This is a genomic window from Agrobacterium sp. MS2 (assembly GCF_003261015.1).
GTDB classification, from domain to species: Bacteria; Pseudomonadota; Alphaproteobacteria; order Rhizobiales; family Rhizobiaceae; genus Agrobacterium; species Agrobacterium pusense.
Map to the genome: position 1 here is coordinate 83,051 of NZ_QLNF01000056.1, position 56,310 is coordinate 139,360.

General features: G+C 59.1%; 53 protein-coding genes (1 of these 53 running past the window's edge). 27 read left to right on the top strand and 26 right to left on the bottom strand.

What is annotated here, in order from left to right; translation table 11 throughout:
- Positions 1-38 precede the first annotated feature (38 nt).
- The 3 genes from DOU54_RS15750 to DOU54_RS15760 all read left to right on the top strand — a co-directional run bounded on the left by DOU54_RS15750 (position 39) and on the right by DOU54_RS15760 (position 3,835).
- Positions 39-1,799, top strand: coding sequence for a monovalent cation:proton antiporter-2 (CPA2) family protein (locus tag DOU54_RS15750; protein WP_113731596.1), 1,761 nt, complete (start codon positions 39-41; stop codon positions 1,797-1,799).
- A 15-nt stretch (positions 1,800-1,814) separates the two neighbouring features.
- On the top strand, positions 1,815-2,813 hold the full coding sequence (locus tag DOU54_RS15755; RefSeq protein WP_113731597.1) for a homoserine dehydrogenase: 999 nt from the start codon (positions 1,815-1,817) through the stop codon (positions 2,811-2,813).
- 65 nt (positions 2,814-2,878) lie between these two features.
- Positions 2,879-3,835: a quinone oxidoreductase family protein gene (locus DOU54_RS15760; protein WP_113731598.1), complete on the top strand. Its 957-nt coding sequence runs from the start codon at positions 2,879-2,881 to the stop codon at positions 3,833-3,835.
- A 371-nt stretch (positions 3,836-4,206) separates the two neighbouring features.
- On the opposite strand, the gene DOU54_RS15765 is transcribed toward DOU54_RS15760, so the two are convergent.
- Complete coding sequence (locus DOU54_RS15765; RefSeq protein WP_113731599.1) at positions 4,207-5,091, bottom strand: LysR family transcriptional regulator; 885 nt, start codon at positions 5,089-5,091, stop codon at positions 4,207-4,209.
- Between the two features lie 152 nt (positions 5,092-5,243).
- Here DOU54_RS15765 and DOU54_RS15770 point away from each other — a divergent pair, with 152 nt between their 5' ends.
- From DOU54_RS15770 to DOU54_RS15795, 6 genes are all read left to right on the top strand, one after another.
- Entirely contained in the window at positions 5,244-5,906 is a 663-nt protein-coding gene (locus tag DOU54_RS15770) for a hydrolase (RefSeq protein ID WP_113731600.1), read from the top strand.
- A 188-nt stretch (positions 5,907-6,094) separates the two neighbouring features.
- On the top strand, positions 6,095-7,126 hold the full coding sequence (locus DOU54_RS15775) for an Atu2307/SP_0267 family LLM class monooxygenase (RefSeq protein WP_113731601.1): 1,032 nt from the start codon (positions 6,095-6,097) through the stop codon (positions 7,124-7,126).
- A 37-nt stretch (positions 7,127-7,163) separates the two neighbouring features.
- Complete coding sequence (locus DOU54_RS15780; RefSeq protein ID WP_113731689.1) at positions 7,164-8,054, top strand: LysR family transcriptional regulator; 891 nt, start codon at positions 7,164-7,166, stop codon at positions 8,052-8,054.
- A gap of 154 nt (positions 8,055-8,208) precedes the next feature.
- Positions 8,209-9,144 carry a pirin family protein gene (locus tag DOU54_RS15785; RefSeq protein ID WP_113731602.1) on the top strand — a complete coding sequence of 312 codons (936 nt, stop codon included), beginning with the start codon at positions 8,209-8,211 and terminating at the stop codon, positions 9,142-9,144.
- A 38-nt stretch (positions 9,145-9,182) separates the two neighbouring features.
- On the top strand, positions 9,183-9,518 hold the full coding sequence (locus DOU54_RS15790; RefSeq protein WP_279877232.1) for a GNAT family N-acetyltransferase: 336 nt from the start codon (positions 9,183-9,185) through the stop codon (positions 9,516-9,518).
- Between the two features lie 68 nt (positions 9,519-9,586).
- On the top strand, positions 9,587-9,928 hold the full coding sequence (locus DOU54_RS15795; RefSeq protein WP_113731604.1) for a hypothetical protein: 342 nt from the start codon (positions 9,587-9,589) through the stop codon (positions 9,926-9,928).
- Positions 9,929-10,148: 220 nt separating this feature from the next.
- Here DOU54_RS15795 and DOU54_RS15800 read toward each other — a convergent pair whose 3' ends face one another.
- Complete coding sequence (locus tag DOU54_RS15800) at positions 10,149-11,057, bottom strand: LysR family transcriptional regulator (protein WP_113731605.1); 909 nt, start codon at positions 11,055-11,057, stop codon at positions 10,149-10,151.
- A 239-nt stretch (positions 11,058-11,296) separates the two neighbouring features.
- On the opposite strand from DOU54_RS15800, the gene DOU54_RS15805 reads away from it, so the two are divergent.
- From DOU54_RS15805 to DOU54_RS27490, 5 genes are all read left to right on the top strand, one after another.
- The gene (locus tag DOU54_RS15805; RefSeq protein ID WP_113731606.1) at positions 11,297-13,102 is read left to right on the top strand and encodes an amidohydrolase; all 1,806 of its coding nucleotides are present in this window, start codon (positions 11,297-11,299) and stop codon (positions 13,100-13,102) included.
- A 149-nt stretch (positions 13,103-13,251) separates the two neighbouring features.
- Entirely contained in the window at positions 13,252-13,710 is a 459-nt protein-coding gene (locus DOU54_RS15810) for a VOC family protein (protein WP_113731607.1), read from the top strand.
- A 205-nt stretch (positions 13,711-13,915) separates the two neighbouring features.
- A complete protein-coding gene (locus DOU54_RS15815; protein ID WP_113731608.1) occupies positions 13,916-15,391 on the top strand; it encodes an alginate export family protein in 1,476 nt (491 codons plus the stop codon).
- Positions 15,392-16,086: 695 nt separating this feature from the next.
- A complete protein-coding gene (locus DOU54_RS15820; RefSeq protein ID WP_193603373.1) occupies positions 16,087-17,217 on the top strand; it encodes an alpha/beta hydrolase in 1,131 nt (376 codons plus the stop codon).
- A gap of 454 nt (positions 17,218-17,671) precedes the next feature.
- The gene (locus tag DOU54_RS27490; RefSeq protein WP_193603392.1) at positions 17,672-17,833 is read left to right on the top strand and encodes a hypothetical protein; all 162 of its coding nucleotides are present in this window, start codon (positions 17,672-17,674) and stop codon (positions 17,831-17,833) included.
- On the opposite strand, the gene DOU54_RS15825 is transcribed toward DOU54_RS27490, so the two are convergent.
- Positions 17,830-18,990 (bottom strand): hypothetical protein, encoded by a 1,161-nt coding sequence (locus tag DOU54_RS15825; protein WP_113731610.1) that lies wholly within the window; start codon positions 18,988-18,990, stop codon positions 17,830-17,832. The genes DOU54_RS27490 and DOU54_RS15825 overlap by 4 nt on opposite strands.
- A 74-nt stretch (positions 18,991-19,064) precedes the next feature.
- Here DOU54_RS15825 and DOU54_RS27495 point away from each other — a divergent pair, with 74 nt between their 5' ends.
- On the top strand, positions 19,065-19,202 hold the full coding sequence (locus DOU54_RS27495; RefSeq protein ID WP_193603374.1) for a hypothetical protein: 138 nt from the start codon (positions 19,065-19,067) through the stop codon (positions 19,200-19,202).
- A 327-nt stretch (positions 19,203-19,529) separates the two neighbouring features.
- Here DOU54_RS27495 and DOU54_RS15830 read toward each other — a convergent pair whose 3' ends face one another.
- The 5 genes from DOU54_RS15830 to DOU54_RS15850 form a co-directional block, all read right to left on the bottom strand.
- Positions 19,530-20,579, bottom strand: a complete 1,050-nt coding sequence (locus DOU54_RS15830) for an ABC transporter ATP-binding protein (RefSeq protein WP_113731611.1) — start codon at positions 20,577-20,579, stop codon at positions 19,530-19,532.
- Positions 20,579-21,625 carry an NAD(P)-dependent alcohol dehydrogenase gene (locus DOU54_RS15835; RefSeq protein WP_004438046.1) on the bottom strand — a complete coding sequence of 349 codons (1,047 nt, stop codon included), beginning with the start codon at positions 21,623-21,625 and terminating at the stop codon, positions 20,579-20,581. Before DOU54_RS15835 ends, DOU54_RS15830 begins: the two co-directional genes overlap by 1 nt.
- A 7-nt stretch (positions 21,626-21,632) precedes the next feature.
- A complete protein-coding gene (locus DOU54_RS15840) occupies positions 21,633-22,451 on the bottom strand; it encodes a carbohydrate ABC transporter permease (RefSeq protein ID WP_006698723.1) in 819 nt (272 codons plus the stop codon).
- Positions 22,448-23,311, bottom strand: coding sequence for a carbohydrate ABC transporter permease (locus tag DOU54_RS15845; RefSeq protein ID WP_113381948.1), 864 nt, complete (start codon positions 23,309-23,311; stop codon positions 22,448-22,450). Before DOU54_RS15845 ends, DOU54_RS15840 begins: the two co-directional genes overlap by 4 nt.
- Before the next feature lie 67 nt (positions 23,312-23,378).
- Positions 23,379-24,629 carry an ABC transporter substrate-binding protein gene (locus DOU54_RS15850; RefSeq protein WP_113731612.1) on the bottom strand — a complete coding sequence of 417 codons (1,251 nt, stop codon included), beginning with the start codon at positions 24,627-24,629 and terminating at the stop codon, positions 23,379-23,381.
- 135 nt (positions 24,630-24,764) lie between these two features.
- On the opposite strand from DOU54_RS15850, the gene DOU54_RS15855 reads away from it, so the two are divergent.
- The 3 genes from DOU54_RS15855 (at position 24,765) to DOU54_RS15865 (ending at position 27,087) form a co-directional block, all read left to right on the top strand.
- A complete protein-coding gene (locus tag DOU54_RS15855; protein ID WP_004438057.1) occupies positions 24,765-25,697 on the top strand; it encodes an AraC family transcriptional regulator in 933 nt (310 codons plus the stop codon).
- Positions 25,698-25,849: 152 nt separating this feature from the next.
- Positions 25,850-26,374 (top strand): lipocalin family protein, encoded by a 525-nt coding sequence (locus DOU54_RS15860; protein WP_113731613.1) that lies wholly within the window; start codon positions 25,850-25,852, stop codon positions 26,372-26,374.
- An 11-nt stretch (positions 26,375-26,385) separates the two neighbouring features.
- A complete protein-coding gene (locus DOU54_RS15865; RefSeq protein ID WP_193603375.1) occupies positions 26,386-27,087 on the top strand; it encodes an SDR family NAD(P)-dependent oxidoreductase in 702 nt (233 codons plus the stop codon).
- 104 nt (positions 27,088-27,191) lie between these two features.
- On the opposite strand, the gene DOU54_RS15870 is transcribed toward DOU54_RS15865, so the two are convergent.
- Positions 27,192-28,343, bottom strand: a complete 1,152-nt coding sequence (locus DOU54_RS15870; RefSeq protein ID WP_113731691.1) for a glucoamylase family protein — start codon at positions 28,341-28,343, stop codon at positions 27,192-27,194.
- Positions 28,344-28,668: 325 nt separating this feature from the next.
- Here DOU54_RS15870 and DOU54_RS15875 point away from each other — a divergent pair, with 325 nt between their 5' ends.
- Genes DOU54_RS15875 through DOU54_RS15885 form a run of 3 tightly spaced genes read left to right on the top strand, consistent with a single transcriptional unit; the run spans position 28,669 to position 32,790 of the window.
- Positions 28,669-29,328 (top strand): ABC transporter ATP-binding protein, encoded by a 660-nt coding sequence (locus DOU54_RS15875; RefSeq protein WP_037090959.1) that lies wholly within the window; start codon positions 28,669-28,671, stop codon positions 29,326-29,328.
- Positions 29,325-31,733 carry an ABC transporter permease gene (locus DOU54_RS15880; protein ID WP_113731614.1) on the top strand — a complete coding sequence of 803 codons (2,409 nt, stop codon included), beginning with the start codon at positions 29,325-29,327 and terminating at the stop codon, positions 31,731-31,733. Before DOU54_RS15875 ends, DOU54_RS15880 begins: the two co-directional genes overlap by 4 nt.
- Entirely contained in the window at positions 31,723-32,790 is a 1,068-nt protein-coding gene (locus DOU54_RS15885; protein WP_044459736.1) for a lipocalin-like domain-containing protein, read from the top strand. The genes DOU54_RS15880 and DOU54_RS15885 overlap by 11 nt, the downstream gene beginning before the upstream one ends.
- Before the next feature lie 68 nt (positions 32,791-32,858).
- Here the strand turns inward: DOU54_RS15885 and DOU54_RS15890 are convergent, their stop codons facing one another.
- The gene (locus tag DOU54_RS15890; protein WP_197483830.1) at positions 32,859-33,800 is read right to left on the bottom strand and encodes a GlxA family transcriptional regulator; all 942 of its coding nucleotides are present in this window, start codon (positions 33,798-33,800) and stop codon (positions 32,859-32,861) included.
- 121 nt (positions 33,801-33,921) lie between these two features.
- On the opposite strand from DOU54_RS15890, the gene DOU54_RS15895 reads away from it, so the two are divergent.
- Positions 33,922-34,716, top strand: coding sequence for an SDR family NAD(P)-dependent oxidoreductase (locus DOU54_RS15895; protein WP_034498443.1), 795 nt, complete (start codon positions 33,922-33,924; stop codon positions 34,714-34,716).
- Positions 34,717-34,766: 50 nt separating this feature from the next.
- Here DOU54_RS15895 and DOU54_RS15900 read toward each other — a convergent pair whose 3' ends face one another.
- The 6 genes from DOU54_RS15900 to DOU54_RS15930 form a co-directional block, all read right to left on the bottom strand.
- Positions 34,767-35,279, bottom strand: a complete 513-nt coding sequence (locus DOU54_RS15900) for a 2'-5' RNA ligase family protein (RefSeq protein WP_234826073.1) — start codon at positions 35,277-35,279, stop codon at positions 34,767-34,769.
- A 71-nt stretch (positions 35,280-35,350) separates the two neighbouring features.
- Positions 35,351-36,475, bottom strand: coding sequence for a zinc-dependent alcohol dehydrogenase family protein (locus tag DOU54_RS15905; RefSeq protein WP_044459739.1), 1,125 nt, complete (start codon positions 36,473-36,475; stop codon positions 35,351-35,353).
- Positions 36,476-36,942: 467 nt separating this feature from the next.
- Positions 36,943-38,502 (bottom strand): gamma-glutamyltransferase family protein, encoded by a 1,560-nt coding sequence (locus DOU54_RS15915; protein WP_210206211.1) that lies wholly within the window; start codon positions 38,500-38,502, stop codon positions 36,943-36,945.
- A 99-nt stretch (positions 38,503-38,601) separates the two neighbouring features.
- Positions 38,602-39,624: an ABC transporter substrate-binding protein gene (locus DOU54_RS15920; RefSeq protein WP_034498598.1), complete on the bottom strand. Its 1,023-nt coding sequence runs from the start codon at positions 39,622-39,624 to the stop codon at positions 38,602-38,604.
- Positions 39,625-39,653: 29 nt separating this feature from the next.
- The gene (locus DOU54_RS15925) at positions 39,654-40,427 is read right to left on the bottom strand and encodes an ABC transporter permease (protein WP_113731616.1); all 774 of its coding nucleotides are present in this window, start codon (positions 40,425-40,427) and stop codon (positions 39,654-39,656) included.
- A 3-nt stretch (positions 40,428-40,430) separates the two neighbouring features.
- Entirely contained in the window at positions 40,431-41,270 is an 840-nt protein-coding gene (locus tag DOU54_RS15930; protein WP_006698709.1) for an ABC transporter ATP-binding protein, read from the bottom strand.
- A gap of 232 nt (positions 41,271-41,502) precedes the next feature.
- Between DOU54_RS15930 and DOU54_RS15935 the strand changes: the two genes are divergently transcribed.
- Positions 41,503-42,207 carry a GntR family transcriptional regulator gene (locus tag DOU54_RS15935; RefSeq protein ID WP_006698708.1) on the top strand — a complete coding sequence of 235 codons (705 nt, stop codon included), beginning with the start codon at positions 41,503-41,505 and terminating at the stop codon, positions 42,205-42,207.
- On the opposite strand, the gene DOU54_RS15940 is transcribed toward DOU54_RS15935, so the two are convergent.
- Positions 42,195-42,629: a nuclear transport factor 2-like protein gene (locus DOU54_RS15940; RefSeq protein WP_044459741.1), complete on the bottom strand. Its 435-nt coding sequence runs from the start codon at positions 42,627-42,629 to the stop codon at positions 42,195-42,197. The genes DOU54_RS15935 and DOU54_RS15940 overlap by 13 nt on opposite strands.
- Positions 42,630-42,710: 81 nt before the next feature.
- On the opposite strand from DOU54_RS15940, the gene DOU54_RS15945 reads away from it, so the two are divergent.
- The gene (locus tag DOU54_RS15945) at positions 42,711-43,949 is read left to right on the top strand and encodes an amidohydrolase family protein (protein WP_113731617.1); all 1,239 of its coding nucleotides are present in this window, start codon (positions 42,711-42,713) and stop codon (positions 43,947-43,949) included.
- Between the two features lie 110 nt (positions 43,950-44,059).
- On the opposite strand, the gene glgX is transcribed toward DOU54_RS15945, so the two are convergent.
- The 3 genes from glgX to DOU54_RS15960 form a co-directional block, all read right to left on the bottom strand.
- Positions 44,060-46,135: a glycogen debranching protein GlgX gene (gene glgX, locus DOU54_RS15950; RefSeq protein ID WP_035208438.1), complete on the bottom strand. Its 2,076-nt coding sequence runs from the start codon at positions 46,133-46,135 to the stop codon at positions 44,060-44,062.
- Positions 46,136-46,417: 282 nt separating this feature from the next.
- A complete protein-coding gene (locus tag DOU54_RS15955; RefSeq protein WP_004438121.1) occupies positions 46,418-46,606 on the bottom strand; it encodes a DUF2934 domain-containing protein in 189 nt (62 codons plus the stop codon).
- Positions 46,607-46,922: 316 nt separating this feature from the next.
- Entirely contained in the window at positions 46,923-47,759 is an 837-nt protein-coding gene (locus DOU54_RS15960; RefSeq protein WP_006698704.1) for a helix-turn-helix domain-containing protein, read from the bottom strand.
- A gap of 134 nt (positions 47,760-47,893) precedes the next feature.
- Here DOU54_RS15960 and DOU54_RS15965 point away from each other — a divergent pair, with 134 nt between their 5' ends.
- A complete protein-coding gene (locus DOU54_RS15965) occupies positions 47,894-48,928 on the top strand; it encodes a fatty acid desaturase (RefSeq protein ID WP_022563528.1) in 1,035 nt (344 codons plus the stop codon).
- A 20-nt stretch (positions 48,929-48,948) separates the two neighbouring features.
- On the top strand, positions 48,949-49,695 hold the full coding sequence (locus DOU54_RS15970; RefSeq protein WP_113731692.1) for a phosphate/phosphite/phosphonate ABC transporter substrate-binding protein: 747 nt from the start codon (positions 48,949-48,951) through the stop codon (positions 49,693-49,695).
- Between the two features lie 64 nt (positions 49,696-49,759).
- Here the strand turns inward: DOU54_RS15970 and DOU54_RS15975 are convergent, their stop codons facing one another.
- From DOU54_RS15975 to DOU54_RS16000, 6 genes are all read right to left on the bottom strand, one after another.
- A complete protein-coding gene (locus DOU54_RS15975) occupies positions 49,760-51,247 on the bottom strand; it encodes an HAL/PAL/TAL family ammonia-lyase (protein WP_113731618.1) in 1,488 nt (495 codons plus the stop codon).
- Positions 51,248-51,335: 88 nt separating this feature from the next.
- The gene (gene hutC, locus DOU54_RS15980) at positions 51,336-52,076 is read right to left on the bottom strand and encodes a histidine utilization transcriptional repressor HutC (RefSeq protein ID WP_004438134.1); all 741 of its coding nucleotides are present in this window, start codon (positions 52,074-52,076) and stop codon (positions 51,336-51,338) included.
- 100 nt (positions 52,077-52,176) lie between these two features.
- Positions 52,177-53,091 (bottom strand): ABC transporter substrate-binding protein, encoded by a 915-nt coding sequence (locus tag DOU54_RS15985; RefSeq protein ID WP_022563532.1) that lies wholly within the window; start codon positions 53,089-53,091, stop codon positions 52,177-52,179.
- Between the two features lie 61 nt (positions 53,092-53,152).
- Positions 53,153-53,824, bottom strand: coding sequence for an ABC transporter permease (locus DOU54_RS15990; protein WP_004438136.1), 672 nt, complete (start codon positions 53,822-53,824; stop codon positions 53,153-53,155).
- A complete protein-coding gene (locus tag DOU54_RS15995; protein ID WP_006698697.1) occupies positions 53,821-54,471 on the bottom strand; it encodes an ABC transporter permease in 651 nt (216 codons plus the stop codon). Before DOU54_RS15995 ends, DOU54_RS15990 begins: the two co-directional genes overlap by 4 nt.
- Positions 54,468-55,049, bottom strand: a complete 582-nt coding sequence (locus DOU54_RS16000) for a hypothetical protein (protein WP_193603376.1) — start codon at positions 55,047-55,049, stop codon at positions 54,468-54,470. Before DOU54_RS16000 ends, DOU54_RS15995 begins: the two co-directional genes overlap by 4 nt.
- A gap of 168 nt (positions 55,050-55,217) precedes the next feature.
- Here DOU54_RS16000 and DOU54_RS16005 point away from each other — a divergent pair, with 168 nt between their 5' ends.
- Positions 55,218-56,310, top strand: the 5' portion of a protein-coding gene (locus tag DOU54_RS16005; protein ID WP_113731619.1) for an FAD-dependent oxidoreductase. The gene runs 527 nt beyond the window's last position; only the first 1,093 of its 1,620 coding nucleotides appear in the window; its start codon is at positions 55,218-55,220; its stop codon lies beyond the right edge, outside the window.

The window sequence follows — 56,310 nt, forward strand, 5'->3', positions numbered from 1 at the left end:
CCGGCCGCTGCAAAACAAGAGACCGGGGACGTGAGTGTATGGCTGAAGCGAGCTTGGGGCAGACGATTGGACCGGCGATTGTCCTGATGGGAGCGGCCGTGGTCGCGGTGCCCCTGTTTCGGCGGTTTGGCCTGGGCTCGGTTCTCGGATATTTCGCAGCCGGTGTGCTGGTTGGGCCGTCGGTGATCGGGCTGTTCACCGATGCCGCGTCGATATTGCATTTCTCCGAACTCGGCGTGGTGATGTTCCTTTTCATCATCGGATTGGAACTCAGACCCCACAAGCTTTGGGCCATGCGCGGCCAGATTTTCGGGCTCGGCCTCGTGCAGGTGGCGGCGGCGACAACCGCCCTGTCCTTGGCGGGTGTGCTGGTCTTCGGCCTGCCTGCCACGGTGGCCTTCGTCGCCGGCGCGGGTTTCGTGCTGTCGTCGACAGCCGTCATCATGTCGGTACTGCAGGATCGTGGTGAGATTTCCTACCCGGAGGGCCAGAAATCCGTATCCATCCTTCTCTTCGAAGACCTGATGATCGTGCCGCTTCTGGCAGTTGTCGCCTTTCTGTCACCACTCTCGCAGGGACAGTCGGGATGGGTGGATGTTCTCCTGGCGCTCGGCGCACTGCTCGTTCTTCTCGGCGTATCGAAATGGGGGCTGAACCCGTTCTTCGCCCTTCTGGCGCGGGCAAGGACCCGAGAGGTGATGACGGCCGGCGCGCTGCTGGTGGTGCTGGGGGCCGCTTTGCTGATGGGGGGTGCCGGGCTTTCCATGGCGATGGGCGCCTTCCTTGCCGGCGTGATGCTTTCGAGTTCGAGCTATCGGCACCAGATCGAAAGCGATATCGAGCCGTTTCGCGGCCTGCTGATGGGCCTGTTCTTCATGGCAGTCGGCATGTCGCTGGAGCTTGCCGTGGTGGCAGCCGAATGGCGGCTTCTGCTGGCCATGCTGGCCGCCTTCACCATCGCCAAGGGCGTGGCGGTCTATGCGGTTGCCCGCCTGTTCGGCGGCTCCAGCCACCAGGCTCTGCACCGTACCTCGATGTTCCTGCAGGGCGGCGAGTTCGCCTTCGTGCTCTATGCTGCCGCAACCGCTGGCGGGGTGATCGATCCGCGCGAGAATGCGTTGTTCACGACCGTCATCATATTCTCCATGGCGCTGACGCCACTGCTGATGATCGCTGCGGATCGGCTGCTGAGCGGCGAAGCGTCGATGGAGGGTGTCGAGGCGGCGCGTGATCTCAGCGGAAGGGTGCTCGTCATCGGCTTCGGCCGTTTCGGCCAGATTGCCTCGCAACTGCTTCTGTCTAAGGGCGTCAACCTTTCCGTCATCGACATGAACCCCGACCGTATTCGGGACGCGGGGCGTTTCGGTTTCAAGGTGTTTTTCGGCGACGGCACGCGTCTCGACACGCTGCACCATTCCGGCGCCGGTTCGGCCGAGGCCTTGCTGATCTGCATCGACGATCCGAAGGCCGCCCTGCAGATCGCGGAACTGGCCCAACATGAATTCCCGCAGGCCAAGATTTTGGTGCGCAGCTATGATCGCGGCCATGCCGTGGACCTGATCCGCGCTGGCGTCGACTACCAGATCCGCGAAACGGTCGAATCCGCCTACAGGATGGGGGCGGAAGGCTTGCGCGCCCTGGGTTATGCCGAGCTTGACGTGGAGGAAGCGGCAGAGGACGTTCGTCGGCGGGACAATGAGCGGCTGTCCGAACAGGTGCAGGGAGACGCCATGTCCGGCATGGATCACCTGCATCTCGGACCCGTTCCCGAGCCGCTGAGCGGTGTGGCAGCGAAATAACGGAAGAGCGGGACGATGAACACGGTGAGGATTGCGATAGCAGGCTTCGGCGGCGTGGGACGGGCAACGGCAAGCCTGCTTCTGTCCCGGCGGGAGCGTTATCGCGACGTTTACGGCGCGGATATGCGGCTCGTGGCCGTCTGCGGATCCCGGTCCGGTGTAAAAAGCGCGGATGGACTGGAAGAGGTGCATCTCTCCACCTTGGCGGATGGGCTCTCCGGGCCAACTTTCATTGAGGAAAGCGGCGCTGATATCCTGATCGAGGCAGGCCCGAGTGACTTCCGCACCGGTGGCCCGGGGCTTGTCTATCTTCGTTCGTCGCTTTCGGCCGGGCGTGATACGATTGTGATATCGAAGGGCGCGCTGGTTCATAGTGGGCGGGAACTGCGGGCGCTTGCCAGAGGCTCCGGCGCGATGCTCAAGCTCAGCGGCGCCGCCGCGGCCGCGCTGTCGACGATCGATCTGGTCGAGTATAGTCTCAAAGGCTGCGAGGTGCTCGAAGTCGAGGGCATTCTGAATGCCACGACCAATTATCTGCTCGATGCAATGACGACACGTAGGATCGGCTTCGAGGAGGCATTGCGGGAGGCACAGCTTGGCGGCTTCGCCGAAGCTGATCCACGCAATGACACCGAGGGTTGGGACACTGCTTGCAAGCTGCTGATCCTCGCCAATTTCGGACTGGGTGCTGACCTTACGATGGGCGATCTGCCTGTAGCGGGTATCCAGTCGGTCACCGCGGAACGGTTCGACGCCTGGCGCCGGCAGGGGCTTGTCCCCAAACTCGTTGGTCGCCTTTGGCGCGAAAACGGTGCGATCCGCGCAGAGGTCGGTATCCGGACCTATCCGCTTGCTGATCCTCTAGCGAATATCCGCGGCAAGGACAAGGCGATCCGCATCGTCACCGATGCGATGGGTGAGACGCTCGCGATTGGCTCTGGAAAAGAGCCGCTTGCGACGGCCGCCGCAGCGTTGAAGGATCTGGAACATATCCTGGCGGTACGGATGGTGTGAAACCGGACGATACCGCCACCGCGACCACTCAAGGCAAGAGGTCCCTAACGGGAAAGGAACAGCGCATGAAGGCTGCAGTTTGTGACAACCCCGGTCCCCCGACAGTCTTAAGGTATTCCGATGTGCCGGATCCCGTCTGTGGGCCACAGGACGTGCTAATTGCCGTCGAGGCGATTTCGATTGAGGGCGGCGACTTGATCAACCGGCGCTCGACACCGCAGCGATCCCTGTGGATCGTCGGTTACTCGGCGGCCGGGACCATTGTTGCGGTTGGCGAAAATGTGGGGGACCGAAGCGTTGGTCAAAGGGTGACGGCCTTCGACATGCAGGGATCGCATGCCGAACTATGGTCCGTGCCCGCTTCCCGCACATGGTTGATCCCTGACGACGTCGACATGGCGCAAGCCGCGGCGCTGCCGATCTCCTTCGGGACGGCCCGCCACTGTGTCATCACCAAGGGCAGGCTAAATGAAGGCGAGACAGTTCTGATCCAGGCCGCCGCTGGCGGCGTCGGTCTGGCAGCCATTCAACTCGCGCGTCAAACGGGGGCGACGGTTATAGCGGTTGCCAGTGGTCGCGAACGCCAAGCGCGTCTGACTGCGCTTGGCGCTTCACATGTCATCGATCGACTTGAGCAGGATATTGTTGGGGAAGTCCGTCGGTTGACCGATGGCAGGGGAGTTGATCTCGTGATTGACCCCGTTGGATCGACCTTGCAAGCCTCCCTTTCCGCGCTTGCCGTCGAGGGACGTCTCGTCTTCGTCGGAAACGCTGGCGGTGGCGGTCTCGACGTCGATCTCTGGTCGCCCATGCAGAACAATCAGACGCTTCACGGCGTTTTCATGGGGTCGCTGTTCGAACGGCCTGCTGTGCATCGGACGGTTGACGAACTTCTGGAAGCCGTGGCGGAAGGACGATTGGATGTCGTGATCGATCGGGTCTTCCCTCTGCGAGAGGCATCAAAGGCACATGAATATGCCGAAACGGCAAGGCCGTTGGGCCGCGTCGTGATGACACCCTGACGCGGAGGCGCCGAAAAACTGATCTGGCGGCAGGAAAGCCGCCGGAATGGAGCGGACCTCGTTGAGGAACAGTTGCCGCGAATGTCCATCGGCCGACGGGTTTTGATGAGACCCGTTCATATCCGGCACTTATTCTGTCGATCCCAAGCAGCAGCGCGAACGAGCAAAACTTCTTGGTTTCGCCGCGTTCAACCTTGTTCCTGAGCTTCTGATACAGTCTCTTCAGGTCATCATCGGAGGTCGCCACGGTGCCACCGGTCGATACGAGGCCGCCCACCGTGTGTTCGATCTCTCTCCGTTCAGCGGAAGGACTTTTGTCACCGAAGGCGCCGGCCATTACTGCATGTATTGCAAGCCGGTAAGCGATACCGTTAGTCGGTTCGTTGCCCCCCGCTGTCGAAATACTCGATCAGCATTTCGGTCAGAACGCGGACCTTTCTTGAGGGGTGCTGTCCCGGCGGGCGAACGACATAGATTCCGGCCGGTGGCGGCGGATGATTTTTCATGACTGTCACCAGCGCCCCGGAATCCCGATAATTCTGGGTGAGGCCATCGGGGAGCGCGGCGATACCCAAACCGGCCGCGGCAGCGACGACAAGAGCCGCCCCGTTGTCGGCCTTGAAACGGCCCTGCGGGCGAATGGTCAGGATCTTGTCGCCGTCCATCACCTGCCAGGTTTCCATGCCCTGCATCAGCGCCTGATGCGCCACAAGTTCCTCCGGCGTTTCCGGGGAGCCGTGAGCTTTGATATAGGCGGGGCTTGCGACGTAGTTTCCGTACAGGGGGCCAACGCGTCTCGCGATGAGATTAGAATCCTGAAGTGTACCGACCCTGATCGCGCAATCAAACCCTTCCGCAATTAGATCAACGAAACGGTCACTATAGCTTGTCTGGATCTGCAGTTGCGGATGGCGCAATGCCATGTCCGCAAGGACAGATGCGAAATGCGTGGGGCCGAACGACAGCGGCGCGGCAATTCTCAGGCGACCGCTCAGTTCGCCGGCGGGTAGGATAGTATCTCTGGCGATATCGATCTCGGCGCTGACCCTGGCCGCATAGTCCCGGAAAGTGGTGCCCGCTTCCGTCAAGGACGCCCCGCGAGTGGATCTTGCGAGCAATTGCACGCCGAGTTCTGCCTCAAGCCGCGCAAGCCGCCGGCTCACCATCGACTTGGAAACGCCCAGCCTCAGCGCAGCGGGCGTTACGCCGCCCGCATCCGCTACCTCCACAAACGTCCGCAAATCTTCGATGTCCATGCTGCGTTCCCCGTTTAGCGACACTGTTCGGCACAATCGATGACTACCGCATCGAAATTGGGAATGACAAGGTGCTTGCGTAGACGTCGCCGGGGAGGGCCTTGCCTTTCCAGCAACGTATCTCAATCAACCGCCAACATAGGAATTTATGTATGACCTTTCGTAACGGCCTTGACTCCCTTCTTCGCCCTGAAGACTCTGTTCTCGTGTTGATCGATCACCAGCCCTATCAGCTGGCGAACCTGAACAGTCACGATCCGCAAGCCGTGGTCAACAGCACGACCGCGTTGGCGAAGCTGGCAAAAGCCTTCGACGTTCCGACCATTCTGACCAGCGTGATCGCGGATCGCGGAGGTCTTCTCTTCAAGCAGATCACCGACGTATTTCCCGGCCAAGAGGTTATCGATCGCACCTGGGTGAACACCTGGCAGGATGAGAATGTTGTCAACGTCGTCAAGGCAACCGGCCGCAAGCAATTGATTATCGCCGGTCTTTGGACCGAGGTGTGCGTAGCCATGCCTGTCATTCAGGCCGCCGGCGAAGGCTGGGACGTGACTGTGATCACCGACGCGTCAGGCGGGATTTCGAAGGAGTCCCACGAAGTTGCCGTCCAGCGGATGATCGCTGCCGGCGCAAATCCGATGACCGTGATGGCGCTCGCTGGCGAATGGCAACGCGATTGGGCGCGCACTGGGCATGTCGAGCAACTGACCGAAATTCTCATCCAGCATTTCGCCGGCAGTGGCATCGCCTATCTCTGGGAACAGCAACTCCTCAACACACCCGTAAAGGCGGCTAGCAAAGCCGGTTTGTAAAAGCGGGACCGGGATGGCGGAATCTCGATTTGATGTTACCGCTTCGGCCTCGCCATCCCCACTCCAGAACGCTCATGCCTGGCAGAGCGGAGTGCCGGCGCCGTTTGCCGTCATGACGGCGCCATCGAAATGAAATCAGCCCGGTAGCCGTGGCGGCAAACAATACACTCAATTCACAGGGACTAGGCATGGAAATAGGTATCGATAGTTTTGCAGCGATCCTGCCGGATCCTAGAACGGGCAAGCTCCCATCATCGACGGATCGCATGGCCGAGCTCCTCGAGGAGGTCGTTGTCGCGGATCGCGTCGGGCTCAACGTCTTCGGTATCGGAGAACATCATCGTAGCGAGTTTCTCGATTCGGCCCCGCCTATTATCCTGGCTGCGGCCGCGGCTCGCACCACTCGGATCCGGCTAGCAAGCGCAGTCACAGTCCTGAGTGCCGCCGATCCGGTGCGCGTCTTCCAGGAATTCGCAACCCTTGACCTGATTTCCAAAGGTCGCGCCGAACTTGTCGTTGGTCGGGGATCCTTCATCGAGGCCTATCCCCTGTTTGGCCTTGACACCCGGCATTATGACGAACTCTTTGCCGAAAAGCTCGACCTGTTTCTCAAGCTCGGAGAAACGACCGATATCACCTGGGAAGGCCGCTTCCGTCCGCCACTCAAAGGGCAGGGGGTCTTTCCACGTCCGCATCAATCGCGGCTCCCCGTCTGGATCGGGGCAGGCGGTTCGCCGGAATCCTTCGCGCGGGCCGGCGCACTCGGGCTTCCCTTGATCGTGGCGATCATCGGCGGCAGCTTCGACCGCTTCCGCCCGCTTGTCGATCTCTATCGCGAAAGCGGTCAACGCGCCGGACATGATCCCGAGAAGCTCAAGGTGGGTGTTCATGCGATGGGTTTTGTCGCTGAAACCGATCTGGCGGCGAAGGACGCCTTTTTTCCCGGATGGGCGCACTTGACCACCAAGATTGGCCGTGAACGCGGTTGGTCGCCGCCGACGCGCCAGCAGTTTGAAGTCATGGCGGGGGCCGGCGGCGCATTTCTGGTGGGTGATCCGAAGACCGTTGCGGCCAAGATGCTGCAAGCCAGCGAAACGCTTGGCGGCCTTTCCCGCATCACATTCCAGATGAGTACCGCGTCGCTCGAAACGGAAGCGATGAAACGGTCGATCGAACTTCTGGGGACCGAGGTCGCTCCGATCATCAGAGCGGCACGATAGGAGCCCTGAAAATCGTGTCATGACGGAGGAACGCGAGATGGACATCGAAGATCTGCGGATATTCGTGGAGGTCGCCGACTCGGGAGGGATCACGTCGGCTGCGCGACGACTGGGCGTTTCGAAGTCGATGGTCAGTCGTGGCCTGACCAGGATTGAAGCTGAGCTTGGGATCCAGCTACTTGCACGAACGACACGGGGAGCCGGCCTGACGGAGGCCGGCGCCCTATTTCGCGACCACGCAGCAAAAGTCTGTGCTGAAATCGACGTCGCGCGCGAGGCGGTCCTGCCGGAAGGTGATCTTCGTGGACGGTTCCGCGTAGCAGTTCCGCTCACATCGGGTCCGGTCCATTTCGCTCCGGTTCTTGCCAAAATGGCGCGCCAGCATCCCCAGCTTCAAATCCATGCCGACTATAGCGACCGGTTTGTTGACCTCATCGTTGACGGGTTTGATTGTGCGATCCGTGTCGGCTCACTTCGCGATTCAAACCTGATCGCAAAACGGGTCGGCCAGATCTATGGCAAGCTTGTGGCGAGCCCGGACTATATCAGATTGCATGGCGCACCCGAGAGGCCGGAAGACATCCCGTCCCACCAGGCTCTGGTTGGTGCGGAGACCTGGCGATTCATGGACGGCGACAAGATCGTCACGGTGCAGCCGCAGGGCCGCTTCAGGACCGACAACGGCATGGCGCTTGCGACTGCTGCCGCTGAAGGACTGGGCATCGCCTGGCTTCCGGATTGCGTCACCCGTGGATATCTCGCGTCAGGGGCTCTCGTTCCAGTCATGACCCGTTTTTCGCTACCTGTCGGTGGAGTCTACGTCGTGCGGCCTCCAAGCCCGCATCCATCACGCAAGGTGCGGGTTCTCTCCGACATCCTGATCGAATCCTTTGAGAATGACACGCATTGTTGGGACGTCGAGATGTGATGACGCGACAGCGTGTTGCGCCTTCAGCGACACAGCGTAGCGCTATCCGCAGCTAGTCGCCGTTGCTTTCTATTTTTAGTGTCGGGTTTGGCCAGTTGGTTCTTAAACGAATAGGCAAGCGGGCCCATTCTTCACAGCGAAGAGGAGTATAAGCATGAGTTGGAATCCCTCCCTGGCACCAGCCTGTCCTGAAGAAATCGGTCTGGATGCGATTGATACCCTCATCATTCCCCGTTCGCGCGACCTTGGCGGTTTTGAGGTTCGACGCGCACTGCCTGCGCCGAATCGTCAAATGGTGGGGCCATTCATCTTCTTCGATCAGGTCGGGCCTGCGGAACTTCTGACTGGGCAGGGCATCGATGTGCGGCCGCATCCGCATATTGGCCTCGGCACCGTCACCTATCTCTATCGCGGCGAATTCCATCACCGCGACAGCACCGGAGCCGATCAGATCATTCGACCGGGAGCCCTGAACTGGATGGTTGCGGGCCGGGGTGTCACGCATTCCGAGCGCACGACGCCAGAGGGTCGCAGCGGGCCGCAAAGCCTGCTGGGGATCCAGACCTGGGTGGCGCTTCCCGACAGCCATGAAGACATGGCGCCGATGTTTGAACATCATGGAACACAGGCGTTGCCGATTATCGAAGATCGCGGCGTCACAGTTCGGCTTATTCTTGGAAACGCCTATGGCAAGATCGCTCCTGCGACGATGTTTTACGAGACCTTTTATGCCGATGTCACGCTGGGAGCAGGTGCACGACTGCCGCTGCCGGACGATCACGAGGACCGAGGGATCTATATAGTGGAAGGTTCGATTTCGATCGCCGGCCAGGACTTCGAAGCGCCACAGATGATGGTGTTCCGTCCTGGTGACAGGATCACTGTCACCGCAGGCGGTCAGGGCGCAAGGCTGATGGCCCTCGGCGGCGCAACGTTTTCAGGACCACGCTACATCTGGTGGAACTTCGTCGCCTCCTCGAAGGAGCGCATCGAAGAGGCCAAAGCCGAATGGCGTGCAGGAAACTGGGGAGAGGGGCGTTTCGATCTTCCAGCCGACGACAGGGATGAGCACATTCCCTTGCCCGATTGATTTCTGCCAACCGGCTTTAACGAGAAAACCACCGCTGGATGGGCGATCAGCGCAATGAACACAGACTTGCAGATGGAGAACATGTGATGAGCGAAGAAGTTGAGCGGGAAGATGGCGCATCCAAGGGACGTTACCGGATCGTCGTCGGTGGGCACGAAGCCGAGATGACATACAGTCGTGCGGGGCAAAAGCTGATCATCATCGACCACACGGATGTTCCTTCCGCGTTGCGTGGCCGGAAAATTGGCGAGCAATTGGTCTGCCGGGCTGTTGAGGATGCCAGGCGGGACGGCATCACGATCATCCCGCTTTGCCCATTCGCCAAAGCGCAGATCGAAGGCCACACGGAATGGCAGGACGTTTTAAGAAAGTGAGAAATGCAACCGAACAAAGAGGCAGAACCGGTGGCGAGCCTTTCAAGCTGCTTGCAGGGAGATGAACAATGGCCGAAGACACTCCTGATCTAACTCTGGCAGACCGTCAGATCGCCGAAGTCATCAGTCGCACTGACAAGACGCTTGCTGCCGCGGTCTCCTCTGCTCTGGACGAGGCGACCAAACGGGCACTCGAGGAAATGCGAGCGATCGGCCAGGAAGATGCTGCGCCAGCATTACAATATTTTGCGGCAGTCGTTCATCAGAGAATGTATTGCCTCATGTGTGGTGCAGACCCGGATACCTTCGAAGGTGGAAACCCTAAGACCGCCTATCACGTTATCCGTAACGCCCAGAACATCGCCAGGCACTATTGGTCCGCAGACATTGAGCCTTACCCGGAAAAATAGCGATGGGTTGTGCATCGATAGTGAGGGCGGCGTTATCATGCGTCGGTCGCACCTTTCGTCGCCAACGCCTCTTCGATGAAATCGGTACTCCATGGCGTAGGGAAGCAATGGCCCGCGCTTGCCATCTCGAACCGCGGCGACCGGTTTTTCCCGCTGCTGGATTCGACCGGGGCAACTGTTCGCAATACATCGCACTTTAGACTTTGCTACGGCAAGCTCATCAACCGTACTTGCCGAGGCTCGGTACACCGTCATTGATGGTCGCGGCCCCAAAACGTTCTGCGAGCAACTCAGTGAGGGTCCTCACCTTGCGCGAAGGATGCTGGCCGGGCGGCCTTACGACGAAGATGCCGGCTGCCGGAATAGGATAACGCGTCATGATGGGGACAAGCGCACCTGAGGAAATATGGTCCTCAACAAGGGGTTCTGGAAGATAGGCGATCCCGACACCATCCAGGGCGGCAGAGACCAACGAAACCCCGTTGTCAGCTATGAAACGTCCCTGCGGAAGCAATGTGACAATCTTGTCGCCATCCTTGAACTGCCACCGCTCGTCGCCTCGCATTGCGACTTGATGATTGACGATTTCATCTGGCGATACGGGAGCGCCGTGGGCCTCGATGTATTCAGGACTTGCGACCAGGATGCCGCAGACCGATCCGACACGCCTTGCGACGAGCGCAGAATCCTGAAGGTAGCCAACCCGGATGGCGCAGTCAAAACCCTCTCCGACAAGATCGACGAAACGATCAGTGTAGGAAGAAAAGATTTTCAGCTGCGGATGTCTTAGCGCCATTTGGGAGAGGACGGGAGCAAAATGCGTCGGCCCAAAAGACAGCGGTGCAGCGACGCGCAACCGGCCGCGGAGATCTTCAGAGTGGAGAATAGCCTCTCTCGCAATATCAAACTCGCTGCAGATTTTGGCAGCGTGCTCGCGAAACGTCGCGCCGGCTTCGGTCAGGGATGCGCCGCGAGTCGTGCGCGCCAGCAACTGGACGCCGAGATGGTTTTCAAGCCTGGCAAGCCGCCGGCTGACGAGCGATTTGGAAACGCCAAGTCGGCGCGCTGCCTGTGTGACGCCAGAGGCATCAGCAACCTCCACGAAAGTGCGCAGTTCCTCGATGTCCATTAGTGTTTCCTATTCCGCGACATGGTGTGTCACTTTGATGGCCTACCGTAGCCGAAATTGCAATGGCATTCTCTACCTCGACATGGTTGCCACGGCGCCGTCTGACGAGGCGCCTGCAACGACGGATGGGAAGCCATGACGTTTCGCGACAGCTTTAACGCACGTCAACCAGTCGCGACGTCCGTAGGGAGCGGGCTTCCGCATCTGCGCAATTAGAGAAGCAGTCGATCGAGGGGAAAATGATCAGGAAAATATGCATCGCGTTTGTGACAAGTCTATCTTTCTCGGTGGTTCAGGCACAAACGACGCAGGAGCAGCCCGGCGCCGATCTGATCGTTTTCAATGCAAAGATATTCACCGGCAACCGTGCTCAGCCCGAAGCTTCGGCTTTGGCAGTCAAGCAAGGGCGCATTTACTCCGTCGGTTCTGATGCGGATATTCTCGACCTCAAGGTTTCACGTACCGAGATTGTCGATGCGCGCAGCCGCAGGCTGATACCCGGCATCATCGACGCCCACATCCACGTTCTCAATGATCTGGCCTACACCTACAATGTTCGATGGGACGGCGTGCCGACGCTGCGCAAGGCGTTGACGATGCTGAGCGAGCAGGCCCAACGCACCCCACAGGGGCAATGGGTCAAGGTGATCGGGGGCTGGTCGCTCTACCAGTTTGAGGAGAACCGCTTTCCCACACTGGACGAATTGCACGCCGCCGTGCCTGACCGGCCCATGATCGTGCAATATGCCTACAACCAAGCCTTCCTGAACAGGCAGGCGATGGAAGCGCTTGGCGTCGGAACCGATCGGTTCCCGAAGATACCGGACGTCGAATTCGAAAAGGACGGCGGCGGCAATCTCACCGGTGTGGTCCACGGCTATACCTGGTTGTTTCTCGCCCTTGAGGCCATGGTGCCGCAGGCCACGTTCGACGAACAAGTGAGTTCGTTGATCTACAGCATTCACGGTCTCAACCGTTTTGGCGTGACCTCGATCATCGATAACGGTGGCAGGTTTCCTTACCCGGAGGCACAGGCAAGGGTCGACGTGCTTGCGCGGGATAACCGCCTCAACGTGCGTATGCCCTTTGTGGACCTGCAACTCGGCGACGGTGGGCCGATAAACATGGTGGACCTGGAAATCGAGGCAATCACCAAAACGGCGCCGATAAGTCCGGGACAAAACCTGCATCCAAACCTGGCACATGGCCACGAATATCGGGGCGCCGGGGAGGTCTTAAGCGGGGAAGTGCATGATCATGAGAATTTCGACCGCCCGGCGGTCATTATCGAGCCTGAGAAGATGCGGCGTTTCGTCGAGCAGGATGTGATGAAGCTCGTCCAGCGGCGTGTCCCGTTCCGCATGCACATCAGCTATAACGAGAACATCTCCCCGTTTCTCGACGGTCTGGAGAAGGTGAACCAGACGATCCCGCTCGATGGCCTGAAATGGAGCCTCGAACACGCCGAGACAATTAGTCCCGAGAACATCGCCCGGGTGAAGAAGCTGGGCGGCGGAATTGCCCTGGACGCCAAGATGGCGCTGCACGGCGATGGTTTCATAAAAACATATGGTCGCGAAAAGGCGTTGCAGACGCCGCGACTGGGCATGCTTGTGGATAGCGGTATTCCTCTGGCCATGACCACCGATGCCTTCAGGGCAGCGACGTACAATCCATGGGTCGCTTTAAGCTGGATGGTGTCCGGGAAGTCGGTGTCCGGATCCGAGATTCTTGCCAGCGACAATCGCCTTTCCCGCGCGGAGGCATTGAAACTGTTCACCAGTGGCGCAGCGTGGTTCATGAACACGGAATCCGAAATGGGCCTGATCGCCCCCGGCAATCTCGCGGATTTCGCTGTTCTCGACAGGGATTACTTTTCGGTGCCGGAGGATCAGATCAAATCCGTTTCTTCCGTTCTGACCGTCATGGACGGCAGGGTCGTGTTTGGCGCGCAGGACTATAGCGGTCTGTCGCCGCAACTGCCCTCGATTCTTCCGGATTGGTCGCCCGTGAAATACTTCGGCACCTACTATGGGGAAAAATGAACCCGGCGGAAGGTCCTCAGCGCTCTCCCTGAACAGTCATTGGACCAAGGTTTCGACGCCATGCCGAACCATTCCAAATCGACAGGGAATGCCCCCCATCGAAATAAAGCGCGGCAAGGCGTCTGCCGTTGCATCAAGGAGAATATAAATTGCCTGACTTCAACCGACAGGTTCAGAGCACATCATCGCCCTTCGCCGATGTGCGCGGACATCACATTGCGATCCGAATTCCTGATCGGGACGTCGCCATAAAATGGTATCAGGACAAGCTCGACTGGCGTGTCGTCCACATGTGGGCTCACGGTGATCAACAGCTCGCCTTTCTCGCGCCGCCAAATGACGATCGGTTCATGGTTGAACTGCTTGCCGGTGGCGACCCGAGCCCGCACCCACTACCGCCTTACAAGGACCTGGTCGATAGCTTGCGATACGCTGGCTACCACCATTTCTGCCTAACTGTCGCAGACATCCAAGCCGCTTTGGACGAGCTGCGACGCCGCGACGTAAGGATTCTCACTGAACCGTTTCAGGTCGACGAGATCAACCGCAAGATCGCTTTCTTCGCCGATCCTTTCGGGAACATTATTGAATTGACCGAGGCCATTTAACCGCGCGGCGGAGCATAGCCCTCGCGGACGAGTCCGACAGATTTCACGCAAAAACACCGGGCTACGGGTCCGACCTTCAGCCAGTCGATAGGCAACTGGGATGACCGCGCGCGCCATTCTTCACCTGGCCCTTCGCGGTTGGCCGCAATCCCCGTAAAAACTCAAATAGGACGTTCCCATGTGGCGAAAGCCGAAGAGTGTGCCGATGATCGGCAAAAAGAAAATTGCTTTGCCTCGCATATCATTGGCGTTTCGCCTTCAATCTGCTCGATGTACGCAGGCACTCCTGCTTTCGCTCGCTGCCCTCGCCTTTGCTCAATGGGACCACCGGTCAGCCCTGGCGGATGATACTCGCTTGAAGCAGGAGAGGCCCTCGATAAGAGCCGACCGGTCGCGGGAGGACTGGTCGCTCCTTGCGGATCCGAAGCTGCGGACTGAGCCGCTGGATCGTCTCAAATACATTCCGTTGTTTCCCTCGAATCCCGACAGCTATATCTCGTTCGGGCTCAATCTACGCGAGATCTTCGAAGTCAGTGATGCGCCGGCTTTCGGGACCGTGCCTGCGAACCCCGGAGATTCCTACTGGTTACAGCGCGCGCAGTTCCACATCGACGTTCACCTGAATGAAAACTGGCAATTGTTCACGCAGTTCGAGGATGTGCGTGCCTTCGACAAGACGGTGATCGGCCCTAACGACGCAAACCGATTTGACCTTCGGCAAGCATTCATCGGCTATACGCAAGAGACTGACAGCGGAACGTTTAGGGTAAGGGTCGGCCGTCAAGACTTTGCCTTTGACCTGGAACGGTTCGTTTCGACGCGCGACGGGCCGAATGTCCGCCAGTCATTCGATGCTGTCTGGGCCGGGTGGGAGACGGATGCATGGCGCTTCTATGGTCTCGTCAGCCGGCCTGTTCAGTATCGCGATGACCGCCCTTTTGATGATCGATCGAGCGGCGATGCAATATTCAGCGGGGCCCGCGTCGAGCGACAGCTTTCGCCGGATATTGAGGCCTCCGCATATTACGCGCTTTATCAGCGCAAGGACGCCATCTTTCTCACCGCGTCGGGTGAGGAGGACAGACATATCCTCAATATCCGGACGGCCGGCAAATACGCCGGTTTCGACTGGGATGCGGAAGCGATGGGACAGGTTGGCAAGGTCGGCTCAGCCGACATTCTGGCCTGGGCCGTGGGTGCGAGGACCGGCTACACCTTCGAGGATCTCACCTGGTCGCCGCGGATCGGTCTGCAGTTCGACGTGGCGTCAGGCGACCGAGCCGCAAGTGATGGCACGCTCGGCACCTTCAATCCGCTGTTTCCGAACGGCTTCTATTTCTCGCTCGGTGGTCATACCGGGTACGGCAACCTTGTCCACATCAAACCATCGGTCACCGTTCAGCCGACAGAAGACCTGACCCTGATGGCTGGGGTCGGACTGCTCTGGCGACAGACAACACAGGACGCCGTCTACACTCTGCCAAGCGTTCCCGTGGCTGGCACGGCGGGTCAGGGGCCGGCATGGACTGGGGCTTATCTGCAGGTCAAGGCCGACTACCGCTTCAATCCCAATCTCACGGGGTCGCTGGAGGCTGTTCATTACCAGGTCGGATCGGCGCTCAAAGCTGTGGGCGGCCGCGATAGCAATTATTTCAGGGCAGAGCTGAAGCTAGTCTGGTAACAATGTCACGTTTATGCCCCCGCAACCATTTCCTACTCCATAGTATCCTACAATAGCCGAAAACTACGATCCAATACGCAAAAATACTACGATCGTCGGCGTTAAATCCCCTTCACAAAACACAAATTCCGAAATCGACAGGTGCAAAGCGGAAGTCACTTGTCTTCAGCACAGATCATGTCGCTTTCCTTTGGTAGAAAGAAGCAATTTCTATTTCGTGGCCGGCTTCGTTGCACCTCAATGCTGCAATACACTCGTGTCAGTACCCCGGCGCATCTCGTAGCATTTGATCCCAGCCGTTGTATGGTTTCCGGCGATCGACCCCGCTTCATTGGGCGCAGGGCCTGGCTATTTGTCATCGTTCGCGGTCACTATTTGAGAACGAGTGAAATTAGGATGACGGAGCGCATCGACTCTTCCGAGCTGGACGGCCTGATATCATCGAATGACCCGGTCAATATTGGGCACCGGCATCGCGATCTCAACGAGGCTTTGCAAGTCGTCGATCCTCTCGCTTGCGTTCCTCGTTGCGGGACACAGTTTCGCGCGGGGCGAGACTACAATGACGTCTGATTGAACGGTAGAAGAGGGTATATGCACGGGGTTGCTGCACGTCGCACGAACTATCGATGACCTCAGTAGAAAGAGGAGCAGGGAGGATGACGATCAGGCGGCGACAGCAATTCGGGCGATACATGGCGGTCGCACTGATCACGGCGCTGGCGCTCGCATTGTGCGCCTGCGCCTCGCGTCCCGGCTCATCCGTCCTCACCCCGGTTGCCGCTGTCGAGGGCGCGAAGCATGTTACCATCTTCGTGGCGAGTACGCGGGCGCCCGATCCGAGCGCACCAACCTTCCTGACCAATGGGATGACGGCCACGACTACCTACGTTCGCTATGTCGTCTCCATTCCGCCGGCCCACCGACCGACCGAGATCGAATGGCCGACGGAAGTGCCGGACCCGACCCGGCACTTCGCGATTGTCTCGTCCGAGCGCCTCGATGAAAGACGGTTCTTTGCGGAAGTCGGGGCCACTGCCGCCCGCGGGGAAGCCCTCGACCGCGACGTCGCCATCTTCGTCCACGGCTTCAACAACAACTTCCCGGAATCACTGTTCCGCACAGCGCAACTCACCGCCGACGTCCATGTCGCGCAATCGGCAGTGCTGTTCTCATGGCCTTCGAAGGCAGCAGTCACCGGGTATCTCGCCGACAAGGATGCGGTGACCTTCTCGCGCGATGCGCTTGCCCAGTTGGTCGAGCGGGTCGCTTCCGACCGTCATGTCAGGGGGATGAAGCTTTATGCCCACAGCATGGGGGCTTGGCTAACGATGGAGTCTGTCCGGCAAATCCGGATCGCCAAAGGCGAACGCACCCTCGGCAAACTCATCGATCTCACGCTGGCTGCGCCAGATATCGACGCGGAAGTCTTTCTTCAACAACTTCGGATCGTCGGCCGCCTGCGCTCCCCCATCACCGTTCTGGTCTCCAAGAAAGATCAGGCGCTGTCGATATCCAGGTTTATCGCCGGAGGGCAATTCCGCGCTGGCGCAGCCAACATCGATGACCCCCAAGTTGTCGTCGAAGCCCGAAATTCAAACCTCCGCGTGATCGACGTGACCAACCTGACCACGCAGGCGGGGGGCGGCCACGATGGTTTCGCGGCCTTCGCTTCTATCTACGGCCGCCTCCCGCAGAGCTTGGATGGGAGGGTTGCTTCCGATGTCGGTCCGGGTGTTTACGAGCTTGATGTCGCTAACAAGTTCGAAACGCTCAACGCCCGTCTGGTCCAACGGGTTGCGAATCCAACGACCGTCGAGCGTTAGGAGGCTGTAGTAACGATTTGACATCGTCATCATTTGCTTAAGCCGAGGAAATAACAGCGGCGAATTTGCCTAGCTTTTTTAGTTGCAAAGTTAGGGCCTAGATTGACAGTAAGCGCATCGGCAGCTTCGTCACGACACGCAGCGTTGTCGGAACACTAGAATTTTTCCTGTCTGCTTCCGGTTCCAACGTGAGTACGCTCTCAAGTTTATCTCCGCAATTTCCACACGCTAGGTGAAGCGACTTATGAACTTGGTCGCATGTCAGGCATCGGAGGTTGTTTCGGATGATCACAGCGATTTTCTCATTTGGGCGCGGTACACTCGGATGCGGAGGACAAGACCCTGATCTGAAATTGGCCCGGCCGGAAGATGATCTCCGGCCAGACAAGCAGAGCCCGGCTCCGACCAAGAGAAGCTTGCTGTCTTAGCGCCCTGCGGATTGACGCAATCGCGATTGGCCGGCTCTATTTGCGGAGACGTTCTCAATCTGGAAGGGATAATCAGTGACTATTACGCGGTACATGCCGGCGCGGTGCAGATCGAGGATGTCTCGCCGTGGCTTTCGGAGCTGGCGGAAGAGTTGATCGCGGTACCGGATGCCGGCGCCGACAACTAGGGAGCGGGTCGTGTGACGCGGGCGCGGCGTGCGGCGCGGCCCGCTGGCGGGCGCGTCGCAGTTAGAAGTGCTTCCTCGGCGGATTTCTGTGGTCCCATGAAATCCATGCGATCGGCGATATAGGCGCCGAACGCCCGCGCGTCTTTGGATGACGGCATAGGGACCTCGTGTGTAAGCGGAAGAAACACGGTCAGCGCGACACGATAGAGCGGTGCAGCATATTCGAAGATCGTCCGCTGGGGCGTGGGGAGAAAGAGATTGCTGCGCTCGACGGGATTGCCGTGGAGGAAATCGTTTCGGCAATCGTAGAGCACTTGATAGAGCCAGGACGCCAATGTGCGCTTCACCTTGGTCTTGCCGCCCGTGTCGTGGACGAGCTGGCTGCTTTCCACCTCCGCCCAGGGCGTCCGCTCGATCATCTCGAGCACCTTGTCGCGGTTGGCCTGTCCGCTTCCGCCAGGATGCACGAGAATCTCGAAAGCGCTGACCCAGAGGGAGACGACCCGCCCGACGTCGTAGAACGTCGTATCGATGCCGGCCGGCAAGAGGGAGGCTTGGTAGGCCATGTTGAGCGACCGCATCAGCGCGACGTCCTCCCAGACTGGCTCTGCGGCCTGATAGCGTCGACGCCAGCGGGCCATGAGCGCGGCCAGGAGCGGCTGGTCGATGTCTGTTTCGCCGAGTGACGTGCGGAACAGGGCCGGCGACGATTGGCCCTTGAAGCGAGAGAGCTCATGCGTGCCGAGGATGGCCGGCGTGCTGCCGATCACATCCTCAAAGTGTCGGTCGAGCATCCAGGGGTAGATGGCGAAGGCCTCGCCGAACAGCACGCGATGCCCGCGCGGATGTCGGAGTTCCAGCGCCCGGCCATGGGTGACGGCCGAGAGCGCGATTAGGTCGCGGAAACTCGCCAGCGCCGTCACGTCGCGAAAGATCGGCGGAGCGGCGGCGTCGAGGATCAGGACCGAGGGCTCGAACTTCTCTCCGAAATTATCCGAGAAGCGGTTGAGGAAACGCCTGAACGAGGGATGCGCCCTTTTTAGAGCCGCAATGCGAGGGTCACTCGCTGGCGCGAGCGCAGCTATCTCACAGCCGATCGCAGTTTCCATCGGAATATTCGGTAGGACGAATACCGGCGTCCAATCGGCAGCAGTCATGTGCTATTCCTGTCTCGACGGGCAGACGCCAACAGTCGTTGAAGTATTTCTTTCTATATTATGCCGGAACAACAATGAACGATATCAAGCGAGAAGACGGGGGAGAGAAGGCCGCGAAAGGCGATCAGGCGTCGTTGGCGGTTCTCGTCCGCGGAGCCGAGAAGACATTCGATAATGCGGAGCGCCTTTTTTTGAAGCAGAGCTGCTCGTGAAAGCAGGCGCGGTGGCACGTGCCCTTTGCCTCCATCAGATCTTAGGTCTTCTCGTCGATATCTGACCGAGAAGGCAACGAAAGCCACGAGCGCACCAAGCTCCAGCAACTGAACGGCGCAGGCGACCAGCGCGCCGTTTCACGTCGGAGATTCCGACGACGCTTTCGCTTTGCGCTCTTTCCGCGTCACTTCGTTGAAATCCGGGTGCTTTCCGGGTGATCGACCGACGGATGGATGGGAGAAAGTGGAACCCGATGGACCGCCTGCGCTGCATCACAGGCGTTCCATTGCGCGGCACGCCGCCATCCTGGGCCAGTCTCACCACGGTTAATTCAGTCTCAGGCCCGATCCGGGATCAAAGACGTGAATATCAGAAGAGGCGACTTCGACTCCGATTATTTCGCCAATTGCTGGTCGTATCTCGGCGGGCACGGAAATGTTGATCTCGTGGCGATCATTCTTGAGGCAGATAAGGCGTGTCTCGCCGTGGAACTCATTGCGCTCAACGGTTCCGCGAAACGCCTTGGCATCTTGGTTCAAGCGGAATGATCCCGGCCTGATCCCGACGGTGACTTCACCGGAGCGCAGACCAGCAGGGGCAGCAAACTTCACGAGATCGTCGCCGACGCCCTCCGGCGTCATCTGCAATTGCAGGAAATTCATGTTCGGAGTGCCGATGAAGCCTGCGGCAAAGATGGTTCGGGGTGTCTGGTAAATCTCTTCAGGCGTGCCCATCTGCTCGATCCGTCCGTCTTTCATGAGGACGATACGATCGGCAAGCGTCATGGCTTCGAGCTGGTCATGAGTGACGTAGATGCTCGTCGTTTTCAGGTCCCTGTGGAGCCGTGCGATCTCAACACGCAGACTGCCCCGGAGCTTGGCGTCGAGGTTCGAAAGCGGCTCGTCGAAGAGAAAAACTTCCGGCGTCTTGATCATGGCGCGGGCAATCGCCACACGCTGTTGCTGTCCGCCCGACAGTTCCGTGGGCTTGCGCGCAAGGTAGACGCCAAGTCCCAGCGCATCGACCACGGGTGCAAGACGCTGATCGATTGCAGACTTTCCAATACCGGCCCTCTCGAGCCCGAAGGTGATGTTGTCCCGTACGCTCATATGAGGGTACAGCGCATAATTCTGAAACACCATGGCGATGCCCCGGTCGCCGGGGTCGCGGTCGTTCATCCGCTCGCCGCCGATGAGAAGATCTCCGCCGGAAATTTCCTCAAGCCCGGCAATCATTCGCAGCATGGTGGATTTCCCGCAGCCTGACGGTCCGAGAAAGACGACGAATTCGTGGTTATCGATCTTGAGGTCAAAATCCCGCATGACCTCCAGCGAACCATAGACTTTCCGGATTCCCCGGCACTCGAAGGTGGCCATCAATGCGTCTCCCCATTCATCACGATCTGCAGCTTCACATCTTCAGGCCGGCCTTCGGCCGCCCTCTCGAAAGCGGCAATCGATTGATCGAAGGCATAGGTGCCGGAGACCAATGGTTTCAGGTCAACCTTGCCGGCGGCAATCAGCGCCAATGCGCGATCGAATACGTTGGCGTAGCGGAAAACCGTCTCGATACGGCATTCGCGGAAGCAGGCTGCTGCAAGGTCCACGGCGACGGGCTCCGGCGGCAGGCCGACGATAACAACCGTTCCGCCAGGGCGGACGACCTTGAAGAGATCGCGGACCGCAGCCGGCGCGCCCGAGCATTCGAAGACGATATCCGCCCCCCAACCTTCGGTTTCCTCATTGACCGTCTGAACGAGATCAACTTCCTTCAGGTTGACGCCGGTTATGCCGCCATAGCTTTCGGCAAGTTTGAGCTTGGTCGCGGAAATGTCCGAAATGAACACCCGAGAGCAGCCACCGGCCAGAGCGGCGAGCGCCACCATGATGCCGATCGTCCCGCAGCCGGTAACGACCGCGGTATCGCCAGGCGTGATGTTGGCCCGGGCGGCCGCCTGCATGCCCACGGCAAATGGTTCGACCATCGCCCCTTCGGCAAAGGAGACATTGTCCGGCAGCTTGTAGGTGAAACTCGCCGGATGAACCGTTTCGGGGCAAAGCACACCGTGCACCGGTGGCGTCGCCCAGAAGGTGACAGCGGGATCAACATTGTAGAGGCCGAGTCGCGACGCGCGAGATTTCGGATCGGGAATGCCGGGCTCCATGCAGACGCGGTCGCCGGGCTTCAAATGCGTTACATTGGCTCCGGTCTCGATGACAGTCCCCGCGGCCTCGTGGCCGAGCACCATTGGCTCATTGACGACGAAGTCACCGATGCGCCCGTGCGTATAATAATGCACGTCGCTGCCGCAGACACCGACGGTATGCAGACGAATGCGAACGTCATCCGGCCCCAATTGCTGCGGAATTTCGATGTCGCGCAGGGAGAGTTCGCCGACACGTTCGAGGACAAGTGCTTTCATGGGTCAGTCAACCTTGATCAGTTTTCTTGGAAAATGCGGCATTGAGGCCACCTGCAAGCACGCCGAGCAGGATCAGTGGCGGCAGCGACAAGAGGACGACGGCAGCGTTGAGGATGCCCCACGGCACGTTCATGCCGAGCTGCGACATTTCGGACGCGATGATCGGCAGGGTTTTCGCCTTCGAGGTCGTGAGCATCATGGCAAGCAGGAACTCGTTCCATACAAGAACGAATGAGAAGGCGACCGCGCCAAAGACCTGGAAACGGGCAATTGGCAGGGCGATGCGGAAGAACGTCGCATAGGGACCAAGTCCATCCACCCGGGCAGCCTCTTCAACGTGTAGGCTGACGCGCTCAAAAGCCGGCACGGAAAGCCATATGGTTATTGAAGCGGTGACGATGAGATAGGTCACGATCAGCGACAGTCTCGTGTCGTAGAGATCAAGACCAAGCCAGATGACCAGCATTGGAATGGCGATTGCGACGGGCGGCAGGAAACGGAGCGACAGGACAAAAAACTGCGCTTCCGCCGTAATCCTGTTCTTGAATCGGGCAATCACATAGGCGGCGGGCACACCGAGTACTGCGCCGAGGACGACCGCACTCGAGCAGATGATCAACGAGTTGGTGAGCGCGCGCGCGACCGAACGGCGATTGAGCACATAACTCATATTGTCGAGGACAGGCTGGAAGACGAGTTTAGGCGTCGATACCAGCAGGTCGGCATTGGTCTTGAAAGCGTTGAGCAGGGTCCAAAGCAGCGGCAGCACGACAAGTGCGGCGGCCAGAACCAGCAACACCCTGAGGAAGAAAGTGGAGACTTTCATCGGTTCAGCCTCTTCCACGTAAAGGTAAAGGTGACAATGGTCAGGACCATCATGATGACAGCCATGGAGGAGGCGTACGAAATCTTGCCGGCTTCGATGAAGCCCTGCGAATAGGCGTACATGTCCAGCGTCTCGGTAGAGATGCCGGGACCACCGCGCGTCATGACGTAGACGAGATCGAAGGAACGCAGGCTCTCGATAGCCTTGACGAGGAGCAGGCTGATCAAGGGTGCTTTCAGCATCGGAAGCGTTACAAAACGATGGATTTCGAAGCGGCTCGCGCGATCGATACGTGCGGCTTCCAGCGGCTGCTGCGGCAGGGATTCCAGAAGCTTCAGGATGATGACTGCAAAGAACAAACCCCACTGCCAGACATCAACGAAGGCAACGGCAAGAAGGGCGCCGAGGGGTGTCGACAGAATATCGGGCGTAATGCCGGTGAGTTCCCTGACCGGCCAGGTCAAGGCGCCGTAGAGCGGATGAAAGGCGAATTTCCAGACGAAAGCGGCGCAAACCCGTGGCAAAAGAACGGGAATGATGAAAAGCACGCAGAGAACGTTTCGTACGCGAGGGCTCGCGGCCTCGAACATCGCAATCCCGAGAGCAAGCCCGGTCACCATGGTCATTGAGACGCTGATGACCTCCCACTTGAAGGACACCCAAAGCGCGTTCAGAAAACGTGCATCTGAAAACAGCGCGGCATAATTGGCAAACCAGACGTAGTCCGCGTCGGGCGCAGACAGCGTGCGGTTTTGCAGGGAGATGTTGATGGCGTAGACCGTCGGCACGAGCGCCAGAACGATCAGGATGCTGAGAGTGGGTCCAAGAAAGACGTAAGGCAGCGAGCGGCCGCGGCGCATGGCAGGTCCTCGGGTGGGGAAAAGGGGGCGCGTCACTGGACGCGCCCGTCAGACGGCTTGGGAGGCGTCAGAGTTTGGCGGCGAAAGCTTCGAGTTCGTTGAGCGTCGCCTTGATATCGGTGCGGCTGCCGGTGATCAGCTCTTCGAGCATGATGCCCCACTGGTTGCCCAGTTCCTGCCAACGCGCATCCTGCCAGAAGGTCACGGTGGTCTTTTCACCGGTCGCGGCCATGGCATCGGCAAGGTTCTGGCCGAAGGTCTTGGCATATTCCGGGCTCTGGTAGGTGCTGGTGCGCGTCAGTTCGCCCGGCTGGCCGGCGGCGAGGCGGCGTGCTTCCTGTTCCTTGGATGTCGCCCAGGCAACGAAGAGACCGGCGCAGGCCTTCTCCTCGTCAGTCTTGTTGGCCTTGGAAGCAATCGCAAAACCATGGGCGTAACCGGCGCCGGGCAGCGGCGACGGCGGAACCGAGAATGCCACCTTGTCCGCAACCTGGCTCTGGGCCTTATCGACGGACATGCCGCCAAGAGGTGCGGATTCGATGATGATCGCCACCTTGCCGGAGCGGAAAGCGCCGGTGGACTCGTCCCAGGAGCCGGTCTGCGTGCCCGGTGCGGAATATTTAAAGAGCTCGAGATAGGTCTCGGTCGCCTTTACGGCCGCATCGGAATTGAAGGCAGGCTTGCCATCCTTGAACCACTCGCCGCCATTTGCCTTGAAGAAGGGCATCCAGCGCCAGACATTGGCGCCTGAACCGCGCTGACCGCGCAGGGCAGTGCCGTAGACGCCATTGGCCGGGTCATGCAGCTTCTTCACGGCGGCAAAATATTCGTCCCATGTCTTTGGCGGGGCGATGCCCGCCTTTTCTAGAAGGTCGGTGCGATAGACCATCAGGTCGCCGCCGCCCTGTACCGGTGCAAACCACTCCTTGCCGTCGTAGGTCGCAGCGGCGCGCATGCCGGCGTCGAAGTCCTTGTAGTCGTATTCTGCCGGGTAAAAGCCTTCGAGCGGAACGATCCACTTTGACGAGGCAAAAATCGCCAGATTGGCTTCGTCAACGTAATAGACGTTGAAGCTACCGACTGTCGAGGCGTCGGCCTGCGACTTTGCGCGGCGATCATTCTCGTTGAGATAGCTGATCTCGAAGCCTGCGCCAGATAGTTCTTCGAACTCATCGACATATTTTTCGAGAAGGGTCAATCCGTCGCGCGGCTGTGCCAGAACACGCACGTCGCTCGTGCATTGTGCGGCGGCAAACGCGCTGGACGCGGCAAATAGGGCAACAACCGCGCAGCCTGCGCGGAGAGCATTGAGTGTCATGATGTCCTCCCTTGGTGGCAACTCCCGTGCCATCGACGCGTCCAGATTTGCGCAAGCGACGGGCGCAAACTAGTTGGCGTCAGTCACAGAACTGGTATTATCTTGACATTTGTGCGCCATAACATGAGCAGATGAATGCGTATTGCATCAGACTTTCCTCAATCAGTATCTGAGACCTTCACCGCCACGCGCGAGCAGATCGTCTTGCCCCGAGGCGCTTCCTATCTGATCCGCCGGGACGACTATCCCAACCCGATCTGCATCTGGAACTATCATCCCGAATGGGAAATTCACTTCATACCTGATGCTACCGGCTTCGCTTATGTGGGAGACTACATCGGTTCGTTCCGTCCGGGGCATCTGGTGCTCACGGGGACAAACCTTCCCCATAACTGGATTACACCGGGCGCGCCGGCCTTGCCCGGCCGTGACATGGTCCTGCAGTTCGACGCGGATGCCTTGATTGGCGTCCGCTCGGTCTGTCCGGAATTTGACGTGCTCTACCGACTGAAACCCCTGGCGCAACGCGGGATCGAGGTTCTGGGGGAAGACGCGTTCACTATCGGGGCAAAGATCCTCAGGCTGCATTCGGCAGGACACCGCGGCGGACTGGGCCTTTTTCTGGAAATCCTCGAGGATATCGAAACAGCCGCCGAGAAGCGGCTGCTCGCCAGCGAACACTTCATATCCGTTTATAATCAGGTATCTGACCGCAGACATCGCAGGATCGATCAGGCGATCCAGATACTGCAATCGAATCCTGCCGCGCAAATGCGGGAAGTGGCAGAGCTGGTCGGCTTCGAGCCCTCCGCATTTTCGCGTGCCTTCCGGCGCCTGACCGGCATGAACTTCTCCGACTATAGCCGTTCGGTGCGTGTGTGGCGCGCGAGAACCCTGCTTGCGGAGACCGAGACATCGATTACGGATGTCTGTTTCGAGGCGGGCTTCAACAACCTGTCGAACTTCAATCGTTACTTTCGGATGGAGATGGGGCTTACACCTCGAGCCTACAGAAAGGCCGCTCGCATCAGGGCGAAATCCGTTATCGCAGGACCATCAGCGAAATAGGGTTTGCCGATGGCCTGAACGGGCCTGCGTGTGCAACGCTTTCTGACGCGGATGCGTTCTATGCCGCCAGCGTTCGTCTTTCATCGCTGTGGGGTATGCCGCAAAGGCGGGCGGATACCTGGACCTATGGGCGCCATCAACAGGAGGAGTTCATGCACACAGGTATCAAGCAGCTGATCGCAGCGCTAACGCTTGCGCTATCGGCGCAATCCGCTTCCGCCGCCAGCCCAAAGCCGGTGCCGGTTGGGAGCGATCATTACCGCGGCACGTGGCTTGAGATTGGCCGTATGCCGATGCTGCTCACGGACGGCTGCGTCGCCGGCTATTCGACATACCGGCAGGGCAGGACTGCAAACGAGGTTCTGGTGGAAGACGGCTGCCGGGTCGACACTCCGCAGGGCCGGCTGAAAACCATCAGGGGCGTCGGCAAGATAGAAGACTTCGGTTCTGCGAATGCAAAGATGCGGGTTCGCTATCCTCTCCTCATCACTTTCAACTATTGGGTCCTGTATAAATCCCCGGACAAATCGTGGTTCATCAGCGCCAATCCCTCCACGGATGACGTGTGGATCTACGCCAGAAGCGTGCCCTCCAAAAGCAAACTTCAAAGAATGATCGCAGAAACGCGCAAGCTGGGTTACGACGTCAACAAGCTTGAGTTTCCAGCTCAGCGCTAAGGACCCTGACGATGCTGCATTCCCTCGCAAATGGTTACAGGGCGATCGTGATAGGGGCATCCGGCGGCATAGGAGGGGCTTTGCTGTCTCTCCTTCAGACAGATCCTCGCTGCGCGCTCGCCCTGCCACTCTCGCGCAGCGGAGGTGATCTTGATATCACCGACGAGGCGAGTGTCGCCGGGGCTGTCAGCCGTCTGTCAGATCAGCGCGACTCGTTCGATCTGGTCTTTAATGCAACGGGTGCGCTGACGATCGATGGCGTCGGACCGGAAAAGACGATCAAGGCGATTGATCCTTCCCAAATGGCCAAACAGTTCGCTGTCAATTCGATCGGACCAGCCCTGCTGCTGAAGCATTTTGCGCCGCTTCTGAAGCGGGAGGAACGGTGCGTTTTTGCCTCGCTGTCCGCACGCGTCGGATCGATAGGAGACAACAGACTGGGCGGCTGGATTTCCTACAGGGCATCGAAGGCCGCCCAGAACCAGATAATCCGAACCGCGGCGATCGAAATCGCGCGTACCCATCCGCAGTCCATCGTGGTGGCGCTCCATCCGGGCACGGTGGATACTGACCTCTCGCAGGCCTTTTCAAAGGGCCGGGAGCGCTTTTCACCGAAACACGCCGCAGCAAGTCTCCTGGCAACGATAGATGGACTTACGCCCGCCCAGACAGGGCAGTTCTTCGCCTATGACGGCCGCAGGATAGAGTGGTAGGGCCGTGACAGCGGCGAAGGGAGGCGTCAAACACCTCCGTCAAGTGATTAAACTCTACCTCCCGGGGGCCGCTGCAGCCGATCATAGGAACTGGCAGGTCTCCGTTACCGCGACGCCAGGAGATCATCTGTTTCCCGGTACCTGTCCGTGTGAAAGCCCAGCTTGATCAAGCCACGGCTGACCTCCGCCGCATTCATGAATAAATCCCATATCAGGCCGCTGCGATGGTTTTCCATCATAGCAACCACAGGCCCCTGATCGATGGCGAGATGGGTTTTTGAAACCCAGCCGGTGGATGGCTGGAAGGAATCCATCAGGCCGAAACGACCCCTCAGTGCGCCACCACGCCATTGCAGAAAGCGCACAGCCGCCCGTATCGATCGAACCGGCAGGAACGGCATGCTGGAGAGCGCAGCCGTCGTGGCAATGATGCCATGATCATCGGTTGGAGAATTGACGGCATACCCCTTCGGTCCGTCGCAGGCCGATAGACCCCATCCGTCTTCCGGCGCATAACGGGTGCTGCAATACCGATAGTTGATGAGGCTATGGGCATGGACCTGCTCGAGATAATCACTGCAATAGGCATCACCCAAACCGCGCGGATCGAGAGTGCAGAATGAATATTGCGACAGGAAGAGCGGACCTCCATACAGCTCGCCGAGCGGCAGCCTGACGCCAAGATATCTCGCGTCGTTTCTGATCTCGCCATCGCGCGCCCAGCCGGAGTGGTAGGAGACCGGGTTTATTGCATGCGCGGCCGATCCTGCCGCAAGAACGTAAGTGACCAGAGCCTCGTTCCATCCCGCAATCGGCAGGTTCTTCGCCCAGCCGAAGCGGGGGCTCCAATGCCAGTAGAGAGGACCGGGCTTTCCCTGTGTAAACCAGTTCCACTCCACTGCCTCCACGATGTGGGTAACCGACCGGCGCAGATCCATTTCCGTTGATGTCGGCTCGTCAAAGAACTCGCGGGCGCAGATCAGTGCCTGAACCAGAAGTGCAGTCTCAACGAGATCGCCGCCGTCATCGAACTTCGCAAATGGAATTGTCTTTCCGCCGGAGCTGTGGACAAAATGCGGAAAAGCGCCGTGAAATCGCTTCACCGCCCCGAGAGATCGCAGCATAAGGTTCGCCCGATCGATCGCCTCCTGCCGCGTAATCCAGGACCGGTGAACGCCGACAATGAGCGCAAGAAATCCGAACCCCACCCCCGATATGGATGTGATTTCGTGAATCGGCTGACCATCTGATCCCATGCGGTCCCTGGGAAGTCCGCTCTCGCGATGGCTGCCGGACCAGAAGTAGTCGAAGGTAGTGCGATGCAAGTCATCAAGTTCAGCAGAAAATTCGTCCGTCACCTCAAACCTCGAATGATCCGCAGCAAATCGCAACCACATCCGCAAACAGGCTTATCCGACTTGGCCATTGATTCCAAATACCCGTGGAAGTGGTGGACATCGTATTGGTAGACAAAATCGGGGCTGGCTTCTGTCTCGCGCCAAGGGAACATCGTCGGGTCAGCTTGGTTGAAATCTGTGACCACATCCGATCATATAAGATTAGTTAGAGACCGAAGCTCCCATGATCCTATCAATATCCGGCCTCAGAAAGACCTATCAGACCGCCGAAGGGACGATACCGGTTCTCAATGGCGTTGATCTGAGCGTTGACGCGGGAGAGAGCCTTGCATTGACGGGAGAATCCGGCAGCGGCAAAAGCACGCTCCTACATCTTGTCGGCGGCCTTGATCTGCCCGACAGCGGCACCATCATGGTGAACGGCCGTACGATCACCGATCTTAACGACAGAGACCGCGCAATATTTCGCCGGCATGACGTCGGTTTGATTTTTCAGCAGTTCAATCTGATTCCGAGCCTCGATGTCGGCTCCAACGTCTCTTTCCACGCAAAGCTCGCGGGCCGTTTTGATCGGACGTGGGAAAAGACACTGGTCGAAGCCCTGGGAATTGCGGCGCTCCTCGACCGTTATCCCGAGCAGCTCTCGGGAGGGCAACAGCAGCGGGTTGCGATCGCAAGGACGCTTGCGGCCCGGCCGCCGCTGATCCTTGCCGACGAACCGACCGGCAATCTCGACGAGAACACCGCAGATATCGTTATCGACATCATGCTGCGACTGACGACGTCAGCGAAAATCGCGCTTCTGCTCGTCACCCATTCCAGCCGGCTCGCCGCAAAACTCGATCGGCGCATTGCCCTCAGCGGCGGAAAGGTGTCGCAATGAACGCGACCGCCTTCAGTGCGCTGCTCTCGCACTGGCGCTACAGACCACTGCAATTCTTGATGCTCGTCATGGGCGTGGCGCTCGCGACAGCGCTATGGTCTGCCGTACAGGCCATCAATTCCGAAGCGCGTGCCAGCTATGACAGGGCGGCCTCGCTATTGTCTCAAAACCAGCTGGATCAGCTGGTCGCCAAAGACGGCGGCATGATAGCCTTGGAAACCTACGCCAGACTTCGCCGGGCCGGCTTGGATGTCTCTCCGGTCATCGAAGGTCAACACCGGTTCGGGACGACGCGTATCAGGCTGATCGGGATTGACCCGTTGACGATGCCCTCGGATGGATCGGTACTTCCCCCTTCGGACCGATCCGGCCTTATAGACTTCATGACGGCGCCCGGCGTTATGATTGTCTCACCGGCGACGGCCAGCGCCTTAAAGGATACGGCGGGTCTTGCCGTCAGACCGACGGCCAATATTCCCGACGGGGCGGCTTTCGTCGACATTTCCACTGCCGCCCGCATCCTCGAACGCAAAGGAGATCTCAGCCGGATCGTCATTTCACCCTCACAAGCAGTGGATCGTCAGGCAATCGCGGTTCTCGCACCGGACCTGACAATAAGAGAAGCGGGCGGGCGATCGGACGTTGCGCGGCTCACCGACAGTTTTCATCTCAACCTCACGGCATTCGGCTTCCTTGCTTTTGTCGTTGGTCTGTTTATCGCCTATTCCGCAACCGGTCTGTCATTCGAGCAGAGGCGAGGCACCTTCAGAACCTTGAGATCGCTCGGCATCTCGCTCAGCTCACTCACGGTGATGCTCGTTTTTGAAATTACGCTTTTTGCCTTCTTGTCCGGCGCCTTTGGGGTCGTTCTCGGCTATGTCATCGCTTCTGCACTTCTGCCAGGGGTTGCCGCGACGCTCAGTGGGCTTTACGGGGCGAGCGTTTCAGGCTCACTTTCCATCAGGCCTGAATGGTGGCTGGCTGGTCTAGGCATGGCGCTGATCGGGACGTGGCTTTCCTCGCTGCAACATCTATGGCGTGTCTGGCGGATGCCGATATTGTCCGCGGCGCATAGCCGGGCATGGACAATGGCATCGGTCAGGGGGCTGGTGCTACAGGCAACAATCGGCACATTTCTGATCGTGCTGTCCGGCCTGCTTGTCTGGACTGGCAGTGGGCTCCTATCCGGATTTGCGGTTCTGGCCGCGCTGCTGCTCGGCGCGGCGTTCATTCTTCCTCCTTTTCTCTCCTTTGCCATGAAGGCAGGCGAACACGTTTCCCGACACATACTGGTGCGATGGTTCTTTGCAGATACGCGTCAGCAATTGCCCGGGCTCTCCCTTGCTTTGATGGCATTGCTGCTTGCGCTATCGGCCAATATCGGCGTCGGCACGATGGTCTCGAGCTTTCGAGAGACATTTCTGGGTTGGCTCGATCAGCGACTTGCAGCAGAGGTTTACGTGACAGCGCGAGACGAGACGGAAGCCGAGAAGCTACGCCAGTGGTTTCCTCAGCATACACGCGCGGTTCTGCCCATCTGGAGCAGCCGTGGTGACGTTTCAGGCGAACAGGTGCAGATTTTTGGTGTCGCCGATGATCCTACCTACAGGGATCATTGGCCGTTGATCCTTCGCTCGCCTGCGACCTGGGATGAAATTGCGAGCGGCCGGGGCGCAATCGTCAATGAGCAGTTGTGGCGGACCGGCAAGGCTTCACCTGGCCAGAAAATCCAATTGCCAGGTGGCTGGAGCGCTACCGTCGTCGGCGTATTTTCGGATTACGGCAATCCGTCCGGACACGTGATTATCGGCATTGATGCTCTTGTTGAGCACTATCCGGATGTCGAAAAACTGCGATATGGCCTTCGCCTTGCGCCGGAGGAGGTGGCGGACTTTCGACGCAGCCTGATGGACGAGTTCGGCCTGCCGGAAGCCAATATCGTTGACCAGGCATCTCTTAAGCGGCAATCCGCAGCCATTTTCGAGCAGACCTTTACGGTGACGGGCGCCCTGAACGTCCTGACGCTCGGCGTTGCCGGTTTTGCGATGTTTTCAAGCCTCTTGACGCTCGCCTCACTCCGGTTGCCGCAACTGGCCCCGGTCTGGGCGCTCGGACTTCGCCGTCGTGATCTGGCGTGGCTGGAGTTTATCCGCACACTCGCTTTGTGGTTCATAACTTTCGTGGCCGCCATTCCCGTCGGGCTTGCTTTGGCTTGGGTTCTCCTCGTGATCATCAATGTGGAAGCGTTCGGATGGCGGCTGCCGATGATCCTCTTCCCGATGGAATGGCTGAAACTGGGCCTTGTCGCCCTCGTGGCCGCCATCATGTCGGTTTTGATCCCGGTCCGGCGATTGGCGAAAACGACGCCCACGGACCTTCTCAGGATATTTGCCAATGAACGCTAGGCCCATCATTCGTCTTTTTTTCGTCTGTTGTCTTCTCGCGCCGGCGGTATCGGTAGCGCAGGGTTTCGCCGGACTGGGGTCAAATGCGGAAGGCTTCAGCGTTCCACGACGAGGGGTGCCGCTGGTTTTTCCACGGGAGCATGGGCCGCATCCGGACTTCAGGATCGAATGGTGGTACGTCACCGCAAATCTCCAGACCGCCGATGGCGAGCAGCTAGGGGCTCAATGGACACTTTTTCGTTCGGCGCTCCAGCCCGGCGAGCGGGCAGGATGGGCGGATCCGCAGATCTGGCTGGGCCACGCCGCCGTGACAACCGCCAGCCGCCATTATGTTGCCGAAAGACTGGCGCGCGGCGGCATTGGACAGGCGGGTGTCGTGGTCGCTCCTTTTAAGGCATGGATAGATAATTGGGAGATGAAGACGGCAGTGACCGGACATGCCGACCCTCTCGATAAAATTGACTTGAACGCCAACGGCAAAGGTTTCCATTATCAGCTCAAACTTCAGGCAAACGGCCCGTTGGTTCTTCAGGGGGACAGGGGCTTTTCGGTCAAATCAGCCGCCGGGCAGGCCAGCTATTATTATTCCCAGCCCTTCTACGAGGTCAGCGGCAACGTCGTTCTTGAGGGCCGGGTCCTGCAGGTGACAGGCAAAGCCTGGCTCGATCGTGAGTGGTCATCCCAGCCCCTCGCTTCCAATCAGACGGGATGGGACTGGTTTTCCCTCCACCTCGCATCCGGCGAAAAGATGATGGCGTTCCGGCTGAGAGATGACGAGGGAGGTTATACGTCTGCCAACTGGATTTCGGCCGATGGCACGACCTCGCCGGTCGATCCCCGGGAGATACAGATTTCGCCCTTGCGGACCGCAACGGTGAACGGCAAGGCGGTTCCGGTGGAATGGAACCTGAAGATTCCAAGCCGGGGTCTCGACATCAAAACGACGGCGCTGAACGAGCAGGCATGGATGGCGACCTCGACCCCTTACTGGGAGGGACCAGTCGAGTTTACGGGAACGGCCTCGGGACGAGGCTATCTGGAAATGACCGGTTATTGAACTCGGCTCTTAAGCGTCGGGGGTCTCACCCGGGGGGAAAGTGCACTTATCTCTCTTCAGACTATTAATCAGGCGGTCCTTGCAAGCCGCCTGATGGTTTGCGGCGGTTGTCCATACTGCCGCATGAAGGCATCGCGCATGCGCCTAAGATCGACGAAACCACTTTCGCGCGCGATCTGATCCATCGGGTGCCGGGTCTCCTCGATCATCAGGCGAGCTGCCTCCAGGCGGATTTGCTCCACGGCCTTGGCGGGTGTCTGGCCGGTTTCGGCATGAAACGCACGGCTGAACTGACGGGGCGAGAGTGCCGCGACCTCAGCCAGTTCCTCGACGGTCAAAGGGTTGGCAAGATGTGTCTTCGCATGGATCAGCGTCTTCTGGATGCGGTCACTGCTGGGTGCAAGTTGGAGCAATTCAGAATGTTGCGACTGACCACCGGCCCGGCGATGATGCATTACAAGTCTTCGGGCTATCGCGCCTGCCACATCGCGTCCCAGATCTTTTTCGATCAGTGCCACTGCGAGATCCAGGCCGGCGGTCAGGCCGGCCGATGTCCAGACCGGTCCCTCGTTGATGAAGATGCGATCGTCTTCAACGCGCACCTTTGGGAAGGACCTGCGCATCTCCTGCGCATAGGACCAGTGGGTGGTTGCGCGCCGTCCGTCGAGAAATCCCATTTGCCCAAGCAGAAACGATCCGGTGCAGAGCCCTGCGACCCGCCGCGATGCCCTGGCCATTGCGCGCAAGGTGGCAAGCGTTGCTTCATCCTGCTGCGGAGGCGGAAGGAGGCCTGCCAGAAGAAGCAGTGTATCCACCTGTCCCACCTCATCGAGTTTTGTGGTCGGCACGGAAAAACCGCTGGACGACATGACAGGGCCACCTTCGACCGAGGTGATCGAGAGCGTATAATAGGCTTCATCCCTCAACACATTGGCCAACTCGAAAGCAGCCTGGACGCCCAGCGCGAGAAACTGGAAACCCGGCGTCAGCACCATGGAAATATGAGGCACCCGTTCCTCCTATCCTGTGTCTTAAAAACGTAGTTTATACGTCATATCGGACAAATGTCATCTGGTCCATAACGTCCGTGTCGAAAGCGATGGCGCTTTCCCCCGAACAAGGAACAGACCAATGACCACAAAGGGAACTGCACTCATCACCGGCGCCTCAACCGGCATCGGCGCGATCTACGCTGACCGTCTAGCCGCGCGCGGTTATGACCTGATCCTTGTAGCCCGAAACGGGGACAAGCTGCAGTCGCTCGCCTCTGAGATATCGAACAAGACGGATCGTGTGGTTGAAGTGCTTGCCGCCGATCTGGGCGATACGGCCGATCTTGCCCGCGTTGAAAAAGTGCTGCGTGAAGACGCCGGCATCACGGCGCTGGTCAACAACGCCGGTATCGGCACCCACACGACGCTGCTGGAAAGCGATGTCGATCGCATGGAAGCCATGATCCGGCTCAACGTGACCGCTTTGATGCGCCTGACATACGCGGCAGTGCCAGGCCTGGTGGCGCGCGGCGGCGGCACGGTGATCAATATCGCTTCGATCGTTGCGGTTGCGCCAGAACTGCTCAACGGCGTTTACGGTGGTACCAAGGCTTTTGTGCAGGCGTTTACCACATCGCTCAATCACGAACTCGCAGACCGTGGCATCCGGGCGCAGGCCGTCTTGCCCGGTGCCACCCGGACCGACTTCTGGGCAATCGGAGGCCTGCCGGTCGAACATCTTCCCGACGAGATCGTCATGCAGGCCGAGGATATGGTCGATGCCGCGTTGGCCGGGCTCGATCAGGGGGAAACCAGCACCATTCCCGCGCTCAGGGATGTCGAGCTATGGCACGCCTATGAGGCGGCACGTCTCGCGCTCGGCCCTCAGCTTTCCGCCACCCGGCCGGCAACGCGTCTGATCGCGGCAGCCTGAAACGTCCGCCCTTTATGGTTTGAGACATTCGGAATCTTCGTCGCAGCGTGTCAATCGGTGAACGGCACGGTGGCCTCCCTTTCCCAGGGGCCACCGAGATATCTCCACAGGTCAAGCCCTACAATCGTGATGTCGTGGGGCGAGAAGCCATCTGTAAGCGTGCGATAAAGCTCGTTTGCCTTCGCTCGCGAAGCCTTGTTTTGAACCGTGATGTGCGGTCGCCACGCCTGCATGTCTTGGGAGCCAAGCCATTGGACGAAATCGCTCCGCAGGGCACCACGAACCGAGTTCAGCGTCGCGCTTTCAATCGTGAACGCGACGCCAGCACCGAGATGACGGACACCGCTGACTTGGGCCGAAATCACGCTGGTACCTTTCGCAATGGATCGTAGGCTCTCGCCAATTACGTCCACATATTCGCCCGGCAGGCGGTAAAACATCGTCAGATGCGCCCGCAGGAAATTCCGGTCCTGCGGGAAATATTGCTGACGAAGCAGATCGAAGGGCATGAGATCGTGCTCTGCGATGCGGGCTGTCAGGATCATCGGATGGCGTGTCTTCAAATTAGCGGATCCGGGCTTGTCGCCCGGGTTTCCGAAGCGATCTCGGTGGCAGTGGCATCCCGTCGCAGCTCCTAGAACTCGATGACCTGGCGTACAGCGCTTCCGTCATGCAGGCGGTCGAAACCTTCGTTGATATCCTCGAGCTTGAGCCTTGCACTGAGCAAACGGTTCACCGGCAGCCGCCCATCACGGTAAAGCGCGATGAAACGCGGAATATCGCGGACGGGCACACAGGTGCCGATATAGCTGCCTTTGAGTGTCCTCTCCTCGGCAACCAGTTGCACGATGTTCACCGGCAGGGTCGCGGACGGCGGCGGCAGGCCTGCGGTCACGGTCGTGCCGCCGCGTTTGGTCATCCTGAAGGCATTTTCGAGAGCGCGAATGGAACCGGCCATCTCGAATGCGTAGTCAGCGCCACCGGAGGTAAGCTGTCGAACCTGTTCGACGGCATCTTCATCGCGGCCGTTCACCACTGCTGTCGCGCCAAGTTCACCGGCAAGCGCCAGCTTTTCCTCTGAGAGATCGACGGCGACGATCTTGCTGGCGCCAGCCGCCCGGGCTCCCAGCACTGCGGCAAGACCGACGCCACCCAGCCCGATGACGACGGCAGTTGAGCCGGCCTTTATCTCGGCCGTATTCACGACTGCGCCCACGCCCGTCAGAACCGCGCAGCCGAAAAGCGCGGCTTCCACAAATGGCAGGTCGCGGTCGATCTTGATAAGTGAATTGCGCGAAACGACGGCATATTCGGCAAAAGCGGATACCCCGAGATGATGATGGACGGCTTGACCGCGATAATTCAGCCTCATCGCGCCGCCGACAAGTGTTCCTGCTGCGTTGGCCGCAGCACCCGGTTCGCAAAGCGCTGGCCGACCTTCCGCACAAGGCAGACAATGCCCGCAGCTCGGCATGAAGACCATTACGACGTGATCACCCGGTTCGAGGTCCCGGACCCCATCCCCAAGGGCCTCGACAACGCCGGCTGCCTCGTGCCCCAGCGCCATCGGCATTGGCCGGGGCCTGTCACCGTTGATGACGGAAAGATCGGAGTGACAAAGGCCGGCGGCGCGGATGCGAACGAGGACTTCGCCGAGGCCGGGCTGCGAAAGTTCGATTTCCTCAATCGCAAGAGGCCTGCTTTCGCGGTAAGGAGGAGACACATTCATCCTCTGCAACACAGCTGCTTTGACCCGCATTATTCCCTCCTTCACCGACTTTCCCCAGAAATACACGATATCCGTCCACCAGTAATGCAAGGAGTGGCATAAACTGTTTTGAATTGGATTGACCAACCCGTCCGGCGTGCAAAAACCGCCGAGGAGCGTCGTCTTGTCCCGTATAGCCAGCGCGGTCTGAACGCGACGGTTTCGACGGCGAAACGCGCTCCGCGCGGCCTTTGCGCGTGGACGCGAAAGCAATGGCCAGATGCTACAGACCTGCTTTGGAGCAAGGCAGTGAACACTCCGCTCGATATCGACGGATACGGCGGTAGAACTGGGTGCGCTCGATCCCGAAATGAGCGCCCGCTCAATCACGAGTTTCGAAGAACAGTGGCAAGATCAGGATTTGCTCTTCACGAAAATCGCGCCGATGGCAGGAAAACCATTCGATACTCTTTGAGACCAAGGAGGACGCCATGAGAGCTGCTGCTTGATCACGGAAACTACGTTGCTGATTTTCGATCGGTGTAAACATACATGGCAACGCCTTCACCACGTGGATCGTGGGATCCAAGAATCGTTTCTTGATCCTGGATGCAGATGACGCCCGCCTGTCCGAAAATCGGCGACAGTGCCGGCAGTGGCAAGACGTCATGCCCAAGCGCAGTCAGTCCCCCGATAATGTTCGCGTCAGGCGACTGCTCGACTTTCAGGCTGTGATGCACGTCGGAAAATGTCTTGCCAAGCAGAAAACGAGGTTGTGCCAAAGCCTGTTCGGGCGTCATGCCGTAGTCGAGCAGGCCTGTGAGCACCAGCGACAATGTCTGCGGCTGGCCATCTGCCCCTTGCGTTCCGTAAAGCAAATAGGGGGATCCATCCTTGAACGCGATGCCCGGGTTGAGGGTATAGAAGGGCCGCTTTCCAGGCTTTATGGCGTTCGGATGGCCGCTTGCAACCGAAAACGCCGCGCCGCGGTTCTGCCAGATGACGCCGGTGTCGCCAACGACCACGCCGCTGCCCCAGTCGAAATATGTGCTCTGAAGCACGCTTGCACAGCGCCCCTGCTCGTCGGTTGCCGCGAAGAAGACCGTGTCACCATGCTGGTAAGCATGAGGCCATTCGAGCGCCCGCTCGTGGTCGATGGCCTGAGCTTTCTTCTCAAGCCGGGTTGGGTCAAGAAAGCCGGGAGAGTTGCCGTCGGCGAAATCCGGGTCGGCGATATGTTCGCGATCGAGGAACGCCTGTTTCACGGCTTCAACCAAAAGATGGTAACGCGCTGCGCTTGATGGCGGTAGTGACGCCAAATCCAGCCGGGACAGAATGCCAAGGATCGCAAGTGTGGAAAGCCCCTGCGTCGGCGGGGGCGGGGCGAAAAGCGTTACGCCGCGATAGTCCTGCGACACGGGTTCCGCATCGCGGGTGCGGGTGAGTTGCAAGTCGACAGCAGTGATCGGCGAGCCCAGCGAAGCCATCGCCTCTCCAAGGCGGCGCGCCAACTCTCCCTCATAAAAGGACCGATAGCCATGCTCGGCGATGTGCCGAAGGGTTCGAGCGAGCGGATGTTGCGTGAAAATGCCCATGCTTGCTGGATGATCAAACGCGGCTGCGAAACCCGGCCATTGGGCTATTTCGGGGCGTCTGAATTCAAGCCAGAAATCTTGTGTGTTGCCCGGCTGGTATCCGTTTTCCGCAAAAGCTATTGCGGGCATCAGAAGATCGGAAAGCTGCTCGCGCCCTTGCCAATGCTGCTGTCCAAACGCCAGGGCATGACCCCAGCTATCTACGGCGCAGGCGGTCGTGATCATGGAAGAGGGCCCGCGGACCGGGATTGCCGTCTGATACTCGGGAAGGACCGCCGCGGCCTGGCCTATTCCCAGAAAGGACCGGCAGAGGCCCTGCTTGTCGGCGACCAGCCATACGGCATCGCCGCCCAGACCGCAAAAATGCGGCATCACCACCGCAAGTGCCGCAGCGATCGCAACGGCCGCCTCGATAGCATTGCCGCCACGTCTTAGTACCGCTGCGCCGGCTTCGCTTGCCAGGGGATGTGGACTGGTGACCATTCCCGGCAGGGCAGCTTCCGGCACAGGTAGCGACATGATATTTCCTCTCTTGACGGACTGGCCGGAAACTTCCGGCCAGGGATGCACATCGTGGCTCGCTCAGTCGATCTTGTAGGCGAGCTTGCGGTCGTCCAAGGACGGCAGGAACTGGCGGGTGAATACCTGGTCGGGCTTTGGCTTGGAAGGCAGCTGATAGCCTTCGGCGACGATATCGATCGAACGCGCAAGACGAGCGTCATCAACGTCGCCGAGGCCGAGCCTTTCGACTTCCGGCGAGATGATCAGGTTCTCGTAGGAGAATTTCATGCGCGCAAGTTCGAGTTCTTCCTTGGCAAGATTGTCGTAGGCCAACACGGCCTCTATGCCTGCCCTGGAATTTTCGGCGATTTCCCTGGTGGCCTTGTTCACCGCGCGTACCAGTCCTTCCACCGCTTTCGGGTTTTCCTTGACGAGTTTCTGCGACACCATCATGCCGTTGGCGTAGAGATCAAGGCCATAATCGCCGAAGGACAGCCAGTTGTAGTCCTTTGCCGGGTCCTGGCGATTATTGATGAGGTTGAACCAGCTGGTGATGTTGAACACGAGGGCGCCATCGATATCGCCCTTTATGAGCATCGGCTCCTGCAGGTTGGGACCCATGTTCTCGATCGCGACCTTGGTCATGTCAACCTTGTTGATCGTACCCAGCACGTTGACGAGGCGGGTTGTAGGTGTGCCCTGCGCACCGCCCAGCTTCTTGCCTTCCAGATCGGCCGGCTTGGTGATGTTGGTTTCCTTCTTGCTGACGATGGCGAAGGGCGGCTTGCTCCAAAGCTGGTAGACCATGACGGGCACGTCGTTCGGCCGCGTGGCGGCATTCTGGATGATGGCATTGATATCGCCGAAGCCGGCATCGTAGACGCCCGACATGATACGCGTGACCGTTGCCGCCGAACCCTCGCCCTGATCGATGGTGACATTGAGGCCCTCGTCCTTGAAGTAGCCCTTCTGCAAGGCGAGCAGGAAGGGGGCGTCCGAGCCTTGCGTCTTCCAGCCGAGGGTGAACTTGATATCCGTGTCAGCCCGGGCGACACCGCCGAGGCAAAGGCTAAGTGCAAGAGTCGAGATCAGTTTCTTCAGCATGTCTGGCTCCATTTGTTTTGAGTAGATGTTCAGGCGGCAGTGAAATTCTGGCCGCGGGCGGCCCAGCCCGTGACGCGTGCCTCGATAAGGGAGAAGGCGACGTAGAGAAGCACACCCAGAAGGGCGAGGATGAAAAGGCCGGCAAAGACCAGCGGCACATCGAAATTAGACGAGGCCGACATCATGACATTGCCGATCCCGCGGTTGGAGGCCACGGTTTCCGACAGGACAGAACCGACGAAGGCGAAGGTGACGGCGATCTTCAGCGAGGCGAAAAAGAAGGGCATCGTGCGCGGCAGTCCGACATTCCAGAGGATGTCGAGCTTGCTTGCGCCCAGCGATTTAAGCACGTCCTCCAGCTCCGGCTCGGTCGTTGCAAGGCCGGTAGCGATGTTGACGACGATCGGGAAGAAGCACATGGCGAGCGCAGTGAGAATTGCCGGCACGGAGCCGGAGCCGAACCACAGAACGAAGATTGGCACAACCGCTACCTTGGGGATCGACGAAAAACCGATCAACAAAGGGTAAGCTGTATCGTAAGCCACGCGCGATACGCCGATTGCAGCCCCAATGGCAACGCCGACCGCCACTCCGAGGACAAAGCCAACCATCGTCGTCCAGAGTGTCTGTATTATATGTGGCACGAGGATCGGAAAGCGCTCGACAAGCGTCTCGAAGACCTGGCTTGGACGAGGCATGACGAGATCGGACACCTGCAAGGCGATACAGAGGATTTCCCAAAGGACGAAGAACGCGAGGATGAGAGCGGCGGCCCAGAAGCGGCGGCGCAATTCGTAGGTCATGGGTCAGGCTCCCTGGATAGCGGTGTCAGACCGGGCATCGATGATGAGTTCGCGCAGGCGCTGGTTGAGCGCGACGAAATCGTGCTCGAAGGTCATTTCGATTGTGCGGGGGCGCCGGAAATCGACGGGGCTATCATCGATAATGCGACCGGGCCGCGCACTCATGACGCAGATGCGGGATGCCAGGAAACCTGCTTCCTTCAGGTCATGGGTGATGAGCAGGACGGTCGGCTTGCGCTTCATCCAGAGCGACTGCATCGTGCCCCATAGTTCTTCGCGGGTAAATTGATCGAGCGCGCCAAAGGGTTCGTCGAGCAGAAGCAGGCTGGGTTCGTGAACGAGCGCTCGGCAGAGATTGGCGCGCTGGAGCATTCCACCGGAGAGCTGCCATGGGTAATGGCTGGCGAACTTGTCCAGGCCGACATCTGCAAGCAAGGCGCGGACCCGGTCGCGGAATTCACCGTTTTTCTTCGCTCGGTATTCGGCACGGAACGGCTTCACGATCTTGAGTGGCAACATCACGTTGCGCTCTATCGTCAGCCAGGGAAGCATGGTCGGGTTCTGGAAGGCCATGCCGATGCGCAGCGCCTTGGCGCCAACTTCTCGCCCGCCAACGATGACCGCGCCCCTGGTCGGCTGCAGCAGGCCGGCGGTAAGCCGCATGATCGTTGACTTGCCGCAGCCGGAGGGGCCGACGAGTGCCACAAATTCCCCGTCGGCAATGCGCAGATTCGTCTCTTGCAGCGCAACGACTGCCTGTTCCTTGCGGCCGAAGGAAACCGCGGCTTGCGAGAGCTCCACGGCGGGAGCGGCGGATGTCGTCAGTTTAGGCACAGTCAGCATTAGGTCACCGTGAAAAGCGTTTCGATAACTGTATGCAATCCACGTGCCAACATACATGCATGTTCAATTGTCTTGTTCTGCATGCGATATCTCCGACGTGTAAAATGAATGCACTAATTGTATGCATGTGTTTTGGGCATTTTTGATTTGCCTTGCATTTAAATGCGGCAGCGCGCCGAGTTGATTTTCCCCGTCGCCTCGCTTATCGATTGGCCGGAGAAGAGGGTTTGCAATGACCGGCAGTAAACGTTCGGTAAGAGGTGAAGGGGATCGCGTCGCAGCGATTTGTACGGCTCTGCGCCGTGCCATCATCGAGCGGGCGCTGCAGCCGGGTGACCGGCTGCCGGAGGATGCGCTCGGTGAGCGGTTCGGTGTCAGTCGCACTATTGCCCGTCACGCGCTCGGCCAGCTTGCGGCCGAAGGTCTCGTTGACCTTCGGCGAAACCGTATCGCCGTGGTCGCTACGCCATCCTTCGAGGATGCACGGGATATTTTTGACATCCGCCTTGATCTGGAAAAGCAGGTGGTGAGACGTCTCGCGGGCAAGTTGACGGACGCGCAGGCCAAGCAGCTGAAGGCAATCGTCGAGGCCGAGCATGAGGCCCGGCACGGGCCTGAAGGCGCTTCGATCCGCCTCGCCACAGACTTCCACGTGCTTCTGGCAGAGATGACCGGCAAGCCTATCCTGATCCGATATGTCACGGAAATCTGTTATCGTGCAGGCCTGTCGCTTGCTGCCTTCGGGCGGCCACACTCTTCCGACTGCGCGGTCAGCGAGCATCTTGACCTGATCGAGGTGATCCGCACCGGGCCGGCGGAGAAGGCTGAGGCGATGATGGTCGAGCATCTCGAGGCGGTTGCCTCGCGGGCGCTGTTGCAAAGCTCTGGCGCCAAGCCACGCGACCTGATGGATATCCTGGCGCCTTATGCAGACTGAAAGGAGCCGGGCTCCTCTGACGTTTGGCGGGCGACGGATGGGTCGAGTATCCATTCGGCGCTGTCGTTCCAGACGTCTGTATCCAGGATCAGGCCGTCACGCACGGTGAATCGGTCGATATATCGGTTGTTGTCGAAAGGGGTGCCGTCCGGCCATTCGCCGTAGAGATAGCCGAGGCTATAGATGATGGTTTCCGTTTCGCCAGGCACGACGTCGTAACGCTCGATACGCTTCTTCACCCATTTATAGCGAGCCGCGTTGAAGTCGGTTGGGCCGCTCGGTGTGTTAAAAAGCCGATTGCCGGTAAAGCGGCAGATGAAGCCCGGGGCGACATAGGTCGCGGCGCGAGCAGGATCGCGCGCCATTGAGGCAGCGAGATAGTCCTTCACCGATTGCAGATCGCGTTCTGTTGTCTCGTTCATGGAAATCTCCAAATCTGTTGCGAATGTTTCGTCAAAAGTGCATACATTTATTGTTACGCAAACTACCCATCGAGTTGCAATATGTCATTTCAAGAATCCTTCGATCTTGTGCTGCGCGATGCACGCGTGAAAGGATGCGCCGCGCTGCAGGATATAGGCGTCACCAATGGCCGCATTGCCGCTATCGGTCAGATCGCGGCAGGAGCAGGCCGGAAGGATGAGGCAGTCGGCGGGAGGCTGGTGCTGCCGGGTTTCGTCGATACCCATGTTCATCTCGACAAGTCGTGCCTCTTGTGCCGTTGCAGCGATGCAGGAGGCGGGCTGAAGGGCGCGATTGCCGCGGTTGCCCGTCTGAAGCGGGATTATACGGTCGAGGACGTCTATGCCCGCGGAGCCCGGACGATGGAGATGGCAATTGGCAAGGGTACGATGCACATGCGCACCCATGTGGAGGTTGATCCGCGGGTGGGCTTGCGCAGTTTTGAGGCGATGAAGCGGTTGAGACAGGATTATGCTTTTGCACTCGATCTTTCCATCTGCGTGTTTCCGCAGGAAGGGCTGACCAATGATCCGGGCACGGAGGAATTGCTCGAACAGGCGCTTGTCGAAGGTGCGGACCTTCTCGGCGGCTGCCCCTATACAGACAGCGATCCGTCCGGCCAGATGGAACGGCTTTTCGCCTTGGCCACGCGACATGACGTGGACCTGGATTTCCATCTGGACTTTGACCTCGATCCAAGCTGGGGGCATCTTGAGGAGATTTGCGACCGGACGGAAAAGGCTGGTTGGGGCGGGCGGGTGGCTGTCGGCCACGTGACCAAGCTTGCAACCATGAACGAAGCAATATTTGAACGTCGGGTCGCGCGGTTGTTCCAAGCGGGCGTCGCGGTAACGGCGCTGCCTTCGACCGATCTCTATCTGAACGGCCGGGAAGCCGGTTTTCGCGCCGTGCGAGGCATAGCACCCGTGCATATCCTCAAGGATCGGGGTGTCACGGCATCGATCGCCAGCAACAACATACTCAACCCGTTCACGCCCTTTGGCGACTGTTCACTTCTGCGCATGGCCAATCTCTACGCCAATGTGATGCATCTCGGGCCGGAGGATTTCGCGGCCTGCCTGGATCTCGTCTCGGAGGATGCAGCCCGGCTGATGCGGATCGACGGTTACGGGCTGGTTGTCGGCGCGATGGCCGACATCCTCGTAATGGGAGGCGAAGACGTGACCGAGGTCTTCGGCGGGTTGGGCGAGCCGGTCATGGGTTTCAAGCGGGGGCGCAAGAGTTTTGTCAGGCCAACCGCTACGGTGCTCCGGCCTTGACATTTTTGGAGCACCGCTGCGTCGTTCTGGTTCTCCTCCGACCTGCGGTCCCGGTGGGCCGGTGCCGGCTCCGAACAGGATACTGTCCTGCGAAGCGCTCTGATTCCGCTTTAAGGTTGTTTTCCCGCACGCAATAGCACGAGGCTACGGTCGATCAGAACATATTCGGCGGCTTCGATTTTTCGGTCAGTCGCTTCGGGATCGACTGTCGTGAGGACTTCCACCCATCCTCCGCTTACCTCCGGAAGAGCGAATGGAACGGACCCGTCATGGGGATTGAACAGGATGAGGATATCATCCCAACCTTCTTCCTCATCGTGATCGCGGCGAACACGCAGCCCGATGGTGGTGGCGCCGGGATCATCCCATTGCTCCCGGGTCTGCTCGCTGGCCGCCGGGTTGTACCACGTTATGACCATTCCGTCGCGCCAGTCGTCGCGCCTCAAAATCGAATGTTCATGACGCAGCGAAATCAATCTGCGGGCGAAATCGCGCAGTTGTGCGGCGCTTGCGGGTAGATCCTCCCAATGCACCCAGCTCAGTTCGTTATCCTGGCAGTAGGCATTGTTGTTGCCCATCTGGCTGCGGCCAAACTCGTCGCCAGCCAGAAGCATCGGTGTTCCATGAGAAAGAAAAAGCGTCGCAAGAAAATTTCGCTTCTGACGGTCGCGGAGAGTAATTACTCCCTCGTCATCGGATGGTCCTTCCACGCCAAAATTAAAGCTTCGGTTGTCGCCATGACCGTCCTTGTTATCCTCGCCGTTCGCTTCATTGTGCTTGTCGTTGTATGAAACGAGGTCGTTGAGCGTGAAGCCGTCATGCGCTGTCAGGAAATTTACGCCGGACCAGGGACGACGGCCGCGCAAGTCATAAACATCGCCGGAGCCGAGGATACGGGCCGCGAAATCCCTGGTCGTGCCATCCCTGTTTCTCCAGTAATCCCGCACGGTATCGCGGTACTTGTCGTTCCACTCTGCCCAGCCTGGCGGAAACCCACCGACTTGATAGCCGCCCGGCCCAATGTCCCATGGTTCTCCAACAAGCTTCAGACGTGACAGCACGGGATCCTGCCCGACGGCATCGAAGAATCCGCCGCGCTGGTCGAACCCTTCCGGCTCGCGTCCCAGGATCGTGCCGAGATCAAATCGGAACCCGTCGATCTCCATCTCCTGCGCCCAGTAGCGCAACGAGTCCGTAACCATCTGCAAAACGCGCGGGTGGGAAGTGTTTACCGTGTTTCCGGTGCCGGTGTCGTTGATGTAATAGCGCGGCTCGTCCGGCATTGTGCGGTAATAGGAAAAGTTGTCGATGCCTCTGAAAGAGAGGGTTGGCCCCATCTCATTGCCTTCGGCGGTGTGATTGTAGACGACGTCCAGGATGACCTCGATCCCGGCACCATGAAAAGCGCGAACCATGTCCCGAAAGCCCTGGATGCCCCGCGGACCCATGTAGCGGTTCGCCGGAGCGAAGAAGGCAAGCGTATTATATCCCCAATAGTTTTTCAGACCTTTTTCCAGCAAATGGGCGTCGTCCGGAAACCAGTGTACCGGAAGCAGCTCAATGGAGGTAACCCCCAGACTCTTGACGTAGTCGACGATCTCTTTCTCCCCAAGGCCCTCAAATGTGCCTCGGAGAGCTTCCGGAACAGCGGGGTGAAGCTGCGTGAAACCCTTGACGTGGGTCTCATAAAATATTGTCTTCGACCAGGGGATGTCGGGGCGCTGTTGACCCCTTGGCGCGTCGGACCTGGCGACCACGCGAGCCTTTGGCACAAACGGCGCGCTGTCAGTGTCGTCGAAGGACAAGTCCTTGTCCGGACTGTCTGTCACGTAAGCAAATTGCGGCTGCCCCCACTCTATGTCGCCCACGACTTCGCGCGCATAGGGATCGAGCAGAAGCTTGTTAGGGTTGAACCGGTGCCCGCTTTCGGGTTCGAACGGGCCGTAAACGCGGTAACCGTAAAGTGCGCCTTCTTTCAGGCCCGGTACATAGCCGTGCCAGACCTCGTTGGTGTATTCCGGAAGCTCGAGGCGTTCGATCTCCGCGGTCCCATCGCTCGAAAACAGGCAGAGTTCCACCCGCTCCGCATGGGCGCTGAACAGCGCGAAATTCACGCCATCTCGGTCCACAGTCGCGCCGAGTTGACGGTGGTCACCGGCGAGAATACGGGAGTTTCTGCTGATCATGGATGCCTCTGGAAAACGGGTGGGATCTTGCGGGTGAGTGGAGACGCGGTGTTTTCGTCGCATGAGAAACACAAATGCGTCAGGAACGTTCCCTCCCGTATGGCGACAATCTTGCAGCCAGAGGCATGGGCCATTCGGTTTCGCGAGTGAGTTATCCGATGTCGGCCGGAACAGACAAAGACCGGCGGGCGCTGGTATTATCGCCCCGGAGATGAGCGACTGTTCAGGACGTTGCGCCGCTCCTGAACAGTCTGGCAGTTTTGTGGTGAAATTGAGCTTCTGTTACGTTTGCGGTGACAGGTTTTCCTCCGCTGCGCCGTCCGGGACCGGGGCGTCGACCGGACCGAATTCACTTTCCCACTCGGCACTTGCGGCATGCCACTGCTCTTCGTCCTGACCTTCCGGACGACCGGCCTGCTCCCACAGTTCGTAAGCGCGCTTCGAAATCCATTCCTCGCGATCGGTGCCCATTTCATTCTCCCTTTGAGGTGTGAAGCAATATTGTCCTGCCCCAACCTTCGCCACCAACGAAAGTTCCGGTGGCGCCGCGTGGGCATCAGGCAACCGTCACCATTGTTGTCCGCGAACATGGCGATCTCACTGAGGCGGACGGCGCGCCCGGTATTTTGGGAACAGGGCGAGCCCGGAACGGCGGAAGCAGCCGGAGCGTGGGAGGATGATCCCAAGCGGGCAGAGCGTGAACGACGCGGCGGCTCAGTCCGGATTTAGATCGCGTTGCAGGCCTTGTGTCGGATGATTTCTGGACGGCGGATGCCGAGGGCTCGCTTCACGAAACTTCGAGCGTCCTGACGAAGTCGGCAGTCTGGTGCGCGTGAACACGCGTGAAGCGGATCAACTCATCGAAGTGCCGCTGCATCTTTCGGATGGATTCAGCATTGTTCAGCACGAGATACATGCCGCCGACGAAAATCGCAGCGCGTTGCGATCCGAAAATCGTATAGGGCACGGAAAACCGTTCTTTCTCATTAAACAGGAACAATCTGAACGACGGATAGAGTTCATTGATCAGGTTTGACATGTACTGAAGCTGCTCGGCACGTATCTCCCTTTTCAGTCCCCGCCACATGCCGCTCCCCTGGGCAAAGGCCTCAAGTGTCTCGCGTGGCATACACACTTCCATGTCCGTGCCGGGTTGACGATTGTAATCGAGCCTGAATGCCGTTTCGCTTGCTTGCGCCTTGACGCTTTGATGCGCGGATCTCGCCTCGAAGGCGATGATCTGTGGCGTGCGGAGCAGGTCGGGAATGCGGGCCGGCACGTAGCGTATCTTGGAGCCCGCGGCCTCTGCATGCCACTTCATCAGGAGGGTGTCGGTGTAGTCTTCGCCACCTTCCTCTATCTCGAAGCTCGGGCGCAGTTCGCCCATCAGCCCCGGATCGTGCGAAATGCCAAGCAGCCAGTCCAGTGAAACGGAATGACGTTCGGCAATATTCAGAAGCGTTTCAACGCGCGGCAGCCGCGCCGAATCGCTTGATAGAAGTTGCGAGAGAGCCGATCGGTCGATCCCGATCTCGGCTGCAAAGGCCGAATGACTTAATCCGGAGCGGGAAACCAGCTCCGTCAGCCTGATGCGAAACAGGTTGGAAAGCGCGCGCTTGTCCACTTTTCACCTCGTTGTTTACAATTATCACCATATTCTACTTTTTGTGATCAAAATCAACGGTTGGTAACCATAATCCTGTTGTGTACCGCGCCCTGGGGTGTAAATCTCTCATTACATTCTAATCGAGGGATATTATGAGTGACATTGCCAGTGAATCCAACGCAGTAAGCCGGCCTCGCCCGAAGTCGCTCAGGATCGAGTGGCCGACGATAGGATTGCTGATCGTCTGTTATGGTCTCTGGGCCGGCGCTGGTTACGCCCTCTATCCGCTTTATCCGTTTGCAGCGCTTGTCTTGATGGGCATCGCTGTCGCGTTGCATTCATCACTTCAGCACGAGGTGCTGCATGGGCATCCGACCCGCAACGCAAGGCTCAATGAAGCGCTGGTGTTTGCCCCGCTCGGGATTTTCTATCCCTACCGCAGCTACAAGCGGACACATCTGCAGCACCATGCGGATGAGCGGCTGACGGACCCGTTCGATGACCCGGAAAGCTATTACCGCGCCATGGGCGACTGGGAGACTTTGCCTGGATTTTTAAAGACATTGCTCGGATGGAACAACACGCTGATTGGACGCCTTCTGATCGGTCCGCCGCTGATGGTCGTCGGATTCACGATATCGGAGTGGCGAAAGATCGCCAAAGGTGACCGGCGGGTCATCTATGCCTGGGTTCTGCATATGGCTGGTCTCATTCCCACGTTGCTGGTCATATCCCTGCTGTTCGGTATTCCGCTCTGGCAATATATCGGTGTCGCTGCCTATCTCGGCATTTCCATCATCGCCATCCGCTCCTATTGTGAGCACCAGTGGGCCGAGCGGCCGGACGGGCGAACGATCATCGTCGAGAACTCCGTTCTGGCCCCCCTGTTTCTCTACAACAACCTGCATTTCGTGCATCACAAGCTGCCGACTGCAGCGTGGTATAAGCTGCCATCGCTTTATAAGGCCAGACGCGCCGAATGGCAGACGATGAACGAGGGCTATGTTTTTGCCAATTACTTCGAGGTTTTCCGCGCTTTTGCCTTCCGTGCGAAAGAGCCGGTAGTGCATCCCGTATTGGGACGGCCCGAATTGGTTCCCGCAACAACGGCCGTGGCCTATGTGCCAACTGATTTCGTAGCCTACGTGATGCCCGATAATTCCTTGAGATCGGACGCCTCAACGTGACCTTGATAGCGGCGCTGCCGATGTATGACTGGCCGGAATTGCGTGCTGAGACCGATGCCGTGTGGGCGGGAATGCGCGTAAGATTTCTTGCGCAAGGTATCGGTGCTCCCGAGCGTCTTGTCCGGAGCAACGCAGATATGCCGCCTGTTCCCGGTGGCATTCGTGATGAGGCAGGATCCGTCATCGCTCCGGATCCTGCCACGCTTGATCCTTTCTCCCTCGATCTCGCAGTCTTGTGGCGCCATCCAAACCTTCTCGTTTCCCAGACATGCTGGGGTCCTATGGAGCTTGGCCTCGAAGATCACGTCGAGGTCGTCGGTCAGGGCAATTATGACGGGATCACAGGCGGCGCGGGTTCATTTTACTCAAGTGCCCTCATCGCCCGCATTGGTGAAGGCGGCGACGACGTCGCCCCGTCCGAGGAAGGCGAGGCAATTCTGCCGCTCGGATTTTTCAGTCAGAAAAGGCTGGCGTTTAATGAGCGCCGGTCCCTGTCCGGTTATCTCAGCCTCAAACGCGATTTACAGGCGGCCGGTCAAGGCCTCGCTATGTTGCGGGAACTGGTTGAGACTGGCTCGCACCGCGCTTCGGTGATTGCCGTTGCCCGCGGTGATGCCGATATTGCCGCGATTGATTGCAAATCCTGGATGATTGCCCAACGATATGAGCCGGCAGCAGCAGGCCTTCACGTTGTCGGCTGGACCGCGCGGCGCAGAGGCCTGCCCTTCATCCGCGCTAAGGGTATGGATATTAAACTCGCGATGTGACGGAGAAGCTGGAGACAGTGTGGCCGTCAATCGGTTTTGCATGTGCCTGTAGCGCCGCCTGATATCAGTTTGGCGGCGTGTTTTGCGACATAAGGGATCGGATAGCCTCGATGTCCGCCGAAGGCGGCCGGTCATCCGAGTAAGGGGCGACATGGGTGCGGAGCAGGCCGTAGAGCGCGTCGGTACCGGGCGCCCTTGCCGCAACGGATTGAATGAAATCATGCGCCTGTGTCGCCGCCATCCATTCTATCGACAGGATATATTCGGCATTTTCGATAATTGCGAGGAGCTTGTTGGCGGCGGCGGTTGGATGGGCCAGGAAGTCTTCTTGCAGAGCGGAGGTCAGCCCGCCATCGGTGGAAGCGGGCGCCGCAAGGCGCCGGTTTTCGTTGGACAGCGCAGCTGCGGTATATTGCGCGATCATGAAACCGGAATGGCTGCCGGGATCGGAAGCGAGAAATGGAGGAAGCCCGCTCACCAGAGGGTTGACGAGCCTGTCAATCCGCCGTTCGCTCATCGCCGCGATCTGGGAGAGTGCGATGGCAAGACTATCGGCTGCCTGTCCAAGGGCCGGGGCCACCGCGTGAGCCTGCGACCATACGATGGGCTCTTCCGGTGACCCGGCGAGCGCCGGATTGTCTGTCACGGAGGCCAGTTCTCGGTCGATGATGGTCGCGCAGCTATCGAACACATCGCGTGCCGCGCCATGCGCGTGGGGAATGGCGCGCAGGCTGAGGGCATCCTGTGTACGCTTGCCAAGCGACGCTTCGATGAGACCGCTGCCTTCAAGACGCGTCCCGAGGGCTTTTCCCACCGTTGCCATGCCCGGTGAGGAGCGTAGCGAGAGCACGGCTTCTTCGAAGGCCGACATCTGGCAACCGACCGCTTCCAGAGTCAGCGCGGCAATAGCATCCGCCCAATCAAGCAGCCGTGCTGCGCGTGCCAGAGCGACACTGGAGAGGCCCGTCGCACATGACGTGCCATTGACAAGGCTCAAACCTTCCTTGGCGCCAAGAACGAGCGGTTGAAGGCCCATTTCCGCCAAAGCGTCCCGACCGCTGAATGATTTGCCACCGAGCTTTGCCCTGCCTTCGCCAATCAACACGAGCGCAATATGGGCATTATGTATCAAATATCCGGCTGACCCTCTTGAGGGCACATCAGGGATACAGTCGCATTCCAGGAACCTCGTCAGATGGGCAACGATCTCCCTGCGGACACCGGAGTAACCATGGGCGAAGTTGGCTATTTGTGAGGCAATGATTGCGCGTACCTCGTGACGGCCAAGCAATGGGCCGACGCCGCAGGCGTGACTGAGAACGATACTGCGGGAAAGCTTTCCCTGGGCAGCGCGATCGACCACCGTGTCAGCCAGAGCGCCAACACCGGTGTTGACGCCATAGGCACGGATACCGTTTTCAACGATGCCGTCGACAATTCGGCTTGCCCTTTCGATCCGCCGGTAGGCTTCGTCCGAAAGGACGAGATGATCGCCTTGGCTCACAAGGGCGACATCGTGCCAGCTCAGGGCCTTGTCCAGCATGACCGTCATGAGGTTCTCCTCGGGGAACGCCGTCTAGACGGAAGACGACGACATTGTGTTGCCATTGACTGATCCGGTTTGTACGCCTGCCTGTGTATCAGGTGCTGTACAGGCGGTAGCGGCTTCCGGGATAGAGCAGGCGCACCGACGAGATGACGCCAACGTCAGACCATGTCCGGCGTCGCACCAGAAGGCAGGGCTCTGCTTTGGAGATCGCCAAAAGCTTGCATTCCCACGGCTGCGCCGTAACGGCCTCGATATGTTGTTCAGCCCTGATGATCGGTGCCACGGCGGTGAGATAGCCGTTCGGCGTTCTGGCGCTGAAGTCCTGATTGACGTAATCCGGGACGATCCCGTGGTTTACGAAACGATCTTCGATCTGCATCGGGACGGAATCTTCCGCGTGGACGATAATCGAATGAGCAACCGTCGCGCCCACATCGACAGAGAGCGCTTCGGCGAGTTCGGCATCGCATGTCTCCGTGCGAAGCAGAACGATCTTTGCCGTGTGAATGCCGCCATTCTGGTTGATCTCGTCGGCAATATTGGGAACACTTTGGAATTGGGACGTTCGCTTTTTACTTGCAACGAACGAGCCTTTGCCTCGGACACGGACCAGAAATCCTTCGTCCGCCAGTTCGCGCAGCGCCCGGTTGGCGGTCATGCGGCTGACACCGAGCATGTCCACCAGTTCATTCTCTGATGGTACACGCTGGCCGATCGACCATTCGCCCGTTTCGACGCGGCTGCGAACGTAGTCCTTGAGTTTGACGTAGAGCGGCGGGGAAATTGCCGCTTCATCCTGCCGATTTTCGACCTGTTTCTTTACCGTGTGCATGGGTTCCAAGTCGCTTGGTCGTCACAGCCCGAAATCTCGGCGTCTGACATAGGGAAATGCATGTATGCGGGTATGGGTGTGCCATACCCGCAAATGATGATCAGTTCAACTTGTGGGCCGTGAGCCACTCTTCGGCGACGACGTCGAAGCTGTCATGATTGGCCAGTCGACCGTTCATGACGATGAGATCCTTGGTGGTCAAGGCTGCGGATACGGCGTTGAGCGTCGTTGTTACGACATCGCTGACTTTTGGCGTCGCGATAACCGGGACGATGTTCTGTGCCGGGAAGAGGTTCTTCACATCTTCAAGAATGATGAGATCATTGGCGGCAATGGCGGGATCCGTCGAGAAAAGGTTTGCCGCCTGTACCTGATCGTTCACCAGCGCAGACAGCGTCAAGGGACCGCCGACATCGAGCGACTTGAAGGACTTGAACTCCAGGCCGTAAATGTCCTTGAGGCCGATGATGCCTTCTTTACGGGTTTTCCATTCCGGCGGACCGCCGAGCACCAATTCTGAGGCGACCGGTGCCAGATCGGCAATTGTCTTCAGCTTGTATTTCTCGGCGGTTGCGCGTGTCACGGCGACGCCGTCCGAGTCCTGTGCTTCAGAGGGCGTCAGCATCGACACGCCCTTTGGCAGAGCGGCCTTGAGCGCAGCCGCCACGTCCGCCGGTGCATGCGCCGTGGCGTTTTTGTCGAGATAGCTCAGCGTCGCACCCGCATATTCGGGCAGGAGATCGATCGAGCCGTCGAGCAGGGCGGGGATGTAGACCTCACGGCTGCCGATGCTGAGTTTCGTCTCCACCTTGATGCCCTTTGCAGCAAGCGCCTTGGCGTAGATGGTCGCCAGAAGCTGGCTTTCGGGGAAGTCGGCAGAGCCGACGATGATGGTCGAGGTGTCCGTTCGCGCCGCCGGAGCCGCGCCCAGCGGGTCGGTCTGGCCGAACGATGTGGTCGCCGAAAGCGCCATAAAGGCCAATGCGCCAGCGGCTTTTAAAATCCTGAATGCCATGCAGCTGCTCCTCTTGTTTTTTACTGGGTGAAAATGCGTCGGTCTTTCGGGCATGTCGCGCCTAATGGCGGCGCGTCAGTCCGGGTGAGATCGTCAGCTTCGAGATGATGCCTATCGTCAGGTCGACGGCCAGCGCCAGAGCGCCAACAAGCACGGCGCCCGCTGCCATCTGATAATAGTCGTTTTGCGCCCGCCCATCGATGATCAAGCGGCCCAGTCCGCCGAGTGACACGTAAGCGGCGATCGTTGCGGTTGAAATGATTTGCAATGTCGCGCTGCGCAGACCGGAAAAGATCAGCGGCAGTGCGCATGGCAGTTCCACGTCGAAGAGAATGTCGAGCGGGCGTTTGCCCATGCCGCGCGCCGCATCGACCGCGGCCGGATCAACCGCCGCAACGCCGGCATATGTGCCATTCATGATGGGCGGCACCGCCAGAAGCACCAGAACGACGATGCTGGGGAGAATAAAGGCCATGTCTGACGAAAAGACGGGTCCGAACAGGATTACCAGCAGAACGATCAGGCCAAGGCTCGGAAGTGCACGTAAGGCATTGGCGAGACCGGCGATCAGGAAAACGCCACGGCCGGTGTGTCCGACATAGAGGCCGACCGGCAGGCCGATCAGGCACGCAAAAAAGAGGGCGATGGAACTATACACCAGGTGCTGCACAATAAGCGCGAAGACACCGTCATTGCCGGTCCAGTGTGCCGGGTTTGAAAACCAGTCGATCATCTTTCAGCACCTCCAGCCTGCCACGGTGTGAGACGACGCGCGATGAAAAGCACAATGCCATCCAGAAGGACCGCCAGAACAATACACAGGATAATGCCTGCAATGATCGGTGTCAGAAAGCGCAGTTGCAGTCCCTGTGTGAAAAGCAGGCCGAGCTGGGGTGTCCCCACGAGCGCCGCGACCGAGACGATGCTGACATTCGAAACCACGGCTACGCGCAGGCCCGCTGCAATCACGGGAACGGCGAGGGGAAGTTCGACGAAGAGCAGACGGTGCATGGGGCGATACCCCATGGCATTTGCGGCCTGGACAACATCCGGCGACACCGACTCCAGTCCGTCGCTGACGGTTCGCACCAGAAGAGCCAGCGCATAGATCGTCAGTGCGACGACGACGTTCAGAGGATCGAGGATGCGTGTACCCAACACGAGCGGCAGAAGGACGAACAGCGCCAGCGAAGGAATGGTGTAAAGCAGCCCGGCTGCGCCGAGCATTGCGGAGCGAAAAAGACCTGCCCGCTGCGCGAGCCATCCGAGGGGCAGCGCCAGGATGAGTCCGATCACAACGGGGATGACGGAAAGCCATACGTGCCAGGCGAACAGTTCGGCGATGCGGCCGGATTCGCGGTATAACCAGTCGAACCTCATGACCTCGTCCCCTGACGGCCGTTGCGCGCGGCCTCAATCGCGGCCACAACATCAGGCAAGGTCACAGTGCCAACGAGTTCGCCGGACGGCCTCACAATCACGCCCCGGCCTGAAGGTGAACTGAGCGCCGCGTCGAGGACTTGGCGCAGGCTGCTTCCCTCGACAGCAAGGGTCCCGCTGAGATTAAGGTCGCCTTCGCGCACGGTATTTCCGGTGCTTTCAACGTCCACCCAGCCGAGCGGACGATTTGCGGCGTCGGTTATCAGGACCCAACGGTCTGTGGCAATCTGACGGAGTGACTCGGGACTGGTGCCGAGGGGCGCCGTCGGCTCCTTGCCGAGAGAAATGCCTTCCTTGAACTCGGCGAAACCGAGGATCCGGTAGCCGCGATCGCGGCCGATGAAGTCTGCGACGAATTCATCCGCCGGCCGCGCAAGCAACTCCTGTGGCGTGGCAATTTGCGCCAACGTACCGCCGGTGCGCAGCACCGCCACCTGGTCCCCAAGTGGCCCGTTGGCTGGAACGGCGCGGCTTTGAAATTGCTCTTCATCTGCATGGTTCCGAAGCCGCTGCCGCATTAGCTCTTCTCTCGCACTCGGGTTTGCGTCCCGCGAGCTCTCTGGCTAGCCTGTACGGCGCTCCCGCCCGGGGGGGCGAGTGGCGCGAAGTGAACGGTGAAAACTTGGCGTTGCAAGGCACCCCCCACCTTCCGTTAGTGTGGAAATGATCCGTGGAAGCGAGGGGTGATGGTCGAATACAATCCGGGCGCGTCTTCGATATCGTTTCAGGTTTGCGTTATTGGGGCGGGGCCGGTCGGGCTCGCGCTTGCCTTTGCACTCGAAAGACAGGGCGTAAGTGTTCTGCTGGTGGAGGCAGGCCGAAGTGGTCATGATGGACGGCTTGCCAGCATTACAAACCACCACCATGCGCCTCTGGCTTCTTCGACAGCAGGAGGGCTCGGAGGAACCACGTCACTGTGGGGCGGGCGTTGTGTGCCGTTCGATGACATTGATTTTCTCGAGCGTGCGCATGTTCCCAATTCCGGGTGGCCGATCGGTCATGGGAGTATAAGCCGCTATTATGCCGATGCCCTGCACTTTCTGAATGTCAGGGCTTCGGCTCTGTCGCCGGGCGTCGGTGCTTCACCGGCAGGAGATGTCCATCTTGACTCTATCGAGTGGTGGAGCAGCCAGCCGGACCTTGGCGTGACATGCCGGGAGCGAATTGAAAAATCCCGTTTGATACATTTTCTTTCGGATACATCCGCAACGACAATCGATGTCGACGCCACGGGGGCGGTTACGGATGTCCGGCTCAGCAACGGGCATGGCGACATGCGTGTTCCGGTAACGACGCTTGTGCTGGCCTGCGGCGGCGTGGGCAATGTCCGCTTGCTTCACGAACTACGCAAGAAACAGCCCGAGCGTATTTCTCCGACGCTCGGGCATTATTATCAAGGCCATCTTACCGGTTATATTGCCGTGATCGAGCTTGAGAATGACGCCACGGTGGAACAGCTGTCTTTTCAAAGAGCGCCTTCCGGCGGAATTTTCCGTCGAAGGTTCCAGCTTTCCGGGCATGTTCAGCAGCGTCTAGGTCTGCTCAATTCCGTCTTCTGGCTTGATACTATCTCCATATCGAACGCGATTCACCATTCTGCCGGTCTTTCCGCCCTCTTTCTCGCCCTGCAATTAACCGGACTTTACGGTCTTCTGGCCAAGGGTAAGGCCGCAGGGTCCCGCCTGACCACAGGCGTTCGTTATCGCGAGCATTTCCGGAATCTGGTCCCTACATTGTCGGCTTTTCGCGATCTGCAGGCCACAGTCGGCCAGCTCCTCC

Bases quoted from the DNA above. Each gene is read 5' to 3' on its own strand.
- DOU54_RS15945 (WP_113731617.1), top strand. From the start codon at position 42,711: ATGTCATTTCAAGAATCCTTCGATCTTGTGCTGCGCGATGCACGCGTG.
- DOU54_RS15935 (WP_006698708.1), top strand. From the start codon at position 41,503: ATGACCGGCAGTAAACGTTCGGTAAGAGGTGAAGGGGATCGCGTCGCA.
- DOU54_RS15930 (WP_006698709.1), bottom strand. From the start codon at position 41,270: ATGCTGACTGTGCCTAAACTGACGACATCCGCCGCTCCCGCCGTGGAG.
- DOU54_RS15885 (WP_044459736.1), top strand. From the start codon at position 31,723: ATGAACGCTAGGCCCATCATTCGTCTTTTTTTCGTCTGTTGTCTTCTC.
- DOU54_RS15830 (WP_113731611.1), bottom strand. From the start codon at position 20,579: ATGGCCACCTTCGAGTGCCGGGGAATCCGGAAAGTCTATGGTTCGCTG.
- DOU54_RS15865 (WP_193603375.1), top strand. From the start codon at position 26,386: ATGCTGCATTCCCTCGCAAATGGTTACAGGGCGATCGTGATAGGGGCA.
- DOU54_RS15895 (WP_034498443.1), top strand. From the start codon at position 33,922: ATGACCACAAAGGGAACTGCACTCATCACCGGCGCCTCAACCGGCATC.
- DOU54_RS15840 (WP_006698723.1), bottom strand. From the start codon at position 22,451: ATGAAAGTCTCCACTTTCTTCCTCAGGGTGTTGCTGGTTCTGGCCGCC.
- DOU54_RS15870 (WP_113731691.1), bottom strand. From the start codon at position 28,343: ATGGGATCAGATGGTCAGCCGATTCACGAAATCACATCCATATCGGGG.
- hutC (WP_004438134.1), bottom strand. From the start codon at position 52,076: ATGCACACGGTAAAGAAACAGGTCGAAAATCGGCAGGATGAAGCGGCA.
- DOU54_RS15940 (WP_044459741.1), bottom strand. From the start codon at position 42,629: ATGAACGAGACAACAGAACGCGATCTGCAATCGGTGAAGGACTATCTC.
- DOU54_RS15915 (WP_210206211.1), bottom strand. From the start codon at position 38,502: ATGGTCACCAGTCCACATCCCCTGGCAAGCGAAGCCGGCGCAGCGGTA.
- DOU54_RS15755 (WP_113731597.1), top strand. From the start codon at position 1,815: ATGAACACGGTGAGGATTGCGATAGCAGGCTTCGGCGGCGTGGGACGG.
- DOU54_RS15775 (WP_113731601.1), top strand. From the start codon at position 6,095: ATGGAAATAGGTATCGATAGTTTTGCAGCGATCCTGCCGGATCCTAGA.
- DOU54_RS15850 (WP_113731612.1), bottom strand. From the start codon at position 24,629: ATGACACTCAATGCTCTCCGCGCAGGCTGCGCGGTTGTTGCCCTATTT.
- DOU54_RS15985 (WP_022563532.1), bottom strand. From the start codon at position 53,091: ATGGCATTCAGGATTTTAAAAGCCGCTGGCGCATTGGCCTTTATGGCG.
- DOU54_RS15925 (WP_113731616.1), bottom strand. From the start codon at position 40,427: ATGACCTACGAATTGCGCCGCCGCTTCTGGGCCGCCGCTCTCATCCTC.
- DOU54_RS15965 (WP_022563528.1), top strand. From the start codon at position 47,894: ATGAGTGACATTGCCAGTGAATCCAACGCAGTAAGCCGGCCTCGCCCG.
- DOU54_RS27495 (WP_193603374.1), top strand. From the start codon at position 19,065: ATGAACGATATCAAGCGAGAAGACGGGGGAGAGAAGGCCGCGAAAGGC.
- DOU54_RS15905 (WP_044459739.1), bottom strand. From the start codon at position 36,475: ATGCGGGTCAAAGCAGCTGTGTTGCAGAGGATGAATGTGTCTCCTCCT.
- DOU54_RS15975 (WP_113731618.1), bottom strand. From the start codon at position 51,247: ATGACGGTCATGCTGGACAAGGCCCTGAGCTGGCACGATGTCGCCCTT.
- DOU54_RS15780 (WP_113731689.1), top strand. From the start codon at position 7,164: ATGGACATCGAAGATCTGCGGATATTCGTGGAGGTCGCCGACTCGGGA.
- DOU54_RS15955 (WP_004438121.1), bottom strand. From the start codon at position 46,606: ATGGGCACCGATCGCGAGGAATGGATTTCGAAGCGCGCTTACGAACTG.
- DOU54_RS15765 (WP_113731599.1), bottom strand. From the start codon at position 5,091: ATGGACATCGAAGATTTGCGGACGTTTGTGGAGGTAGCGGATGCGGGC.
- DOU54_RS15845 (WP_113381948.1), bottom strand. From the start codon at position 23,311: ATGCGCCGCGGCCGCTCGCTGCCTTACGTCTTTCTTGGACCCACTCTC.
- DOU54_RS15920 (WP_034498598.1), bottom strand. From the start codon at position 39,624: ATGCTGAAGAAACTGATCTCGACTCTTGCACTTAGCCTTTGCCTCGGC.
- DOU54_RS15835 (WP_004438046.1), bottom strand. From the start codon at position 21,625: ATGAAAGCACTTGTCCTCGAACGTGTCGGCGAACTCTCCCTGCGCGAC.
- DOU54_RS15880 (WP_113731614.1), top strand. From the start codon at position 29,325: ATGAACGCGACCGCCTTCAGTGCGCTGCTCTCGCACTGGCGCTACAGA.
- DOU54_RS15785 (WP_113731602.1), top strand. From the start codon at position 8,209: ATGAGTTGGAATCCCTCCCTGGCACCAGCCTGTCCTGAAGAAATCGGT.
- DOU54_RS15760 (WP_113731598.1), top strand. From the start codon at position 2,879: ATGAAGGCTGCAGTTTGTGACAACCCCGGTCCCCCGACAGTCTTAAGG.
- DOU54_RS15855 (WP_004438057.1), top strand. From the start codon at position 24,765: ATGCGTATTGCATCAGACTTTCCTCAATCAGTATCTGAGACCTTCACC.
- glgX (WP_035208438.1), bottom strand. From the start codon at position 46,135: ATGATCAGCAGAAACTCCCGTATTCTCGCCGGTGACCACCGTCAACTC.
- DOU54_RS15995 (WP_006698697.1), bottom strand. From the start codon at position 54,471: ATGAGGTTCGACTGGTTATACCGCGAATCCGGCCGCATCGCCGAACTG.
- DOU54_RS15750 (WP_113731596.1), top strand. From the start codon at position 39: ATGGCTGAAGCGAGCTTGGGGCAGACGATTGGACCGGCGATTGTCCTG.
- DOU54_RS15800 (WP_113731605.1), bottom strand. From the start codon at position 11,057: ATGGACATCGAGGAACTGCGCACTTTCGTGGAGGTTGCTGATGCCTCT.
- DOU54_RS15790 (WP_279877232.1), top strand. From the start codon at position 9,183: ATGGGCGATCAGCGCAATGAACACAGACTTGCAGATGGAGAACATGTG.
- DOU54_RS16000 (WP_193603376.1), bottom strand. From the start codon at position 55,049: ATGCGGCAGCGGCTTCGGAACCATGCAGATGAAGAGCAATTTCAAAGC.
- DOU54_RS15860 (WP_113731613.1), top strand. From the start codon at position 25,850: ATGCACACAGGTATCAAGCAGCTGATCGCAGCGCTAACGCTTGCGCTA.
- DOU54_RS15970 (WP_113731692.1), top strand. From the start codon at position 48,949: ATGTATGACTGGCCGGAATTGCGTGCTGAGACCGATGCCGTGTGGGCG.
- DOU54_RS15770 (WP_113731600.1), top strand. From the start codon at position 5,244: ATGACCTTTCGTAACGGCCTTGACTCCCTTCTTCGCCCTGAAGACTCT.
- DOU54_RS15820 (WP_193603373.1), top strand. From the start codon at position 16,087: ATGGCGGTCGCACTGATCACGGCGCTGGCGCTCGCATTGTGCGCCTGC.
- DOU54_RS15825 (WP_113731610.1), bottom strand. From the start codon at position 18,990: ATGACTGCTGCCGATTGGACGCCGGTATTCGTCCTACCGAATATTCCG.
- DOU54_RS15795 (WP_113731604.1), top strand. From the start codon at position 9,587: ATGGCCGAAGACACTCCTGATCTAACTCTGGCAGACCGTCAGATCGCC.
- DOU54_RS15990 (WP_004438136.1), bottom strand. From the start codon at position 53,824: ATGATCGACTGGTTTTCAAACCCGGCACACTGGACCGGCAATGACGGT.
- DOU54_RS15875 (WP_037090959.1), top strand. From the start codon at position 28,669: ATGATCCTATCAATATCCGGCCTCAGAAAGACCTATCAGACCGCCGAA.
- DOU54_RS15805 (WP_113731606.1), top strand. From the start codon at position 11,297: ATGATCAGGAAAATATGCATCGCGTTTGTGACAAGTCTATCTTTCTCG.
- DOU54_RS15815 (WP_113731608.1), top strand. From the start codon at position 13,916: ATGATCGGCAAAAAGAAAATTGCTTTGCCTCGCATATCATTGGCGTTT.